The organism is Burkholderiaceae bacterium (assembly GCA_024235995.1).
Taxonomy (GTDB): Bacteria; Pseudomonadota; Gammaproteobacteria; order Burkholderiales; family Burkholderiaceae_C; genus Ottowia.
The window spans coordinates 500,056-557,726 of record JACKLI010000001.1 but is presented as its reverse complement, the minus strand read 5'-3'; the positions used below and the strand labels follow the sequence as shown (position 1 = coordinate 557,726).

Here is a 57,671-nt window from a genome sequence, read left to right as displayed (position 1 = left end):
TACGTCGACATTCCGATGCGCGGGAAGCCGGCCAAGCTGCGGGCGAAGGTCCAGCGATACCGGTGCACCTCCTGCAAGGAGACCTTCCTGCAGCCGCTGGGCGGCATCTTGGAGGGCCGGCGCATGACGGAGCGCTGCGCCACCTACATCAAGGCCCACAGCCTGCGGGACACCTTCACCCGCATCGCGGAGAACGTGGGGTGCGACGACAAGACGGTCCGGACGCTGGGGGCGGAGTACATGGCCGAACTGGAGGCCAGCCACCGGCCGGAGATGCCAGACTGGCTGGGCATCGACGAGACCCAAATCGACGGGAAGATGCGCTGCGTCCTGACGGACATCGGGGAGCGCCGCATCCTCGACATGCTGCCGGACCGGGACAAGGCGACCTTGGCGGGGTGGCTGCACCGGTTCAAGGACCGGCACTGGGTCAAGGGCGTGGCCATCGACATGTGGCGGCCGTACCGGGACGTGTCGCACCAGATGTTCCCTGGCCGACCGGTGGTCATCGACAAGTTCCACGTCGTCCGCATGGCGAACTACTGCATGGAGCGGGTCCGCATCCGGCTCCAGAAGCAGCGCAAGGCTGGCGAGCGGCGCCTGTGGCTCCAGTCCAAGGCGATGCTGAACATGCGGTACGCCAAGCTGGCCGAGAAGGGCCGGTTCAATCTGGACATGTGGCTGGCCAACGAGCCCGAGCTGGCCGCCGCCTACGGGCTGAAAGAGGCGTTCTACAACATCTACGACCTGCCCAAGGCGCAGGCCGTGGCGGCCTTCGACGCCTTCCCGGGGACCATCCCAGCCAGCCTGAAGGCGGACTTCAAGACTCTCACGACCGCCATGAAGAACTGGCGGACGGAGATTCTGGCGTACTTCGACCACCCCATCACCAACGCCTACACCGAGGCGCTGAACGGGGTCGCCAAGACCATCAACCGGCAGGGCCGGGGGTACACCTTCGAGGTGCTGCGCGCCCGTCTCCTGTACGGCAAGGGGCCGCTGGAGCCGTGGCGGCTGGCGACCGTCTACCCTGCCAACCCCACCCAGTTGCAGCTCCTGAAGCGGGAACAGGGCAACCGGTGCCAGAGCTGCGGCTGCGAGCTGGGACGGACCAAGGACGACAAGGCGAACGTGGTCGTTCTGGTGCGCGGCAACACCCGCCGGCAGCAGCTCATTTGCGGGCTGTGCAACGTCGGTTTCCACACGGAGGCACTCAATCACCGGAAGCCTCCTTCAACACAGAAATCCGGATAGCCGTGGTTCTGGGGGCACTACCAGCCGGACGCGGGCAAGCGATCGGACCCGAACGCCTCGCCGATGCACGCGAAGGACCTGTCGAAGGTGCCGCCCGGGATCATCGTGAGTGCGGGGCGCGATCCGCTGCGCGATGAAGGCGAGGCCTACGGCAAGCGCCTGAACGATGCGGGCGTTGCCACCGAAGTCGTGCGCGGCGAGGGACTCGTGCACGGCTTCCTGTCGATGATCAACTACGCGCCCAGCGCGGGCAAGGCGTTCGACAGGATGGCGGCCGCGATCGCGAAGGCGACTGGCTGACCGGAACGCGCCGTCCGACCCCGGAACGCGTCATCCCGACCCCCCGGAACGCGTCATCCCGCCTCCCCCGGAACGCGTCATCCCGCCTCCCCCGGAACGCGTCATCCCGGGCTTGACCCGGGATCGTGTGCGCCCGCAGGCCCACGACCCCGGGTCAAGCCCGGGGTGACAGCGCCGCACCCGTTTGAGCCACGGGTGACCCACCCGCGGGCCGGGCAATCCACCCCCCCGGCACGGGTAGGGTGGGGTCGAAGCGCGAAGCGCGCGCCCCACCGCCAGCTCACGGATACATCCCCGCCGCCCGCAACTTGAGCGTGCACAGCGCCACCAGCAAGTCCAGCGTCGGCGTTGCCACGCCCTTTTCGCGCGCCATCGCCAGCGGCGCGCGGAACATCGCTTCCAGCTCCGGCTTGCGGCCCGCTGCGACGTCCTGCCCGATGCTGGGCACGTGCGGCAATTTCCGCGTGGCCTCGATGGACCGGCTCACCGTGACGGGGCAACCCATGGCGGCGGCGATCGCTTCCACCTCGTCCTGGATGCGAAACCGTGCCTGCACGCACGCCTCTTCGGCATAGAGCGCCGCGAGCGAGACGGGGGCGAGCACCGCGAGCGGGCCCGAGCCGAGATTGAGCGCGAGCTTCTGCCAGATCGCATCGCGGATGCGCGGGGTCGCCTCCGCTGGCAGCCCCGCCGCCTTGAACAACTCGGCGATCGCCATGAGGCGCGGCGACATCGAGCCATCGGGTTCGCCGAACACCATCGTGCCGTTCTTCCCCGCGAGCTTCACCACGCCAGGTTCGACCACCGTGCACGGGCTCGACGTGACGCCGCCGACCGCGCGCTGCGGTCCGACTGTGTTCCACAACACGTCCCCCGGGTCGAGCTCGGGAATCCGCTTGCCTTCGTCCGCATTCCCCTGCCCGTGGAAGTACCACCACGGGATGCCGTTCTGCAGGAACACGGCCGGCGTGTCCCTGCCGAGCAATGCGGTGATGGCCGGCGCGGACGCGGTGAGCGCGGTCTGCTTGACGGTGACCAGCACCGCATCCTGCTCGCCCAGTTCGCGCGGGTCGTCGCTCGCGCGCACGTTCGCACGCACCACGCCGTCTGGCGTGTGCAGTTCGAGCCCGCGCGCCCGCACCGCCTGCAGCGTGGCGCCGCGCACGAGCACGCTCACGTCGGCGCCGGCGCGCGCGAGCATCACGGCGATGTTCCCCCCGACGGCGCCGGCCCCGAAGACGCAGACGCGCATCGCACGCATGGCGGTCACTCGCGCCACGACGGATCGTCGCGATCCAGCTGGCGCAGCAGCGCCGACCATTCGCGCTGGCCGTTCCAGTTGCCCAGGCTCGCCTCGCTGCCCTTGCGGTCCGTCACCGTGGGCGGCGCGAGAATGCGCGCGGTCTTCGCAACAGCCTCGGGGCTCGGCATGTGCAGCGGCGTGTTCGCCGCGAGGAAGTCCACCTGCACCTTGCAGGCCGTCTCCAGCCGCTGCATGAGCAGGAACGTCTCGGCCACGCTGCGCCCGCAGGTGAGCAGGCCGTGGTTGCGCAGGATCATCACGTCCTTGTCGCCCAGGTCTGCGACGAGGCGTTCGCGCTCGGCCTCGTCGACCGCCGGCCCCTCGAACGCGTGATACGCGATGCGGTCATGGAAGCGCAACGCCCCCTGCGTCGCGGGCATCAGGCCGCACTCCATCGTCGCGACCGCCATGCCCGCGCGCGTGTGCGTGTGCAGCACGCAGGCAATGTCGTGCCGCGCGGAATGGATCGCGCTGTGGATCACGTAGCCGGCCTGGTTCACCTCGTACGGCACGTCCCCGGGCTTGTCGACCACGTTGCCCGCCAGGTCGATCTTGTAGAGGCACGACGCCGTGATCTCCTCGTACAGGTAGCCGAAGGGGTTGATGAGGATGTGGCCCGCCTCACCCGGCACGCGCACGGTGATGTGGTTGTAGATCAGGTCCGCCATGCCGTAGCGCGCGACCAGGCGGTAGCACGCGGCAAGGTCGAGGCGGGCCTGCCATTCGGCGTCCGAAATGCGTTGGCGGATCGTCAATGTGTTCTCCTACTTCCCTGTGAGCTCGGCCTGCACGCTCGGCGAATGCCGGCTCGTGTGCAGCTCCACCAGCTTTTCCAGCAGCTGCATGAACTGCCTGCGTTCTTCGGGCGGCAGGGGGCCCAGCAGCACGTCGCGGCTTTCGTGCGCGGCGCGGTCGGCGGCTTCCAGCACGCGCAAACCTTCCGGTGTCAGGAAGAGCAGGCGGGCGCGCCGGTCGTTCGGGTCGACCTCGCGCATCACGAGGCCCTTGGCCTCGAGCCGGTCGATCACGCCCGTCATCGTGGGGCGGTCGTAGTCGATCAGCGCGGCCAGGCGCGTGGCGTCCAGGCCGGGCGAATCGTTGATCGCCACGAGGGCGGCGAACTGGATCGACGTGAGGTTCAGCGGCGTGAAGTGCTCCGCCACGATCGCCACGGCGAACTAGTTCGCGCAGCGCAGGAGGAAGCCCGGGGACCTGCGCATCTTCTTGACGTTTGTGATGGGCATGGGGGCAGTGTACGGGCAGGCTTGCGATTTGTGATCGATGAATATATGATCCATGCAACACATATTTGGTCAACCAAAAGAACTTCCCAACCATAGAGAGCCAGGAGACGAATTGAAGACTCCCATCTGCGAGCGCCTCGGCTGCGAGGTGCCCATCTTCGCCTTCACGCACTGCCGCGACGTCGTGGTCGAGGTCACCAAGGCCGGCGGCTTCGGCGTGCTGGGCGCGGTCACGCACTCGCCCGAACAGCTCGAGCGCGAACTCAAGTGGATCGACGAGCACGTGGGCGGCCGGCCCTACGGCGTGGACGTGCTCATTCCCGTCGTCTACGACCGCGAGGCCGAAGCATCGACCGAGGAGGTGATCGACCTCATCCCCGCCGAGCAGAGGCAGTTCGTCGACAAGCTGCTGGATGCGGAAGGCGTGCCCCCGCTGTCCGCCGACGACGCGGCCGAAGCGCGCCGCGAGCTGATCGGGCGCGGGCGCAACACCACGCCGCTGGGCGCGCGCAGGCTGATCGACGTGGCGCTGCGCCACCCGCAGGTCAAGCTGGTGGTCAGCGCCCTGGGTGCGCCGCCGAAGGAACTGGTCGACGAGCTGCACGGCCGCGGCATCCTCGTCGGCTCGCTGTCCGGAAAGGCCGAGCACGCGAAGGCGCAGCGCGCGGTGGGCGTGGACATCATCGTCGCGCAGGGCACCGAAGCCGGCGGCCACACGGGGCAGATCGCCACCATGGTGCTCGTGCCGCAGGTGGTCGATGTCGCCGGCCCCGACATCGCGGTGCTCGCCGCCGGCGGCATCAGCCGCGGCAGGCAGATCGCGGCAGCCTTTGCGCTCGGCGCGCAGGGCGTGTGGACCGGAACGATCTGGCTGGGCACGCGCGAGAGCGAGCTCACGCCCATGGAAAAAGAGGTGCTTTTCAAGGCGAAGTCCGAAGACGCCGTGCAGCGCAAGTGGATGACGGGGAAGACCGGTCGCATGATCCGCAGCAAGGCCTCGGAAGCGTGGGAACAGCCCGGTGCGCCCAGGCACCTGAAGCCGCCGCTGCAGAACATCCTGTACCACAGCGCGCGCATCCGCATCGAGAAGGCGCATCGCGACGACCTGTGCTCGTTCCCCGCCGGGCAGGTCGTCGGGAACATGAAGGAAGAGACCTCCGTGCGCCAGGTCATGCAGGACCTGATGCAGGAGTACATCGACACCGCCGAGCGCATCTCTCCCTTGATCAACCTCTGAAAGCACAGATGGACAAGACACGCATCCCCGTCATCGTCGGCACCGGCCAGGTCACCGACACCACTTCGAAGCCCGAAGAGGGCCGTTCGCCGCTGCAGCTGATGCACGACGCGGTCAAGCTCGCCGCGGCGGACAGTGGCGCGCAGGACCAGGGCGCCGCACTGCTGCGCGGGCTGGACTCCGTCACGGTGATCCGCCTGTTTGCCGACACGCTGCCGCGTTTCGCATCGCCCTTCGGCAAGCTCGCGAATGCGCCGTGGTCCATCGCGCAGCGCGTGGGCGCGGCGAACGCCACGGACCTCGTGTGTCCCCCGCAAGGCGGCGATTCGCTGGTGATGCTCGCGCGCGCGTGCGAACGCATCGCGCAGGGAGAGTCGCAGGCGGCGCTGGTCGTGGGCGGCGAGGCGCTGCGCACCGAGCTCGCGGCCAAGCGCGCTGGTCTGCAGCTGCAGTGGGGCGAGGACGCCCCCACCACGCCCAACCAGCTCACGGGCGTGAGATCGTTCCGGTCCACACGCCCTGAGGACATGTACACCAAGGCCGAAGAGAAGCACGGCATGCGCTCGGCCATCGCAATGTACGCGCTCATCGGGCAGGCCCTGCGCCACGCCGCGGGGCAGACGGTCGACCAGTACCGCGAAGCCAGCGCCAAGCTCTTTGCACGCTTCGCCGCCGTGGCCAGGGACAACCCGCTCGCCACGCGCCGCAAGGGGTACAGCGCCGAGCAGATCGCCGAGGTGAACGCGGAGAACCCCTTCGTGGGCTTCCCGTACACCAAGCTCATGACGGCCAGCGTCTTCGTCGACCAGTCGGCCGCGTTCATCGTGGTGTCCGAAGCGCGTGCCGACGAGCTCGGCATCCCGCAGGACAAGCGCGTGTACCTGCACGGCGAAGCGCATGCGCACAACACGTGGTTCGTGAGCGACCGCGAGCGCCTCGACCAGTCGCCCGCGATGCGCCTGACCTCGCGCGCCGCTCTGGCGCAGGCGGGCAAGACCATCGCCGACGTGGATGTGTTCGACATCTACAGCTGCTTCCCGTCGGTAGTGCAGATCGCCTGCAAGGAGCTGGGCATCTCGCCCGACGACAAGCGCGGCCTCACCGTCACGGGCGGCCTGCCGTACTTCGGCGGACCGGGCAACAACTACGTGACGCACGCCATCGCCGAGATGGTGCAGCGCGTGCGTGCGAAGCCCGGCGCCTATGGCCTCGTCATGGCCAACGTCGGCCTCGTCACCAAGGCGGCGGTCGGTCTGTTTTCCACCGAGCGGCCGAACAAGCCCTTCATGCGCGCGGATTCCGACGCCATCCAGCGCGAGATCGACGCGCAGACCAAGGTGCGCTTCACCGAGGCACCGCAGGGTGACGCGACCATCGAGACCTATGCCGTGCTGCACGGCAAGAACGGTCCCGAAAGCGGCGTGCTGCTCGGGCGCCTGGCTGCTACGGGCGAGCGCTTCGTCGCGAACACGCCCGCCGATGCGGCAACGCTCGCGAAGCTGGAGCAGGTCGAAGGCATCGGGCTGCCCGGCACCGTGACGCAGGTGGACGGCCGCAACGTGTTCACGCCGCGCTTCGGATAAACGCGATGGCGGCACCGGACACAGGCCTCGCACGCCTCTTCAACCCGCGGTCCGTCGCGCTCGTGGGCGCGACCGACCGCTCCACGTGGTCGAAGATGGCCTTCGACAACCTGAAGCTGCTGGGCTTCGAGGGGAAGGTCCATCTCGTCAACCGCAGCGGCGGCGTCGTGCATGGGCAGCAGTCGTTCAAGACGGCAGTCGACATCGGCGAGAGCGTCGACGTCGCGCTGCTCATGGTGCCCAACCCCGCGATGGAGGACGCACTGCGCGACCTGGGCGCCGCGGGCATCCGCCACGCCGTGGTGCTCGCCGGCGGCTTCGCGGAAACCGGCAGCGAAGGCCGCACGATGCAGGAGCGCATGGTCGCCACGGCGCGTGAACTCGGCATCACGCTGCTGGGGCCCAACTGCCTGGGCTTCATCAACTTCACGACCGGCGCGGTGTGCTGGACGGGCGCCATGCGCACGCCACCCCTGAAGGGCGGCATCAGCATCGTGTCGCAAAGCGGCGCGGTCGCCACCGTGATGAAGCACTTCGCGCACCAGCACGGCGTAGGCATGAACGTGGTCGCCGCCACCGGCAACGAGGCAATGCTGGGCCTGGCCGAATGCGTGGACTACCTCGTGGACGACGAGAGCACGAAGGTGATCGCGGTGTTCGCGGAGACGGTGCGTGACACGCGCCTGTTCCGCGCCGCCGCCGAGCGCGCGCTCGCGAAGGCCAAGCCGATCGTGGTGCTCAAGGTGGGCCGCTCCGACATCGCGACGCAGGCTGCGCAGTCGCACACGGGCTCGCTCGTGGGCGACGACAGCGTGTTCGACGGCGTGTGCCGCCAGCTCGGGCTGGTGCGCGTGCGCAGCATCGAGGAGCTCGTGTTCACCGCGGCGCTGCTCGAGAAAACCGGCGTGCTGGCCGAAGGCGGGGTCGCGGTGCTGTCGTCCTCGGGCGGCATGGGCGAGCTGGCCGCGGACTATGCGCAGCTGGAAACACTGCGCCTGCCCGCCTTGTCGAATGAAACGCTCTCGGCGCTGCGCGAGATCCTTCCGCCGATGGCCACACCCGCCAACCCGCTGGACCTGACGGGCGCAGTCGTCAACGATTGGGCGCTCTTCACCCGCTGCATGGATGCGATGCAGCGCGATCCGGCCGTCTCCGTGCTGGTCTGCGTGGCCGACGTGCCCACGGCGAACAACAACGACTGGGCGCCGCTTGCGGTGGGAACGCTGCAGGCCATCGGGCAGTTCAAGCCGGACGGACGCGCGCGCTACCTCGTGGTGAGCAACGCGGTGAAGGCGGTGTCGGACAAGAGCCGCGAAGAAGTGGAGAAGGCGCAGATTCCGTACCTCGCCTGCGGGCTGGACATCGCGTTGCGCGCGTTGCGCTACGCCGCGGACTGGTCCCGGATGTCCCGCAGTGCAGGGGGCGAGCGCGCGGCACGCGCCTTGCCGGGTGCGGCGTCGACGGCAGGCGCCGACTTGCCGCAATCCGAGCGCGAAACGGTGGACTACCTCAAGCGCTTCGGCGTCCCCGTGGTTCCCCAGGTGCTCGCCACCGACGCGAAGCAGGCCGTCGCCGCGGCGCGCGACATGAACGGCCCGGTCGTCCTCAAGATCGCCTCGCCGGACATCGCGCACAAGACCGAGGTCGGCGGCGTCGTGCTCAACCTGCAGGGCGACGACGCGGTCGAAGCGGCGTTCCGCAGGATCATGGACGCGGCCGCCTCCGCGATGCCGAAGGCACGGCTCGACGGCGTGATCGTTTCGCCCATGCGCAAGGGCGGCATCGAGCTCTTCACGGGCGTGCGCGTCGACGCCCAGTGGGGCCCCGTCATCGCGCTCGGACTGGGCGGCGTGTGGATCGAGGCGCTGCAGGACGTGAGCCTGCGCCTCCTGCCCGTGACGCCAGCCGACGTGGAACAGATGGTGTCCGAGCTGCGCGGCGCGAAGCTGCTGCAAGGCTTTCGCGGCGCGCCGCCGGTCGATGTCGCGAAGCTCGCCGACGCCGTGGCGCGCATCGGCGACGCCGCGCTCGCGCTCGGCGCCACGCTGGACACGCTGGAAGTCAACCCGCTGCTCGCCGACGGCGCGCGCATCGAGGCACTCGATGCCCTCGCCACCTACAACCACTGAAAGAGACACACCATGGCCATCACGCAACGCGAGTTCTGCACCGTCGAGAAAGACGGACACCTCACCATCGTCACGATCAACCGTCCCGACGTGATGAACTCCACGCACTACGAGGCGGACCTCGAACTCGACCAGGTGTGGGACGAGTTCGCAGAGGACCCCGAGCAGTGGGTCGGCATCATCACCGGCGCGGGCGACCGCGCGTTCAGCACCGGCAACGACCTGAAGATGCACGCCAAGCGCGGCGTGCGGCAGATTTCCAAGGGCGGCTTCGCCGGCCTGACCACGCGATTCGACCTGGACAAGCCCGTCATCGCCGCGGTGAACGGCATCGCCATGGGCGGTGGCTTCGAGCTCGCGCTGGCGTGCGACCTCGTCATCGCGGCGGAGAACGCGTTCTTCGCCTTGTCCGAGCCGCGCGTGGGCCTGTCGGCACTCGCGGGGGGCGTGCAGTACCTGCCGCGCGCCATCGGCCTGCCGCGCGCCATGGGCATCCTGCTCACGGGGCGCCGCGTGCCGGCGAAAGAGGGCTACGAACTCGGCTTCGTCACCGCGGTGGCGCCGGCAGGCGGCGCGATGGAAGAGGCGCGCAAGTGGGCCGCGCAGATGCTGGAGTGCTCGCCGCTCGCGCTGCGCGCCACCAAGGAAGTCGCGCGCAAGACCATGCTGGGTGAGGACTTCGAGCGCAAGCTGGTGGACGCGCGCGAGTTCCCGGCGGCCAAGCGCCTGCGCACCAGCAACGACTACGTCGAAGGCCCGCGCGCCTTCGCCGAGAAGCGCAAGCCGAACTGGACCAACACATGAGCGAGGCCCTTCCCCTGGTGGAGAGCGAGGACCTCGTCCTCGTGCGCGATTCGGCGCGCGGCCTGCTGCAGGACGCCTGGCCCGCATCGCGCGCCGTCGCCGCTGCGAAGGACGCGGCCGCGCTGAAGGACATGTGGCGCAAGGCCGCGCTGCAGGGCTGGACTGCGCTCGCGCCGTCGCAGGACGAGATGGGACTTGCCGCGTCCATCGTGCTGATGCAGGAACTCGGCCGTGCGGCCTGCCCGCTGCCGCTGGCGGATGCGGTGCTCGCGAACGCGGTGCTCGCCCAGGCGCAGGGCGAGGCGGCCGCGCAACTGCTGGCAAGCGTGCAGTCGGGCGAGGCCATCGTCGCGTGGGCGGCCGATCCGCACGGCGGCAGGGTGACGGATGGGGCCACACTCGATGGCACCGTCTCCTTCGTCGAGCACGGCGCCATCGCCACGCACTTTCTCGTCGCGACCGGCAAAGGCGAAATCGCGATCGTGCCGCGCGAGGCCGCGGGGCTCGCGATCGATGCCACGCCCGGCCTGAACGTGCCGCCCCTGTCGCAGCTGCGCTTCACGCGGGTGGACACGTTCCAGCGCGTCACCACGTCGTTCGACGTCGGCACGCTCACGCCCCTGATGCGCCTGCTGCTTGCAGCACGCGCCACGGGTTCGGCGGGCTATGGCCTGGAGCTGCTGACCGACTACGCCAAGGTGCGCTCGCAGTTCGGCCACAAGATCGGCAGCTACCAGGCCATCCAGCACAAGCTCGCGAACTGCTTCACCAGCGTGGAGATCTGCCGGCTCGCGCTCGTCGCGGCGGGCCGTGCATCGCAGCACGAGCGCGCCTACAGCGCCGCCGTCGCGGCCGCGAATGCGGGCCAGCTGCTGCGCGACGTGGTGCGCGAACTGCATCACGGCTTCGGCGGCATTTCGTTCTGGGACGAGCACGAGCTGCCGCGCCACTTCCGCCGCATCCACGGCGACCTCACGCGGCTCGGTGGCGTGCAGCAGGCCCGGCGCGACGTCGCGGCCCTGCTGCTCGAACGCGGCGCCGTCCCCGACATGGCGCTCACGCCGGCGGCCGATGCCTTCCGCGCCGAGGTGCGCGAGTGGCTGGCGCACAACTGGGACCATGCCTATCCGCCCGAAACGTATGCGCTCCCGGTGAATCACCGCAAGGCGCGTCAGGACTTCAGCCGCAAGGTGGGCGCCAAGGGCTGGCTCGGCGTCAACTGGCCCAAGGCCTACGGCGGACAGGGACGCACGGCCTTCGAACATCTCGCCTTCGAGGAGGAGATGGCCTACGCGGAGGCGCCCGTCACCTTCCACAACACCTCGGCCAACATGATCGGCCCGACGCTCGTCATCCACGGCAGCGACGCGCAGAAGGCGTTCTTCCTGCCCGGCATCGCGCGCGGCGACATCTCGATCGCCCTCGGCTACAGCGAGCCGGACCACGGCTCCGACCTCGCGGGCATCAGAACATCCGCGAAGCGCACCGAGGACGGCGGCTGGGTGGTGAACGGTCAGAAGATATTCACGTCGACCGCCGGGTTCTCGCAATACGTGTGGCTGGCCGCGCGCACCGACCCGGCCAACCAGCGGCACGGCGGCATCAGCGTCTTCCTTGTGCCGCTGGACACGCCCGGCATCACGATCCAGCCCATGAGCGGCCTCAACGGCCACCGCGCGAACGTGGTGTTCTTCGATGACGTGAAGCTGCCCGCCGACGCGCTCGTCGGGCCGGAGAACGGCGGCTGGAAGCTCATCACCGATGCACTCGCCTTCGAGCGCGAGACGGTGGGCGCGATCGGCGCACGTGCGCGGGGTTACTTCGACAAGCTGCTCGCGCACGTGAAGGCCGACGCTTCGCTGCGCAGCGACCCGCTGGTGCTCGACCGCATCGGCGGGCTGGGCGCGGAGATCGAGGCGTCGCGCCTGCTCGCCGTGCGCACCGCGCAGGTGGTGGAGCAGGGCGAGGTGCCGCTGTGGCAGGCCGCCATGCTGAAGGTGTACGCGAGCGAGCTGATGGAGCGCCTGTCCGAGACGGCGTTCGACCTGCTCGGCCCCGGCGCCACGCTCGCCGAGGGCGCGCAAGGCGCGCTGTGCGACAGCGTGTTCGAGTACGGCGTGCGCGATGCGCTGCTTTACACGATCGGTGGCGGCACCAACGAGATCCAGCGCACCCTGATCGCGCTGCGAGGGCTGGACCTGCCTCGTTGATCCGGCTGTTTCATTCCAACTAGATCCTCATCCTGGAGACTCTCTCATGCAAGGCTTCCGACGTTCCCTCTTGCTGGCGGCATCGCTGCTGGCGCTCGCGCCCCTCGCGCCTCTCGCCCACGCGCAAGGCTTCCCCACGAAGCCGATCAAGATCGTCATCACGTACGCGCCCGGCGGCACGGGTGACGTGATCGCGCGCACGCTTGCCACGTCGATGAGCGAGCTGCTCGGCCAGCCGGTGGTGGTGGAAAACAAGACCGGCGCTTTCGGCTCCATCGGCACCATGGCCGTGAAGCAGGCACCCCCTGACGGCCATACGCTGCTGGTGACGACCATCGGCACCGTCGTGCTGGCGCCGATGGTGACCAAGGACGCGAGCTTCGACCCGGTCAAGGGCCTCACGCCGATCGCCAACCTCGCAATGACGCCAGGTGTTCTGGTCGTGCACCAGAGCGTTCCCGCCAACGACTTCCCGGGCTTCGTCACGTGGGCGAAGCAGCAGGCCAAGGGCGTGGACATCGCCGTCGCCGGCCCTACGCCGGAGGTGGCGATGGCGCTGCTCGCGCAGCAGGCCAAGCTCAATCTCGTGACCGTGCCTTTCCGCGGCTACGGCCCCGCGCTGCAGTCGGTGCTGGCCGGCGACACCAAGGTCATCTACATGGTGCCGTCGGTGCAGATGATGGAGTTCATCAAGCAGGGCAAGCTCAAGGTGATCGGCGTGACGAGCGCGCAGCCCAGCCCCGCGGTGCCTGGCGCGGTGCCGCTCAACAAATTCGTGCCGGGCTATGTGCAGGACATCAACTTCGCGCTGTGGGCGCCGCCCGGCACGCCGGCCGACGTGGCCGCCAAGCTGACCGAGACCGTGCGCAAGGGCCTGTCGGCACCGGGCATGGCCGAGAAGTTCGTCGCGTTCTCCGTGCCGCTTGCAGTGGCCGGGCCCGATGAAGTGACCCGCATCACCACGCGCGAGTCGAACGACATCAAGAAGATCATGGAAACCGTGCCGATCAAGTTCGAGTGAGGTCGACCCACCCCCGAAGCGCCTGCGGCGCTACCCCCTCAAGGGGTCGCCCCCAGCGGACCGGCAAAGCCGGATCCGCGGCGGCACTGGAAACACGTAACGAAAGCCTCCTATGAACGTGCGTACCTTTCTCAAGACCATCATGGAAACGACAACCGTCAAGTTCGGGGAATGACGATGCAGATGAATCGACGCAACGCCCTGGCCGCCTTCGCGGCGGCTGCCGTTCCTGGCGCATGGGCGCAGGACCGCTATCCGAGCCGCCCCATCCGCATCATCGTGACGAACGCCGCCGGCGGCGCATCGGACATGATCGCGCGCATGATCGGCACGGGCCTGACCGCTGCACTGGGGCAGCCCGTCGCGGTCGAGCCGATGCCGGCCGCCAACGGCATGTGTTCGAAGACCAGGTCGCGCTCAAGCCGCAGGCCGTGGCGGTCCAGTCGCCACAGGGGGACTGGACGTATGCGCAGCTCGGCGAGCAGGTCGCGCGCATGTCCGCGTGGCTGCGCGTACAAGGCGTTGCGCGAGGCGACCGCGTGGCGATCCTCTCGGAGAACCGGCGCGAGTTCGTGCTGACCCTGCTGGCGGCCGCGAAGGTCGGCGCGATCGTCGCGTGCATGAACTGGCGGCAGACGGCGGAGGAGCTCGCGCATTGCATCACGCTCGTCACGCCGAGGATCGCGCTGGTGTCGCCACGGTACGAGCAGCATGTGAAGCTGTTCGGCGAAGTTGCGGTCACGATGATCGGCGAGGAGCTCGAAAGCGACATCGGTGGGGTGCGCTTCGCTTCGACCCCACCCTGCGGGAACGGCGACGTCGTGGAGCCGGAGGACGGCCTCTACATCCTGTACACCAGCGGCACGACCGGCAAACCCAAGGCTGCGCTCGTGAGCCACCGCGCGCTCGTTGCACGCGGCGCGGTCAACACCATGGACCGTGGCGTGCGGCGGGGCGCGACCTTCATCGCCTGGCCGCCGATGTTCCACATGGCCTCCGCCGACAGCATGCTCGTCACCCTCATCGGCGGCGGCAAGGTGATCGTGATGGACGGCCTCGACGTGGGCGTGCTTTGCGACCTTGGCGAGCGCGAGGACAACGTCGGCTGGTTCGTGCTGATGCCCGGCATGATCGACAAGGTGCTGGACGAATACGCGCGCCGAGGCACGCGTCCGCACCCGGCGGATTCGGTGGGCTGCATGGCGGACCTCGTGCCGCGCCAGCAGATCGTCGACGTCACGCGGCTGTTCAACGCACCGTTTCGCAACACCTTCGGATCGACCGAAGCCGGCCCCGCGCCGGGCAGCGGCGGGCGTGTTCCCGTGGGTGTCGCCCCGGAGAACCTCGCCAAGAACCAGAGTTCGCTGTGCCGCGTGCGACTGGTGGACGAGGCGGGCCAGGATGTCGCACCGGGCGAGCCCGGCGAGCTGCTGCTGCGCAGCCCCACGCTCTTTTCCGGCTACTGGGGCATGCCTGAGGCGACAGCCGAAGCCTTCGCTGGGGGATGGTTCCACACGGGCGACGTGTTCACGCGCCAGCCCGATGGCACGCTGCAGTTCGTCGACCGACGCAAATACCTGATCAAGTCCGGCGGCGAGAACATCTACCCTGCCGAGATCGAACAGCTGCTGCTCGCGTCCCCGCGCATCGCCGACGCCGCCGTGGTGCGCAAGCGCGACGCGAAGTGGGGCGAAGTGCCCGTCGCATTCGTCGCCGTGCGCGACGAAACGCTCTCGGCGGAAGAAGTCGTCGCGCTGTGCCGCGGCCGCATCGCGAACTACAAGCTGCCGCGCGAGGTGCGCTTCATCCGCAACGAAGACATGCCGCGCAGCACCACCGGCAAGATCGTGCGCTCCGAGCTGGAGGCGCTGCTGCAGTGAAAGGCGACTGGACGCACGCGTGGCAGCCGATGGTCGATGCCGTCGGCCGCGACTTCGGCGAGGGGCGCACCGAGGTGTGGGGCGAGACGATCGAAGCGAGCATGGTGCGCCGCTACATCGAGCCGCTCGAGCTCGACTCGAAGCTGCATTCCGACGCGGCCTTCGCGCGCGCGCACGGCTACGCGGACATCGTCGTGCCGAGCACCGCCATCGCGAGCTTCGCGATGCCCCTGCTGTGGAACCCCGGCGATTCGCCGCTCTTCGACGACGCGGCGCGGGACGCGCAACCCACGCGCAGCCACATCGGCGGCGTGCGCTTCGGCCTGGAGCCGCCCACCACGCATTTCTTCGGCGTCGACGCGGAAGCGGACTACCTGCTGCCGGTGGTCGTCGGCGACCGGCTGTGCAGGCGCGGCGCATTGCTGCTGTCGTGCAAACCGAAAGAGACGCGGGTGGGACAGGGCGCCTTCATCTCTTGGCAAACCGAGGTGATCAACCAGCGCCGCGAGCGGGTCGCGCTGCTGCGCACGACGTTCTTCCGCTACAACGTGCTGCGCGCCGAGCCTGTCACCCCGGGCTCGACCCGGGGTCGTGGGCCCGCGAGCGCACACGATGCCGGGTCGAGTCCGGCATGACAGGAACACCATGACCCAGCGCCGCTTCGACGACGTGACGGCAGGCGAACCGCTCGCGCCGGTGCACTATCCGCTGTCGGTGCTGCGCCTCGTGATGGCGGCCGGCGCGAACCGCGACTTCAATTCCATCCACCACAACGCCGAGTTCGCCCGCGCGAGCGGCGCGCCGGACATGTACGCCAACACCTTCTTCCTGCAAGGCATGTGGGAACGCTGCGCGCGAGACTACATCGGCCCCGGCGGCACCATCCGCAGCATCGCGGGCTTCGCGATGAAGGCGTTCAACACGGCGGGGCAGACCGTCACCGTCGAAGGCCTTGTGGAGCGCAAGTGGATCGAGGCTGGCGCCGGACTGGTGGAACTGTCGATGCAGTCACGCACGGAACGCGGCGTGACCGTGGGCCCGGGCCGCGTGGTCGTGGAATTGCCGCTGCCGTGACGACGCCATCGAACGCGGACAGGATGCCGCCCGTCCTGAAGGCACTGCTCTTCGGCAACTTCGCGATCGGCTGCGGCGTCAGCGGGCTGGCCGCGACACTGCCGGAGATCAGCAGCTCGCTCGGCGTGAGCGTCGCGCGCGCGGGTGGGCTCATCACCGCGTCGTCGCTCATGGTCGCCGTGGGCGCGCCGCTGTGCGCGGCGGTGGTCGCGGGCTGGGACCGCAGGCGCCTGCTCTCGTTCGCGGCGCTGTGGTTCGGCCTGCTGCACATCGTGGCCGCGGCCGTGCCGGGCATCGACTCGCTGATGGCGGTGCGCGTGATGGCCATGATCGCGCCCGCGATCTTCACGCCACAGGCCGCGTCCAGCGTGCCCATGCTCGTTCCGCCCGAGCTGCGTGCGCGGGCGATCACGTTCATCTTCCTCGGCTTCTCCAGCTCCGCGGTGCTGGGCGTGCCGCTGGCGGCCTGGATCGGCGGCACCTGGGGCTGGCGTGTCACCTTCGCCTTCATCGGCGCGATGGGCGTCATCAATGCCATCTGGATCTGGCGCACCATGCCCGACGGCGTGCGCGCGACGCGGCTGTCCGCGGCCGCCTGGAGCCGCACGCTGCGCTCACCGGCGCTCATGAGCACGCTGGCCGTCACGCTCACGTTCGGCACGGGGCAGTTCATCCTGTGGTCCTACATCGCGCCCTATCTCAAGGGGCAGGTGGGCTTTTCGACGGGGGAACTGAGCCTGGTGCTCATGTGGTTCGGCATGGTGGGCCTGGCCGGCAACGCGCTCATGTCGCGCACGGTCGACCGCACGGGGCCGGCAGCAGCCGTCATGACATCGCTGGCCCTGAGCGCGGTCACGCTGGCAGCATGGCCGCTCGCGACAGGCTTCGCGCTGGTCGCGGTCATCATCGCGCCGTGGGCGCTCGGCTACTACGCGTCCAACTCGGCGCAGCAGGCGCGGCTCGCGGGCATCGCGCCGCAGCTCGCGTCCGCATCCATCGCACTCAACACCTCCGCGATCTACGGCGGCCAGGCTGCCGGCAGCGCCATCGGCGCGGCGCTGATCGCACTTGGCCGCTGGGACGCGCTGCACTGGGCCGCGCTGGCCGCCATGCTCGTGGCCATGGCCGGGAGCGCGCTGGCAACGCGCCTTGCCCGCATGCATGCCCTGGCGGCCTGAACCAGCAAACCAAGACCTCGAACCACACGACCATGTACCCACGCCTGCAAGACTTTGCGAACGAATTCCCCACGGCGCCTGCGCGCAAGCCCGGTGCTCCCACGGCCCTCGGCGGCATCCGCGTGCTCGACTTCAGCCATTTCATCGCCGGCCCCTACGCCACGATGATGCTGGCCGACTTCGGCGCGGACGTGCTCAAGATCGAAACGCCCGGCAAGGGCGACGACTTCCGCCACTACCCGCCCGTGGATGCGCAGATGCCCGCACAGGGGTCGTCGTTCTTCTTCGCCAACCGCAACAAGCGCAGCATCGCGCTGGACCTCAAGAACCCGCGCGCCCTGGACGTGGTGAAGGAACTGGTCGCAAAGAGCGACGTGCTCGTGGAGAACTTCTCCACCGGCGTGATGCAGCGCTTCGGGCTCGACTGGGAGACCTGCCGCGCGATCAACCCGCGGCTCGTGTACTGCTCGGTGCCCGCGTACAGCCGCGACGGCGAGTTCGCCGACCGGCCGGGGTTCGACCCGATCGTGCAGGCCGAAAGCGGCTTCATCTCGATGAACGGCTACGCCGACCGCGAAGGCGTGCGCGCGCTGTCCCCGGTGATGGACATGGGCACCTCGCTCATGGTGTGCAACACCGTGCTGGCGGCGCTGATGGCGCGGCACCACACGGGCGCGGGCCAGTATTGCGAGGTGGCGCTCTTCGACAGCGCCATCGCCATGACGGCCTACGCGCCCATGCAGTACCTGTTCGCCGGCATGGAGCCGAAGCGCAACGGCAACACCAGCCCCGACACGTCGCCCTCCGGCGTGTTCCGCGCGTCGGACGTCGCGTTCTACGTGAACAGCGGCAACGACAAGATCTTCCAGCGGCTCACCGTGGCCATCGGCATGCCGCAGCTCGCGACCGACCCGCGCTTCGAAGGGCGCGCCGGCCGCATGGCGAACCGCGACGCGCTCTTCGCCATCCTGATCGACGCATTCGCGAAGCAGCCCTGGGCGCACTGGCGCGCGAAGTTCCGCGAGCTCGCCATCCCGAGCGGCGAAGTGCGCACGCTCGCGCAGGCGCTGCACTCGCCCGAGGCCGCCGCGCGCGGGCTCGTCACGCGCATCCCGCACCCCGTGGCAGGGTGGGTGCCCAATCTCACGCCGCCCGCGCGCCTGTCGGACACGCCGGTGGTCGACCCCGTCGCGGCGCCCGCGCTCGGCGCGCACACGCACGAGGTGCTGCGCGACCTGCTCGGCATGGACGACGCACGCCTGGCTGAACTCGCCGCCGCCGGCGTCTTCGGCGCGCAGGGCGCAACGCAACGCAAACAGGAGGCCCTTGCATGAACGACGCCGTCGACTCGATCGGGAAACTCGCCCACGCGCTGACCGAAGCGCCCATCACGGACATCGTGGCGGGCGTCGGTGGCGAACCCGTGCACTCGCGCTGGATCGCGATCGACCAGGCCATGATCGACCGCTTCGCCACGCTCACCAACGACCACAACTGGCTGCATGTGGACCCCGAGCGCGCGGCGAAGTCGCCGGTGGGCAGCACGATCGCGCATGGCTTCCTCACGCTGTCGCTGATCCCGACGATGGCCTACGAGGTGCTGCCTCGCGTGCAGGAGTCCACCATGGGCATGAACTACGGCCTGAACAAGGTGCGCTTCGTCGCGCCCGTGCGCGTGGGCAGCCGCGTGCGCGGCGCCTTCGTGCTGGCGAGCGCAAAGACGAAGGAAGACGGCAGCCGCACGGAACTCGTCTACGACATCACGGTGGAGATCGACGGCGAGGACAAGCCCGCGCTGATCGCGCAGTGGATCCGGGTGGCGATGTTCTAGCAAGCAGGGCGAACGCCCCGCGGCGGCGGGCGGGGCCTGCCAAAGACGCGGGCGTTGCTCCATCACCAAGGGCGTGGGCATGCAGCAGTGCAATGGTGGTCAGGAAGCGCCTGTTCACTCGTAGCGAATCTCCGCCGGACCTGTCGACGATCTTGCCGTCCCTAGAGAGCGCCGAGGCCGCGGTCGATGTCTCGCGCCCTGGATCCGCGCTGCGCCCGGGCAGGGGTCTCCTCGTTTTCAGTGCAATAAGTGACGGTACGAAAAGCTAGCACTGGCGCGGAGGTGGTGTTGGTAGATCGTTGATTTCATTGACTTTCCTGTTCACTTTCAAATCTGCGATTCGTGGCGTCAAACCGTGGTCGGTTTCATCCATTGGTGCCAGTTATCGATGCATTTGGCCGCGAAGGCAGGATTTGGTCAGCATAGCGGTCAACCGGGAAGCGAAACACACCCCGCAAGTTGATGCTCTCCAGCCTGGTGGGCGCAATCTTCCCGATCAGTTCCGGTGGAATGACCTGGCGGCGGTTCGACCAGCGATCCAGGACCGCCTGCATCTGTGAGGTATTCCACGCCATCACGATGTTGGCCATCAGGCTCAACGCATCGGCCACAGCCTGCATTTCATCGACACGTTTGGCCTGCGCCGGGCTGATCCGGCCGGTATAAATGGCGCGCTTGAGGGCGTTAACAGCCTCGCCCCGATTGAGCACCCGGCGCAACTCGTTCCTGAAAGCGTCCTTGACAAAGTAGTCAGCCAAAAACGCCGTACGCAGCAACCGCCCCAATTGCACGCCAGCCTCATAGATTGGATCGCCCTGGGCGGCAGAACCGAACCGCGCAAGAGCTGCCACCGCACTGGCATGTCCGCTCATGACCGAGGCTGCCAGGTGCACCAGACTATCCCAATGCTTTTCGATCAAAGCGACGTCGACATTGGCTTCGCACACCGCAGCGATTTCTGCGGGCACTTTGGTGCCGCGTGGCACAAAGAGGTGGCGCTGTTTGAGTTCCTTCAACCGCGGGCAAAGATCAAAACCAAGCAAACGGGCATGTGACATGGCAAAGTCGGTGTAGCCATGGGTATCCACAGCAAGCTGGCTGGTCTCCAGCTTTTCTTGGCGGATGACACCTTCAATGGCCACGCCCGCCTGGCGCTCATTGAGCACAAAGGGCTGCGCATGGAAGATGCCCCACCGGTCTTTTACATGGGAGTAGATTCCAATGGAAGGTGTGTTGCGCCGAGGATCAAGCCGGGCTTGCCACACCCGTTTGGTGGTCTCCATGCTCATCATGTCAGAAGATGCCAAATCGGACCGCCCCCAGGTGGCGGCAATCGGGTGTCGCTGCATGAATTCCAGCACAGCCTGGCAGGCCTGGCTCAGACGCCGTTCGTCCCGCGCCCAGCGCATGGCCTGGCGAATGCTGGTGGCAGACAATTGCGGAATCATGCGCGCGCATTCGACCGCAGTCAGACTGGTGCCGTGGGCCATGATGCCGGCATAGACCATCAGCAGCTCGTCGGTAGAGCGCGGCTCACGTCCGAGCATGATCCAGCTAAAGCGCACCTGGGCGTCAACGGCCAGAATCACTTCCGGCAATTGAACCTCACCGATGCGGTGATCCAAAGCCGCGCGCAGCTTGGTCACTTCTGGGTCTTCGTCCTCTGCGGGCAATGGCGACAAATGGAGTTCATCATCCACGCGCAGTACGCCACTGCGGGCTGCAGCGGCCACCGCATCGACACCGGCAGTTACTCTGGCCAGCAAAGGCTTCAAGAAAGTGGCAGCCTTGCTGGGTAACGATAGACGGGCATAGTGTTTCTTGGACTCTGCCTGCCAACGCTCGTCCGTGAAGAACAAGCGCGCACGACCCCGAAAGCTCAGGCTGTGCTCAATCCAGACCGAGCCATTGCGCACCGCGCGGCGCAGGGCAAACAGGGTGGCCACCTCCAACGCCTGAAACGCCCGTTCCCGGTCTGGGCTGGAGATCGAAACCTGCCAGATCATTCCCAGACTTGGTGCCACCACTTCAACTGGCAGCTTTCTGGATCCTTTGAGATATAAAGCTTGCAGCTTGGCAAGGTACTCGATGGCAGGATGCTCGCCGGTGGCCTGCCAGGGCAGCTTTGCAATGGCGACGAGCAACGACCGCACGGGGCGAATTCCATCAATCAATCCCTCGCGGACCAGGGAGGCCCTGCTCGGTGGTTTGCGTTTCTGGGTTTCGGTGATCAAGGCTTCAAGACGGGCACGCAACTCAGCATCTGGCACCGCACCTTGCGCGCTCAAGGCAACAAGTTCGCCGAGCAGCGTTTTGTACATTGCGGCCCAATTGACGGTAGCGGGGACATCGGCGGCAGCCTGACGCCACAGATCGGCGATCCGGCGCTGCACCATAAGGATCAACTGGTCTGTGGTGGTGAACAGGCAATACCGAAGAAAGCATGCGACCTCCACGGTGCGCGCTGGCTCTTTGATCTTGGCTCCGGCTGAGGGCGGCCTGGAGACAAGTCGGCGCGCGTAGCGGCGCAAGATGAGATCGGGGATGTCTGCCAGGTGCTTATGAACGTCCAGCGTGTAAAGCAGGTCGATGCGCTCCAGTACCTCGCTGATTTGGCGGGTTGAGTGTTTCGCCGGTGCAGCCCATAGCCAACTCTGCTGGGTTTGTCCATCTGGGCGCAGCTCTGAAACTGAGGCTCGCCAGCGATCAAGTGTTGCTGGATCAACGCTGGCGGCGATGGCGGTGCCTGTTTCAACTTCAAGCTGGGCAAGTGCCGCCGCAATCAGTGTCCGAATTGCCCGCTCGTGCACGATCACCAGCTTGTTCTTGTACAGCCATTGACGCGCCCGCACGAGTAGCTGATCGCGGTCGGCGCAGCGCGCCACTTCGTCGCGCAGTTCACGTACCAGTGAGCGGCGCTGGTGCTCGCTCATCCACTGGAATCCAAGGACCGTGCAGGCTACTTGTTGGTGATCGAATAGCGTGCGCCCGCGTTCATACATGGCTCTCAGCGAGGCGACTTCTGGTGCTGCAATGCCAAGCTCGTTGCCAAGGTGGCGCCACAAGGCTACTGGAATTACCCGAAAGGCACCGAGCAAACGCCCACTCATGCGCAGGAAACCAATATGGAGCGCCAGACCAAGCTTGTGGGAATCACCTCGGCGTGCATTGATTGCGTCGCGCTCGGCACCATCGAAGGTGAAAAATGCCTTCATCTCGAAGTCGCTGATATCGCGGGGGAGCCCACGCATCCCCAAAAACGTTGTGTGCCAACCCTGCATCGTGAACCTCAAAAGTGGGAGGCCACCATACCCGTTTACAAAGCGAACAGGAAAGTCAATGAAATCAACGGTCTACCCAGACCACCCCCGCGCCAGTGCTAGCTTTGCGTACCGTCACTTATTGCACTGAAAACGAGGAGACCCCGGCGAAGGTCTTTGATCGAGAGTGCGGGCATGGGCGCAGTGTAGAGGGGTCGCATGGGGCTTGCCATATTTTATTTGAGTAGATATAGTTCGTATACAAACAACATCGTTCATTCCGCGTCGTCGAATCAGGAGACACCCATGCGCACCCCCATCTGCGAGCGCCTCGGCATCGAGGCGCCCATCTTTGCTTTTTCCCATTGCCGCGACGTCGTGGTCGAGGTCACCAAGGCCGGCGGCTTCGGCGTGCTGGGCGCGGTCACGCACTCGCCCGAACAGCTCGAGCGCGAACTCAAGTGGATCGACGAGCACGTGGGCGGCCGGCCCTACGGCGTGGACGTGCTCATTCCCGTCGTCTACGACCGCGAGGCCGAAGCATCGACCGAGGAGGTGATCGACCTCATCCCCGCCGAGCAGAGGCAGTTCGTCGACAAGCTGCTGGATGCGGAAGGCGTGCCCCCGCTGTCCGCCGACGACGCGGCCGAAGCGCGCCGCGAGCTGATCGGGCGCGGGCGCAACACCACGCCGCTGGGCGCGCGCAGGCTGATCGACGTGGCGCTGCGCCACCCGCAGGTCAAGCTGGTGGTCAGCGCCCTGGGTGCGCCGCCGAAGGAACTGGTCGACGAGCTGCACGGCCGCGGCATCCTCGTCGGCTCGCTGTCCGGAAAGGCCGAGCACGCGAAGGCGCAGCGCGCGGTGGGCGTGGACATCATCGTCGCGCAGGGCACCGAAGCCGGCGGCCACACGGGGCAGATCGCCACCATGGTGCTCGTGCCGCAGGTGGTCGATGTCGCCGGCCCCGACATCGCGGTGCTCGCCGCCGGCGGCATCAGCCGCGGCAGGCAGATCGCGGCAGCCTTTGCGCTCGGCGCGCAGGGCGTGTGGACCGGAACGATCTGGCTGGGCACGCGCGAGAGCGAGCTCACGCCCATGGAAAAAGAGGTGCTTTTCAAGGCGAAGTCCGAAGACGCCGTGCAGCGCAAGTGGATGACGGGGAAGACCGGTCGCATGATCCGCAGCAAGGCCTCGGAAGCGTGGGAACAGCCCGGTGCGCCCAGGCACCTGAAGCCGCCGCTGCAGAACATCCTGTACCACAGCGCGCGCATCCGCATCGAGAAGGCGCATCGCGACGACCTGTGCTCGTTCCCCGCCGGGCAGGTCGTCGGGAACATGAAGGAAGAGACCTCCGTGCGCCAGGTCATGCAGGACCTGATGCAGGAGTACATCGACACCGCCGAGCGCATCTCTCCCTTGATCAACCTCTGAAAGCACAGATGGACAAGACACGCATCCCCGTCATCGTCGGCACCGGCCAGGTCACCGACACCACTTCGAAGCCCGAAGAGGGCCGTTCGCCGCTGCAGCTGATGCACGACGCGGTCAAGCTCGCCGCGGCGGACAGTGGCGCGCAGGACCAGGGCGCCGCACTGCTGCGCGGGCTGGACTCCGTCACGGTGATCCGCCTGTTTGCCGACACGCTGCCGCGTTTCGCATCGCCCTTCGGCAAGCTCGCGAATGCGCCGTGGTCCATCGCGCAGCGCGTGGGCGCGGCGAACGCCACGGACCTCGTGTGTCCCCCGCAAGGCGGCGATTCGCTGGTGATGCTCGCGCGCGCGTGCGAACGCATCGCGCAGGGAGAGTCGCAGGCGGCGCTGGTCGTGGGCGGCGAGGCGCTGCGCACCGAGCTCGCGGCCAAGCGCGCTGGTCTGCAGCTGCAGTGGGGCGAGGACGCCCCCACCACGCCCAACCAGCTCACGGGCGTGAGATCGTTCCGGTCCACACGCCCTGAGGACATGTACACCAAGGCCGAAGAGAAGCACGGCATGCGCTCGGCCATCGCAATGTACGCGCTCATCGGGCAGGCCCTGCGCCACGCCGCGGGGCAGACGGTCGACCAGTACCGCGAAGCCAGCGCCAAGCTCTTTGCACGCTTCGCCGCCGTGGCCAGGGACAACCCGCTCGCCACGCGCCGCAAGGGGTACAGCGCCGAGCAGATCGCCGAGGTGAACGCGGAGAACCCCTTCGTGGGCTTCCCGTACACCAAGCTCATGACGGCCAGCGTCTTCGTCGACCAGTCGGCCGCGTTCATCGTGGTGTCCGAAGCGCGTGCCGACGAGCTCGGCATCCCGCAGGACAAGCGCGTGTACCTGCACGGCGAAGCGCATGCGCACAACACGTGGTTCGTGAGCGACCGCGAGCGCCTCGACCAGTCGCCCGCGATGCGCCTGACCTCGCGCGCCGCTCTGGCGCAGGCGGGCAAGACCATCGCCGACGTGGATGTGTTCGACATCTACAGCTGCTTCCCGTCGGTAGTGCAGATCGCCTGCAAGGAGCTGGGCATCTCGCCCGACGACAAGCGCGGCCTCACCGTCACGGGCGGCCTGCCGTACTTCGGCGGACCGGGCAACAACTACGTGACGCACGCCATCGCCGAGATGGTGCAGCGCGTGCGTGCGAAGCCCGGCGCCTATGGCCTCGTCATGGCCAACGTCGGCCTCGTCACCAAGGCGGCGGTCGGTCTGTTTTCCACCGAGCGGCCGAACAAGCCCTTCATGCGCGCGGATTCCGACGCCATCCAGCGCGAGATCGACGCGCAGACCAAGGTGCGCTTCACCGAGGCACCGCAGGGTGACGCGACCATCGAGACCTATGCCGTGCTGCACGGCAAGAACGGTCCCGAAAGCGGCGTGCTGCTCGGGCGCCTGGCTGCTACGGGCGAGCGCTTCGTCGCGAACACGCCCGCCGATGCGGCAACGCTCGCGAAGCTGGAGCAGGTCGAAGGCATCGGGCTGCCCGGCACCGTGACGCAGGTGGACGGCCGCAACGTGTTCACGCCGCGCTTCGGATAAACGCGATGGCGGCACCGGACACAGGCCTCGCACGCCTCTTCAACCCGCGGTCCGTCGCGCTCGTGGGCGCGACCGACCGCTCCACGTGGTCGAAGATGGCCTTCGACAACCTGAAGCTGCTGGGCTTCGAGGGGAAGGTCCATCTCGTCAACCGCAGCGGCGGCGTCGTGCATGGGCAGCAGTCGTTCAAGACGGCAGTCGACATCGGCGAGAGCGTCGACGTCGCGCTGCTCATGGTGCCCAACCCCGCGATGGAGGACGCACTGCGCGACCTGGGCGCCGCGGGCATCCGCCACGCCGTGGTGCTCGCCGGCGGCTTCGCGGAAACCGGCAGCGAAGGCCGCACGATGCAGGAGCGCATGGTCGCCACGGCGCGTGAACTCGGCATCACGCTGCTGGGGCCCAACTGCCTGGGCTTCATCAACTTCACGACCGGCGCGGTGTGCTGGACGGGCGCCATGCGCACGCCACCCCTGAAGGGCGGCATCAGCATCGTGTCGCAAAGCGGCGCGGTCGCCACCGTGATGAAGCACTTCGCGCACCAGCACGGCGTAGGCATGAACGTGGTCGCCGCCACCGGCAACGAGGCAATGCTGGGCCTGGCCGAATGCGTGGACTACCTCGTGGACGACGAGAGCACGAAGGTGATCGCGGTGTTCGCGGAGACGGTGCGTGACACGCGCCTGTTCCGCGCCGCCGCCGAGCGCGCGCTCGCGAAGGCCAAGCCGATCGTGGTGCTCAAGGTGGGCCGCTCCGACATCGCGACGCAGGCTGCGCAGTCGCACACGGGCTCGCTCGTGGGCGACGACAGCGTGTTCGACGGCGTGTGCCGCCAGCTCGGGCTGGTGCGCGTGCGCAGCATCGAGGAGCTCGTGTTCACCGCGGCGCTGCTCGAGAAAACCGGCGTGCTGGCCGAAGGCGGGGTCGCGGTGCTGTCGTCCTCGGGCGGCATGGGCGAGCTGGCCGCGGACTATGCGCAGCTGGAAACACTGCGCCTGCCCGCCTTGTCGAATGAAACGCTCTCGGCGCTGCGCGAGATCCTTCCGCCGATGGCCACACCCGCCAACCCGCTGGACCTGACGGGCGCAGTCGTCAACGATTGGGCGCTCTTCACCCGCTGCATGGATGCGATGCAGCGCGATCCGGCCGTCTCCGTGCTGGTCTGCGTGGCCGACGTGCCCACGGCGAACAACAACGACTGGGCGCCGCTTGCGGTGGGAACGCTGCAGGCCATCGGGCAGTTCAAGCCGGACGGACGCGCGCGCTACCTCGTGGTGAGCAACGCGGTGAAGGCGGTGTCGGACAAGAGCCGCGAAGAAGTGGAGAAGGCGCAGATTCCGTACCTCGCCTGCGGGCTGGACATCGCGTTGCGCGCGTTGCGCTACGCCGCGGACTGGTCCCGGATGTCCCGCAGTGCAGGGGGCGAGCGCGCGGCACGCGCCTTGCCGGGTGCGGCGTCGACGGCAGGCGCCGACTTGCCGCAATCCGAGCGCGAAACGGTGGACTACCTCAAGCGCTTCGGCGTCCCCGTGGTTCCCCAGGTGCTCGCCACCGACGCGAAGCAGGCCGTCGCCGCGGCGCGCGACATGAACGGCCCGGTCGTCCTCAAGATCGCCTCGCCGGACATCGCGCACAAGACCGAGGTCGGCGGCGTCGTGCTCAACCTGCAGGGCGACGACGCGGTCGAAGCGGCGTTCCGCAGGATCATGGACGCGGCCGCCTCCGCGATGCCGAAGGCACGGCTCGACGGCGTGATCGTTTCGCCCATGCGCAAGGGCGGCATCGAGCTCTTCACGGGCGTGCGCGTCGACGCCCAGTGGGGCCCCGTCATCGCGCTCGGACTGGGCGGCGTGTGGATCGAGGCGCTGCAGGACGTGAGCCTGCGCCTCCTGCCCGTGACGCCAGCCGACGTGGAACAGATGGTGTCCGAGCTGCGCGGCGCGAAGCTGCTGCAAGGCTTTCGCGGCGCGCCGCCGGTCGATGTCGCGAAGCTCGCCGACGCCGTGGCGCGCATCGGCGACGCCGCGCTCGCGCTCGGCGCCACGCTGGACACGCTGGAAGTCAACCCGCTGCTCGCCGACGGCGCGCGCATCGAGGCACTCGATGCCCTCGCCACCTACAACCACTGAAAGAGACACACCATGGCCATCACGCAACGCGAGTTCTGCACCGTCGAGAAAGACGGACACCTCACCATCGTCACGATCAACCGTCCCGACGTGATGAACTCCACGCACTACGAGGCGGACCTCGAACTCGACCAGGTGTGGGACGAGTTCGCAGAGGACCCCGAGCAGTGGGTCGGCATCATCACCGGCGCGGGCGACCGCGCGTTCAGCACCGGCAACGACCTGAAGATGCACGCCAAGCGCGGCGTGCGGCAGATTTCCAAGGGCGGCTTCGCCGGCCTGACCACGCGATTCGACCTGGACAAGCCCGTCATCGCCGCGGTGAACGGCATCGCCATGGGCGGTGGCTTCGAGCTCGCGCTGGCGTGCGACCTCGTCATCGCGGCGGAGAACGCGTTCTTCGCCTTGTCCGAGCCGCGCGTGGGCCTGTCGGCACTCGCGGGGGGCGTGCAGTACCTGCCGCGCGCCATCGGCCTGCCGCGCGCCATGGGCATCCTGCTCACGGGGCGCCGCGTGCCGGCGAAAGAGGGCTACGAACTCGGCTTCGTCACCGCGGTGGCGCCGGCAGGCGGCGCGATGGAAGAGGCGCGCAAGTGGGCCGCGCAGATGCTGGAGTGCTCGCCGCTCGCGCTGCGCGCCACCAAGGAAGTCGCGCGCAAGACCATGCTGGGTGAGGACTTCGAGCGCAAGCTGGTGGACGCGCGCGAGTTCCCGGCGGCCAAGCGCCTGCGCACCAGCAACGACTACGTCGAAGGCCCGCGCGCCTTCGCCGAGAAGCGCAAGCCGAACTGGACCAACACATGAGCGAGGCCCTTCCCCTGGTGGAGAGCGAGGACCTCGTCCTCGTGCGCGATTCGGCGCGCGGCCTGCTGCAGGACGCCTGGCCCGCATCGCGCGCCGTCGCCGCTGCGAAGGACGCGGCCGCGCTGAAGGACATGTGGCGCAAGGCCGCGCTGCAGGGCTGGACTGCGCTCGCGCCGTCGCAGGACGAGATGGGACTTGCCGCGTCCATCGTGCTGATGCAGGAACTCGGCCGTGCGGCCTGCCCGCTGCCGCTGGCGGATGCGGTGCTCGCGAACGCGGTGCTCGCCCAGGCGCAGGGCGAGGCGGCCGCGCAACTGCTGGCAAGCGTGCAGTCGGGCGAGGCCATCGTCGCGTGGGCGGCCGATCCGCACGGCGGCAGGGTGACGGATGGGGCCACACTCGATGGCACCGTCTCCTTCGTCGAGCACGGCGCCATCGCCACGCACTTTCTCGTCGCGACCGGCAAAGGCGAAATCGCGATCGTGCCGCGCGAGGCCGCGGGGCTCGCGATCGATGCCACGCCCGGCCTGAACGTGCCGCCCCTGTCGCAGCTGCGCTTCACGCGGGTGGACACGTTCCAGCGCGTCACCACGTCGTTCGACGTCGGCACGCTCACGCCCCTGATGCGCCTGCTGCTTGCAGCACGCGCCACGGGTTCGGCGGGCTATGGCCTGGAGCTGCTGACCGACTACGCCAAGGTGCGCTCGCAGTTCGGCCACAAGATCGGCAGCTACCAGGCCATCCAGCACAAGCTCGCGAACTGCTTCACCAGCGTGGAGATCTGCCGGCTCGCGCTCGTCGCGGCGGGCCGTGCATCGCAGCACGAGCGCGCCTACAGCGCCGCCGTCGCGGCCGCGAATGCGGGCCAGCTGCTGCGCGACGTGGTGCGCGAACTGCATCACGGCTTCGGCGGCATTTCGTTCTGGGACGAGCACGAGCTGCCGCGCCACTTCCGCCGCATCCACGGCGACCTCACGCGGCTCGGTGGCGTGCAGCAGGCCCGGCGCGACGTCGCGGCCCTGCTGCTCGAACGCGGCGCCGTCCCCGACATGGCGCTCACGCCGGCGGCCGATGCCTTCCGCGCCGAGGTGCGCGAGTGGCTGGCGCACAACTGGGACCATGCCTATCCGCCCGAAACGTATGCGCTCCCGGTGAATCACCGCAAGGCGCGTCAGGACTTCAGCCGCAAGGTGGGCGCCAAGGGCTGGCTCGGCGTCAACTGGCCCAAGGCCTACGGCGGACAGGGACGCACGGCCTTCGAACATCTCGCCTTCGAGGAGGAGATGGCCTACGCGGAGGCGCCCGTCACCTTCCACAACACCTCGGCCAACATGATCGGCCCGACGCTCGTCATCCACGGCAGCGACGCGCAGAAGGCGTTCTTCCTGCCCGGCATCGCGCGCGGCGACATCTCGATCGCCCTCGGCTACAGCGAGCCGGACCACGGCTCCGACCTCGCGGGCATCAGAACATCCGCGAAGCGCACCGAGGACGGCGGCTGGGTGGTGAACGGTCAGAAGATATTCACGTCGACCGCCGGGTTCTCGCAATACGTGTGGCTGGCCGCGCGCACCGACCCGGCCAACCAGCGGCACGGCGGCATCAGCGTCTTCCTTGTGCCGCTGGACACGCCCGGCATCACGATCCAGCCCATGAGCGGCCTCAACGGCCACCGCGCGAACGTGGTGTTCTTCGATGACGTGAAGCTGCCCGCCGACGCGCTCGTCGGGCCGGAGAACGGCGGCTGGAAGCTCATCACCGATGCACTCGCCTTCGAGCGCGAGACGGTGGGCGCGATCGGCGCACGTGCGCGGGGTTACTTCGACAAGCTGCTCGCGCACGTGAAGGCCGACGCTTCGCTGCGCAGCGACCCGCTGGTGCTCGACCGCATCGGCGGGCTGGGCGCGGAGATCGAGGCGTCGCGCCTGCTCGCCGTGCGCACCGCGCAGGTGGTGGAGCAGGGCGAGGTGCCGCTGTGGCAGGCCGCCATGCTGAAGGTGTACGCGAGCGAGCTGATGGAGCGCCTGTCCGAGACGGCGTTCGACCTGCTCGGCCCCGGCGCCACGCTCGCCGAGGGCGCGCAAGGCGCGCTGTGCGACAGCGTGTTCGAGTACGGCGTGCGCGATGCGCTGCTTTACACGATCGGTGGCGGCACCAACGAGATCCAGCGCACCCTGATCGCGCTGCGAGGGCTGGACCTGCCTCGTTGATCCGGCTGTTTCATTCCAACTAGATCCTCATCCTGGAGACTCTCTCATGCAAGGCTTCCGACGTTCCCTCTTGCTGGCGGCATCGCTGCTGGCGCTCGCGCCCCTCGCGCCTCTCGCCCACGCGCAAGGCTTCCCCACGAAGCCGATCAAGATCGTCATCACGTACGCGCCCGGCGGCACGGGTGACGTGATCGCGCGCACGCTTGCCACGTCGATGAGCGAGCTGCTCGGCCAGCCGGTGGTGGTGGAAAACAAGACCGGCGCTTTCGGCTCCATCGGCACCATGGCCGTGAAGCAGGCACCCCCTGACGGCCATACGCTGCTGGTGACGACCATCGGCACCGTCGTGCTGGCGCCGATGGTGACCAAGGACGCGAGCTTCGACCCGGTCAAGGGCCTCACGCCGATCGCCAACCTCGCAATGACGCCAGGTGTTCTGGTCGTGCACCAGAGCGTTCCCGCCAACGACTTCCCGGGCTTCGTCACGTGGGCGAAGCAGCAGGCCAAGGGCGTGGACATCGCCGTCGCCGGCCCTACGCCGGAGGTGGCGATGGCGCTGCTCGCGCAGCAGGCCAAGCTCAATCTCGTGACCGTGCCTTTCCGCGGCTACGGCCCCGCGCTGCAGTCGGTGCTGGCCGGCGACACCAAGGTCATCTACATGGTGCCGTCGGTGCAGATGATGGAGTTCATCAAGCAGGGCAAGCTCAAGGTGATCGGCGTGACGAGCGCGCAGCCCAGCCCCGCGGTGCCTGGCGCGGTGCCGCTCAACAAATTCGTGCCGGGCTATGTGCAGGACATCAACTTCGCGCTGTGGGCGCCGCCCGGCACGCCGGCCGACGTGGCCGCCAAGCTGACCGAGACCGTGCGCAAGGGCCTGTCGGCACCGGGCATGGCCGAGAAGTTCGTCGCGTTCTCCGTGCCGCTTGCAGTGGCCGGGCCCGATGAAGTGACCCGCATCACCACGCGCGAGTCGAACGACATCAAGAAGATCATGGAAACCGTGCCGATCAAGTTCGAGTGAGGTCGACCCACCCCCGAAGCGCCTGCGGCGCTACCCCCTCAAGGGGTCGCCCCCAGCGGACCGGCAAAGCCGGATCCGCGGCGGCACTGGAAACACGTAACGAAAGCCTCCTATGAACGTGCGTACCTTTCTCAAGACCATCATGGAAACGACAACCGTCAAGTTCGGGGAATGACGATGCAGATGAATCGACGCAACGCCCTGGCCGCCTTCGCGGCGGCTGCCGTTCCTGGCGCATGGGCGCAGGACCGCTATCCGAGCCGCCCCATCCGCATCATCGTGACGAACGCCGCCGGCGGCGCATCGGACATGATCGCGCGCATGATCGGCACGGGCCTGACCGCTGCACTGGGGCAGCCCGTCGCGGTCGAGCCGATGCCGGCCGCCAACGGCATGTGTTCGAAGACCAGGTCGCGCTCAAGCCGCAGGCCGTGGCGGTCCAGTCGCCACAGGGGGACTGGACGTATGCGCAGCTCGGCGAGCAGGTCGCGCGCATGTCCGCGTGGCTGCGCGTACAAGGCGTTGCGCGAGGCGACCGCGTGGCGATCCTCTCGGAGAACCGGCGCGAGTTCGTGCTGACCCTGCTGGCGGCCGCGAAGGTCGGCGCGATCGTCGCGTGCATGAACTGGCGGCAGACGGCGGAGGAGCTCGCGCATTGCATCACGCTCGTCACGCCGAGGATCGCGCTGGTGTCGCCACGGTACGAGCAGCATGTGAAGCTGTTCGGCGAAGTTGCGGTCACGATGATCGGCGAGGAGCTCGAAAGCGACATCGGTGGGGTGCGCTTCGCTTCGACCCCACCCTGCGGGAACGGCGACGTCGTGGAGCCGGAGGACGGCCTCTACATCCTGTACACCAGCGGCACGACCGGCAAACCCAAGGCTGCGCTCGTGAGCCACCGCGCGCTCGTTGCACGCGGCGCGGTCAACACCATGGACCGTGGCGTGCGGCGGGGCGCGACCTTCATCGCCTGGCCGCCGATGTTCCACATGGCCTCCGCCGACAGCATGCTCGTCACCCTCATCGGCGGCGGCAAGGTGATCGTGATGGACGGCCTCGACGTGGGCGTGCTTTGCGACCTTGGCGAGCGCGAGGACAACGTCGGCTGGTTCGTGCTGATGCCCGGCATGATCGACAAGGTGCTGGACGAATACGCGCGCCGAGGCACGCGTCCGCACCCGGCGGATTCGGTGGGCTGCATGGCGGACCTCGTGCCGCGCCAGCAGATCGTCGACGTCACGCGGCTGTTCAACGCACCGTTTCGCAACACCTTCGGATCGACCGAAGCCGGCCCCGCGCCGGGCAGCGGCGGGCGTGTTCCCGTGGGTGTCGCCCCGGAGAACCTCGCCAAGAACCAGAGTTCGCTGTGCCGCGTGCGACTGGTGGACGAGGCGGGCCAGGATGTCGCACCGGGCGAGCCCGGCGAGCTGCTGCTGCGCAGCCCCACGCTCTTTTCCGGCTACTGGGGCATGCCTGAGGCGACAGCCGAAGCCTTCGCTGGGGGATGGTTCCACACGGGCGACGTGTTCACGCGCCAGCCCGATGGCACGCTGCAGTTCGTCGACCGACGCAAATACCTGATCAAGTCCGGCGGCGAGAACATCTACCCTGCCGAGATCGAACAGCTGCTGCTCGCGTCCCCGCGCATCGCCGACGCCGCCGTGGTGCGCAAGCGCGACGCGAAGTGGGGCGAAGTGCCCGTCGCATTCGTCGCCGTGCGCGACGAAACGCTCTCGGCGGAAGAAGTCGTCGCGCTGTGCCGCGGCCGCATCGCGAACTACAAGCTGCCGCGCGAGGTGCGCTTCATCCGCAACGAAGACATGCCGCGCAGCACCACCGGCAAGATCGTGCGCTCCGAGCTGGAGGCGCTGCTGCAGTGAAAGGCGACTGGACGCACGCGTGGCAGCCGATGGTCGATGCCGTCGGCCGCGACTTCGGCGAGGGGCGCACCGAGGTGTGGGGCGAGACGATCGAAGCGAGCATGGTGCGCCGCTACATCGAGCCGCTCGAGCTCGACTCGAAGCTGCATTCCGACGCGGCCTTCGCGCGCGCGCACGGCTACGCGGACATCGTCGTGCCGAGCACCGCCATCGCGAGCTTCGCGATGCCCCTGCTGTGGAACCCCGGCGATTCGCCGCTCTTCGACGACGCGGCGCGGGACGCGCAACCCACGCGCAGCCACATCGGCGGCGTGCGCTTCGGCCTGGAGCCGCCCACCACGCATTTCTTCGGCGTCGACGCGGAAGCGGACTACCTGCTGCCGGTGGTCGTCGGCGACCGGCTGTGCAGGCGCGGCGCATTGCTGCTGTCGTGCAAACCGAAAGAGACGCGGGTGGGACAGGGCGCCTTCATCTCTTGGCAAACCGAGGTGATCAACCAGCGCCGCGAGCGGGTCGCGCTGCTGCGCACGACGTTCTTCCGCTACAACGTGCTGCGCGCCGAGCCTGTCACCCGGGGCTCGACCCGGGGTCGTGGGCCCGCGAGCGCACACGATGCCGGGTCGAGTCCGGCATGACAGGAACACCATGACCCAGCGCCGCTTCGACGACGTGACGGCAGGCGAACCGCTCGCGCCGGTGCACTATCCGGGCTCTCCGGAATAACTTGTGGAACAGGTGACCATGCAGTATCCTCCTGAGTCGGATTTTCGTGTGGAAAGGAAACCAAGTGAAACTGCATCCTAAGACCGCCGCCCTTGTGGACCGGTTCGCCGCAGCTCTGAAGGAAAAACTCGCCGCCGCAGAGGAGAAGTACGGCTACTCCGACGGGTGGGCGACTGACGACTGGATGGGCGAGTGTCGCAAGGAACTGCGGAAGCACGTTGCAAAAGGGGACCCACTGGATGTGGCGGCCTACTGCGCATTCCTGTGGCATCACGGCGAGGCGACCACCGGCCCATGTCCGCACGCAGACTACTGCAACGAGACGGGCTCCTGCGCGAACGGATGCGATGACCGGATGCCTCGGCTGACGGACCAAGATGTGGCCGACTGCTTGGGTCGGTCGTTCGATGCGGCGGGGAATATCCTGCCCAGCACCTTCGCACGCGAGGTTCTCCGGGCGGCTCAAGTCTTGGTCCGAGAGAAGTGAATTGACTGCCTTTTTCTTCATCTGCGCAGCCCTGTACTGCGCGTGGTTCATCCTGAGGTTCCTGCTATGAACGAGAATTACGAGGGCGCGCTGGCCAAGATTGACGCTGCAAGGAAACTGGCCCGGCAGACGATGGCGAAGCATGGCAAAGAGGAGGTGTGCGACCCGCCAATGGGCATCGACACGCCCCAGAGGCCGGCGCTGCCGGCTTGGCAGGACGTGTTGGGCGCTGCCGAGCAGCTCGTCCGGCAGAAGCCCGCCTTCCCCAAGTACATCAAGGGCACGGTCTTGGAGAACGATGTGCCGGTGTGGATTGCCACCTTCACCCAGCAAATGCTGGTGCGCGAGCTGTCTCGCATCCGGGCTGTCATCGCTTCCGACCGCTGTGACGGTGATACCGACTACGCAGCGGGAGCCAACGCCGCCCGAGCCAAGTACCTCGCCGCCATTGACAAGCGGTGACCCCATCCACACGACAATCCGGGGATGACGGACATCCTCGACCTGAAGGGCTGGACGGTGCTGGGTCGCACCGAGGAGGACGGGGCGGACGTGCTGGAGGCGGAGTACCCGCTGCCCATGCCTACCGCCTGCCCAAAGTGCGGCACCCTCGACTGCATCTACCGGCACGGCACCAAAGCTACTACTTACGTCGACATTCCGATGCGCGGGAAGCCGGCCAAGCTGCGGGCGAAGGTCCAGCGATACCGGTGCACCTCCTGCAAGGAGACCTTCCTGCAGCCGCTGGGCGGCATCTTGGAGGGCCGGCGCATGACGGAGCGCTGCGCCACCTACATCAAGGCCCACAGCCTGCGGGACACCTTCACCCGCATCGCGGAGAACGTGGGGTGCGACGACAAGACGGTCCGGACGCTGGGGGCGGAGTACATGGCCGAACTGGAGGCCAGCCACCGGCCGGAGATGCCAGACTGGCTGGGCATCGACGAGACCCAAATCGACGGGAAGATGCGCTGCGTCCTGACGGACATCGGGGAGCGCCGCATCCTCGACATGCTGCCGGACCGGGACAAGGCGACCTTGGCGGGGTGGCTGCACCGGTTCAAGGACCGGCACTGGGTCAAGGGCGTGGCCATCGACATGTGGCGGCCGTACCGGGACGTGTCGCACCAGATGTTCCCTGGCCGACCGGTGGTCATCGACAAGTTCCACGTCGTCCGCATGGCGAACTACTGCATGGAGCGGGTCCGCATCCGGCTCCAGAAGCAGCGCAAGGCTGGCGAGCGGCGCCTGTGGCTCCAGTCCAAGGCGATGCTGAACATGCGGTACGCCAAGCTGGCCGAGAAGGGCCGGTTCAATCTGGACATGTGGCTGGCCAACGAGCCCGAGCTGGCCGCCGCCTACGGGCTGAAAGAGGCGTTCTACAACATCTACGACCTGCCCAAGGCGCAGGCCGTGGCGGCCTTCGACGCCTTCCCGGGGACCATCCCAGCCAGCCTGAAGGCGGACTTCAAGACTCTCACGACCGCCATGAAGAACTGGCGGACGGAGATTCTGGCGTACTTCGACCACCCCATCACCAACGCCTACACCGAGGCGCTGAACGGGGTCGCCAAGACCATCAACCGGCAGGGCCGGGGGTACACCTTCGAGGTGCTGCGCGCCCGTCTCCTGTACGGCAAGGGGCCGCTGGAGCCGTGGCGGCTGGCGACCGTCTACCCTGCCAACCCCACCCAGTTGCAGCTCCTGAAGCGGGAACAGGGCAACCGGTGCCAGAGCTGCGGCTGCGAGCTGGGACGGACCAAGGACGACAAGGCGAACGTGGTCGTTCTGGTGCGCGGCAACACCCGCCGGCAGCAGCTCATTTGCGGGCTGTGCAACGTCGGTTTCCACACGGAGGCACTCAATCACCGGAAGCCTCCTTCAACACAGAAATCCGGATAGCCAAAATTTTCACTTGGACCTATGCAGTCCACGGTGCGGTTCGCCCGGGCTGCACCATGAGCAAAGACCTCGACTGTTGATTCATTTCCAAAGCTGGGCCATTTCGGGACGCATTCACGTTGAAATTTGAGCCACGTTGCCGCTCTATCCTGCTGAATTTTTCAGCACGGGGGAGCAGGAGTGATCAACGTGAGCACATTGAGCAAGTTACGCCGCCTCGTGCTGAGGCAGGACGTGTCGGTGCGCGAGGCCAGCCGGCGCCTGGGCATCTCGCGCAACACAGCCACCAAGTGGCTCAAAGACGGGCAGATGGCCGAACCCCGATACCCGCAGCGGGTGTCGGGCCCCAGCATCCTGGATCCGTACAAGGAGCAGTTGAGCCAATGGCTCAAGGCCGATAGCCATCGCAGCAAACGCGATCGACGCGGGATCAAGGCCATGTTTGAGGCGCTGCGCGCGCAGGGCTACAGCGGCAGCCGAGGGCCGGTCTACGCCTTTGCCCAGCGCTGGCAGCAAGAGCAAGGCAACGCTGCGCGTGGTGCGGGGTTCGTGCCGCTGAGCTTCGAGTTGGGCGAGGCGTTCCAGTTCGACTGGAGCTGCGAGTACCTGTTCATCGGCGGGCTGCGCCGCCGCCTGGAAGTGGCACACACCAAGCTGGCGGCCAGTCGCGCCTTCTGCCTGGTGGCGTACTACAGCCAAGCGCACGAGATGCTGTTCGATGCGCACGCACGGGCGTTCGCCCTCTTCGGTGGCGTGCCCCGGCGGGGCATCTACGACAACATGAAGACCGCTGTGGACAAGGTCGGCCATGGCAAACAGCGCAGCGTCAATGCACGCTTCGAGGCGATGACCGGGCACTACCTGTTCGAGCCGGAGTTCTGCAACCGGGCCGCCGGCTGGGAGAAGGGGGTCGTGGAGAAGAACGTTCAGGATCGGCGCAAGGACATCTGGCGTGAGGCCAGCGAGCGGCGCTGGGGGACGCTTGGTGAACTCAACGACTGGTTGCAGCAGGCCTGCGTGAAGGCCTGGGCTGAGATGAGTCACCCGGAATGGACTCAGCTCACGGTGGCCGATGTCTGGCAGGACGAACGTGCTCGTCTCATGCCCAACCCCCGTGCGTTTGATGGCTACGTGGAGCAGCCGGTACGGGTCTCTGCGACCGCACTGATCCACTTCCAGCGCAACCGCTACAGCGTGCCGTGTGAATGGATTCATGCGGTGGTCAGTCTGCGGGCCTACGCGGATGGCCTGCTGGTGGTCGGGCCCGATGGGCGACAGGTGCGCCTGGCGCGCAGCTTCGAACGTGATCAGACGCTCTACGACTGGATGCATTACATCGCGCTCATCGAGCGAAAGCCCGGCGCGCTGCGCAACGGCGCGCCCTTCAAGACCATGCCCGAGCCACTGCAGGAAATGCAGCGCCAGTTGCTGCGCCACAGCGGTGGCGACAGGGTGATGGCGCAGGTGCTCATGGGGGTGAGCCTGCATGGACTGGAGGCCGTGGTGGTGGCGGTAGAGCTGGCGCTGCAGTCCGGGCGGGTGAGTGCCGAGCACGTGCTCAACGTGCTCTCGCGTCTGAAGGAGCAGCGCGTGCCCGAGCCACCGGTGGCCACGATGCTCAAGCTCAACACGCCGCCACTGGCCAACCTGCAGCGCTACGACGCACTGCGCAACGTCCAGCCTCATGAGGCATCACCGGAGTCCGACCATGCATGACGTCATTGATGCCCTCAAAGCGCTGGGCCTGCACGGCATGGCCAGTGCCTGGCCGGAGGTACTGGGCACCGCCCGCATGAAGTCGCTGGATCATGAGGCCGTGCTGCACCAGCTCATCAAGGCCGAGACCGCTCAGCGTGAGGTGCGTTCCATGGCTTACCAGATGCGCGTGGCGCGCTTCCCTTCGCACCGTGACCTCGCCGGCTTTGACTTCGCCCACGCGCAGCTCGACGAAGCACTGGTGCGCCAGTTGCACACCCTTCGCTTCGTGGAGTCGGCGCACAACGTGGTGCTGGTTGGTGGCCCCGGCACGGGTAAAACCCACCTGGCCACGAGCCTGGGGATCGAGGCCATTCGCATGCATGGCAAGCGGGTGCGCTTCTTCTCAACGGTGGAGCTGGTCAACGCCCTGGAGCTGGAGAAGGCGCAGAACAAGGCCGGGCAAATGGCGCACCGCCTGATGTACGTCGATCTGGTGATCCTGGATGAACTGGGCTACCTGCCATTCACGCAGTCGGGCGGCGCGATGCTGTTCCACCTGCTCTCCAAACTCTATGAGCGAACGAGCGTGGTGATCACCACCAACCTCACCTTCTCGGAGTGGAGCAGCGTCTTTGGAGACGCCAAGATGACCACGGCCTTGCTTGACCGGCTCACGCACCATTGCCACATCGTCGAGACGGGCAACGAGAGCTGGCGATTCAAGCACTCCAGTGCCGCTGGCGCGGCTCCCCCAAAGCAACGCCCAAAGAGCCAGAAAGGAGATCGAAAAACAGCAGACCCGATAGACTTATCCACAACCGAATAGTCAAAGAATCCATCAACCCAGTGGCTCAATATTCAACGTGATCACTGGCTCAGTTGTGCTGATGAATCAACACCACTATGCCGAACTTGGTGAGCACCGCCAACAGTTCGCTGCCATTCTGACGTATGCGGCGTTGGGACCGACCGATGGATACTTGCCTGAAGACTTCCGATCGGCGATCGGTGCGTTGCCGCAGGACGGACTCGAAAAATCCGCGCGGTCGGTTTCGCAGGCGTTAGAAGGCGCTGCCGAGCAGCGCGAGGATTACTGGAGGAACCGCGTACTACCGTTCTGGCAACAGGTCTGGCCCAAGTCTCGCGATCTGGCCACCCCGCGAATCGCCGAATACTTGACCCGACTTGCCATTGCAGCCAGGGGTGAATTCCCGGCGGCCGTGGCTGCAGTTCAGGACTGGTTGCGGCCGATTGAACACCCGCACTATGCGGTTCGTCTACTGCAGAAGTCTGGCTTGTGCAGTCAGTTCCCCGCTGATGCACTGGTGCTGTTGAACGCCGTGATTGCAGACCAGCAATGGGCGCCTCAAGAGCTTGGTCGGTGCCTGAGCGAGATCGAACAAGCTGAGCCAAAACTTGCGCAGGACACCCGTTACCGCCGGCTCCGCGAATACGCCCGAAGGCGCGGGGGCTGAGGCCGAAGCGCAGCCTACCTCTGCAGGCCTGCGCCGGCGAACCGCCATCCGCAGGCGGCCCGGCTCACCCTTGCCCACCTGAATTTGGTTCGAGCGGCAAAACTTTGCGTGGATATCGGCAAAACTTTGCGCGCGCCGACACCTGGTCAAACGTCAATATTCCCTGCCCGCAGCGCATTCGTCTCGATGAACACCCGCCGCGGCTCCACCTCGTCGCCCATCAGGGTGGTGAAGACCTGGTCGGCGGCGATGGCGTCTTCGATCTGCACGCGCAGCAGGCGCCGCACGGCGGGGTCCATGGTGGTTTCCCACAGCTGCTCGGGGTTCATCTCGCCCAGGCCCTTGTAGCGCTGGCGGCTGGTGGTGCGCTCGGCTTCGGCGATCAGCCACTGCATGGCCTCGCGGAAGCTGGCCACTAGCTGCTCGCGCTGGCGCTCGCCTTCGCCGCGCGTCACCTTGGCGCCTTCGCCCAGCAAGTCCTTGAAGGTCTGGGCCGCGGCCACCAGCGCGGCGTAGTCGCCGCCGTGCACGAACTCCTGCGGGATGACGCTGCTCTTGATGTTGCCGTGGTGGTGGCGGCTGATGCGCAGCACGGTGCGGTCGGTGCGCGGGTCCTGCACGGCGGCCACCTCGGGCGCGCCGCCGTTGGCCTGCTGCTCGTGCAGGTGCGACTGCAGCTCGCGCGCGCTGGCGGCGGCGGCCTCGGGCGTGTCCATGTCGATGACCACGCCGCTGGCGATGGCGCGCAGGGCTTCTTCGTCCATGAAGGCCGACAGGCGCGCGATCACGCCCTCGGCCACCTGGTGCTTGCGCGCCAGCTCGGCCAGCGCCTCGCCGGTGATGGGCTGGGCCGTGCCGCCGGGGTGCACCACGGCGTCCTTCAGCGCCACGCGCAGCAGGAAGGCGTCGAGCGCGGCGTCGTCCTTCAGGTACAGCTCTTCCTTGCCGGACTTGACCTTGTACAGCGGCGGCTGGGCGATGTAGATGTGGCCGCGCTCGACCAGCTCGGACATCTGCCGATAGAAGAAGGTGAGCAGCAGGGTGCGGATGTGCGCGCCGTCCACGTCGGCGTCGGTCATGATGATGATGCGGTGGTAGCGCAGCTTGTCGATGGCGAAGTCGTCGCTGCCGCTCTTGCCGTTGCCGTCCTCGGCGGCCTTGCCGATGCCGGTGCCCAGCGCCGTGATGAGGGTGACGATCTCGTTGCTGGACAAGAGCTTCTCGTAGCGGGCGCGCTCCACGTTCAGGATCTTGCCGCGCAGCGGCAGGATGGCCTGGAACTTGCGGTCGCGCCCCTGCTTGGCGCTGCCGCCGGCCGAGTCGCCCTCGACGATGTAGATCTCGCACTGCGAGGGGTCTTTCTCCTGGCAGTCGGCCAGCTTGCCGGGCAGGCCAAAGCCGTCCAGCACGCCCTTGCGCCGCGTCATCTCGCGGGCCTTGCGCGCCGCCTCGCGCGCGCGCGCGGCCTCGACGATCTTGCCGCAGATGATCTTGGCGTCATTCGGGCGCTCTTCCAGGTACTCGGCCAGCGACTTGGCGACGATGTCTTCCACCGGCGCGCGCACCTCGCTGGAGACCAGCTTGTCCTTGGTCTGGCTGGAGAACTTGGGCTCGGGCACCTTCACCGACAGCACGCAGACCAGGCCCTCGCGCAGGTCGTCGCCGCTCACGTCCACCTTGGCCTTCTTGGCCAGCTCGTTGGCCTCGATGTACTTGGTGATCACGCGCGTCATGGCCGCGCGCAGGCCCGTCAGGTGGGTGCCGCCGTCGCGCTGCGGGATGTTGTTGGTGAAGCAGAGGACCTGCTCGTTGTAGCCGTCGTTCCACTGCATGGCCACCTCGACGCCGATCTCGGTGCCGGCGATGCCGCCGTAGCTCTCGGCCGGGCGCGAGCCGGTGGCGTAGAAGGGGTTGGGGTGCAGCACCTTCTTGCTGCCGTTGATGAAGCCGACGAAGCCCTGCACGCCGCCGGCGCCCGAGAAGTCGTCTTCCTTGCCGCTGCGCTCGTCCACCAGGCGGATGCGCACGCCGTTGTTCAGGAACGAGAGCTCGCGCAGGCGCTTGGCCAGGATCTCGTAGTGAAAGTCGTTGTTTTCCTTGAAGATCTCGGTGTCGGGCAGAAAGCGCACCTCGGTGCCGCGCTGGTCGGTGGTGCCGGTGACGCGCATGGGCGAGACTTCGACGCCGTTCACCGTCTCGACCAGGCGATTCTGGACAAAGCCGCGGCTGAACTCGATCTCGTGCTTCTTGCCGTCGCGGCGCACGATCAGGTGCAGCTGGCGGGACAGCGCGTTGACGCAGGACACGCCCACGCCGTGCAGGCCGCCCGAGACCTTGTAGCTGTTCTGGTTGAACTTGCCGCCCGCGTGCAGCTCGGTCAGTGCGATTTCGGCGGCCGAGCGCTTGGGCTCGTGCTTGTCGTCCATCTTCACGCCGGTCGGGATGCCGCGGCCGTTGTCCACCACGCTCAGGGACCCATCGGCGTGGATGGTGACCACGATGTCGTCGCAATAGCCGGCCAGCGCCTCGTCGATGGAGTTGTCGACCACCTCGAACACCAGGTGGTGCAGGCCGGTGCCGTCGCTGGTGTCGCCGATGTACATGCCGGGGCGCTTGCGCACCGCCTCCAGCCCTTCCAGGATCTGGATGGCGCCCTCGCCATAGCCGCCGCTGGCGCCGGCGGCCGACGGGGATTCGGGGGTGGGGGTGGCATCGGTCATCGCATTCTTTCCATCAATTGAAGCTCAAAACCCGCCAACGCGGGCGGGTTTGTTGCGCAAGCAGCTCTCAAAAAGTGAGCATACTCAAATGCGCATCGGCATCACCACATACTTGAAGTTGTCGTTGCCGGGCAGGGTGATCAGCGCCGAGCTGTTGCCGTCGGCCAGCTCGATGCGGATCATCTCCTCGGCGCTCATGTTGGCCAGCGCGTCGATCAGGTAGGTGACGTTGAAGCCGATCTCGATCGAGTCGCCGCCGTAGTCGATGTCCAGCTCGTCCACGGCCTCTTCCTGCTCGGCGTTGTTCGACGCGATCTGCAGCGTGCCGGGCTCGAACGACAGGCGCACGCCCTTGAACTTCTCGCTCGTCAGGATGGCCGTGCGCTGCAGGCTGGCCAGCAGCGGCGCGCGCCCCAGGGTGACGTGGTTGCGGTGGTTCTTGGGGATCACGCGGTTGTAGTCGGGGAACTTGCCCTCGACCAGCTTGGTGACGAACTCCATGCTGCCGAAGCTGAACTTGGCCTGGTTGGCGGCAAACTGCATCTCGATCATGGGCGCGGCCTGGCCCTCGGGGGCGGTGGCGTCCGACAGCAGGCGCTGCAGCTCGATCACGGTCTTGCGCGGCAGGATCACCTCCTGCTTGGGCACTTCGGCGTCCAGCTGGCTGCTGGCAAAAGCCAGGCGGTGGCCGTCGGTGGCCACCAGGCTGAGCGTCTTGCCTTCGGCCACGAACAGGATGCCGTTGAGGTAGTAGCGGATGTCGTGCACCGCCATGGCAAAGGCCACCTGGCCCAGCAGGGTCTTGAGCGTCTTTTGCGGCACGCTGAAGGCGGGGCCGAAGCCGGGCGCCTCCTGCACCAGCGGAAAGTCCTCGGCCGGCAGGCTGGCCAGGGTGAACTTGCTCTTGCCGCCCTTGAGGATCAGCTTGGCCTGCTGCGCCTCCAGGCTGACGGTCTGGTCGGCCGGCATGGTGCGCAGGATGTCGATCAGCTTGCGCGCGCCCACGGTGGTGGCCAGGCTGCCGGCGTCGCCGCCCAGCTCGGCCTGGGTGCGGATCTGGATCTCGAGGTCGCTGGTGGTCAGCTCGATCGTGGGGCCGTTCTTGCGCAGCAGCACGTTGGCCAGCACGGGCAGCGTGTGGCGCCGCTCCACGATGCCTGAAACCGACTGAAGGGCCGCCAGCAGGGTGTCTTGGGAGGTCTTCAGAACGATCATGTCTTCCTCTGGGTTGTGGGCACGGTCGAAGTCCCGGCGCGGGGCACGGGCCCGCCCGGGACACGGGAGCGCCAAGGTTGGCAAACCCCATATTGTCGCTGCTTTTGCAGGTGGTTTCGATGGCGTCGGGGCATGGTGGGAGTCAGCCTTTCAGGGTCTGCTCCAGCACGTGCAGCTGCTGGTTGAGCTCGGTCAGCTGCTGGCGCTCGCCGGCGATCTTGCGCACGGCGTGCAGCACGGTGGTGTGGTCTCTGCCGCCAAACAGCTCGCCGATCTCGGGCAGGCTTTTTTGCGTCAGCTCCTTGGCCAGGTACATGGCGATCTGGCGCGGGCGGGCGATGCTGGCCGGGCGCTTCTTGCTGTACATGTCGGCCACCTTGATCTTGTAATAGTCGGCCACCGTCTTCTGGATGCTCTCCACGCTGATCTGGCGATTTTGAATGGACAGCAGGTCGCGCAGCGCCTCGCGCGCCAGCTGGATCGAGATCTCGCGCTGGTTGAAGCGCGAATACGCCAGGATCTTGCGCAGCGCGCCCTCCAGCTCGCGCACGTTGGAGCGCACGTTCTTGGCCACGAAGAAGGCCACCTCCTCGGGCATCTGCGCGCCCTCGCCGCCGGCCTTGTTGATCAGGATGGCCACGCGCATTTCCAGCTCGGGCGGCTCGATGGCCACCGTCAGCCCCGCGTCGAAGCGCGACACCAGGCGCTCGTGGATGTCCGTCAGCCCCTTGGGATAGGTGTCGCTGGTCATCACGATGTGGCTCTTCTTGGCCAGCAGCGCCTCGAAGGCGTTGAAGAATTCCTCCTGCGTGCGGTCCTTGTTGGCAAAGAACTGCACGTCGTCGATCAACAGCAGGTCGAGCGAGTGGTAGCGCTGCTTGAACTCGTCGAAGGTCTTGCGCTGATAGCTTTTGACCACATCCGAGACGAACTGCTCGGCGTGGATGTAGAGAACCTTGGCGTCCGGGTGGTCGGCCAGCAGCTTGTTGCCCACCGCATGCATCAGGTGCGTCTTGCCCAGGCCCACGCCGCCGTAGATGAACAGCGGGTTGTACAGCCGTCCGGGCGCGCCCGCCACGTGCAGCGCCGCGGCGCGCGCCATGCGGTTGGCCGAGCCCTCCACCAGCACGTCGAAGGTCAGTGCGCTGTTCAGCCGGCTGCGGTGCGCGCCCTCGGCGGCCTCGCGCGCCGGGGCGCCGGCGGGCTCGCCCGGCGCTGCGCCGGCAGGCTCGGGGCCGACGCCAGGGGCGGCACCGTTGGCCAGCGGAGAAGGCCGGCTGGCGCCAGCTGCACGCGGAGCAAGCGCCAACTCCAGCTGCACCGGATGGCCGGCCAGCTGCTCCAGCGTGGCGACGATGCGGGTGGCGTATTGCGCCCGGATCCAGTCCATCTTGAAGCGGTTGGCCACCAGCAGCGTCAGGCGCGAGCCGTCGGGCGCCGCCTGGGCCGACAGCGGCTTGATCCAGGTGTTGAACTGCTGCTCGGGCAATTCCTGCGCCAGCACGTCCAGGCAGCCTGGCCACAGGGTTTGGGTTGAATCGGAAATCACGAAAAAGTGTTCAATTGTTTCTAAGGTGCCGTGTCCAGATTGTGGACAACTGGCCGCTCCCGTCCGCGCCGATTGTAGGGAGATGGCCACTTGTCCACAAGGCCGGATGTCGACCGGGCCGGGTCTTCGTGCACCCCGCCGCCGCCGCCGTGCGCGCAAGGCATTGGCTGCATTGGAAATCTTTGCGATAATCGGCGGTTTTCCTCAACTGGCGGGTTCGGGTCAGCGGGCGGTGCCTGCGCCGCCTGCCGCGTGCGGTGTGTGCGGGCGCCCCGGGTGGTTTGCCCAGACCGGCCAAGGCCGGGGCCCGACGCACGCAGCATCCAGATTCCTCAAGGGGCGATCCATGAAACGTACTTATCAGCCTTCCAAGACGCGCCGTGCGCGCACGCACGGTTTTCTGGTGCGCATGAAGACGCGCGGCGGCCGCGCGGTGATCAACGCGCGCCGCGCCAAGGGACGCAAGCGCCTGGCGGTCTGAGCCTGGCTGCCCACGCCTGTGGCTGCCGGGCTTGCCGCACCGCCCCCTGAGGGCGCGCCGGCCCGCGTGCAGCGGCTGCGCACGCGTGCGCAGTTCCAGGCGCTTTTGGCGCATCGCCCCGTGGCCCGCACGGCCCACTTCGCCCTGCATCGCCTGGTCTTGCCGGCCGAGCGCGCGCCGGAGGCCGAGCTGTTCGGCCCCGCGCCCGCCGGCTGGCTGGGCGCCATGGTGCCCAAGCGCTGGGCGCGCCGGGCGGTCACGCGCAACGCCATTCGCCGCCAGGTCTATGCCCTGGGCGGCGCGCAGCCGCAACCGGCGGCGCGGCTGGTGCGCCTGCACACGGCGTTTTCGTCGGCCCAGTTTGTCAGCGCCAGCTCGCCCGCGCTGCGGTGCGCCGTGCGCGCCGAGCTGCTCGAGCTTTTGAGGCGGGAGCCGGCATGAGCGGCATGAGCATGATGCAGCGGCTGCTGATCGGGCTGGTCAAGGGCTACCGGCTGCTGCTGTCGCCCTGGCTGGGCTCGGCCTGCCGCTTCGAGCCCACCTGCTCGCGCTATGCGCTGCAGGCGCTGGAGCAGCACGGCGCGGCCATGGGCAGCTACCTGACGCTGCGCCGGCTGGCGCGCTGCCACCCCTGGTGCGCGGGCGGCTGTGACCCGGTGCCCGCCGAGCGCCCCCGCCTGTTCTCCCATCTGTCCGATCACCCTTCCAAGCCGTCATGAACGACATCCGCCGCACCATTCTCTGGGTGATCTTTGCCTTCTCGCTGGTCATGTTGTGGGACCAGTGGCAGGTGCACAACGGCCACAAGGCCACGTTCTTTCCCAGCGCCTCGCCGGTGGCGGCCAAGCCTGGCGCGGGCGCGTCGGCCGTGCCGCCGGCCGCGGCCGCCAGCACGCCCGCGGCGGTGCCCTCAGGCGGCGCCGTGGCCAACGCCAGCGGCCAGCCGCCCGTGTCCGAGGGCGCCGCGGTGGCGCACGAGCGCATCACCGTCAGCACCGACGTGCTCAAGCTCACCTTCGACACCGAAGGCGGCTCGGTGATCGAGAGCGAGCTGCTGAAGTACCCCGACGACACGCAGGCCGACCGCCACGTGCTGCTGTTCGACAGCCAGAGCAACGAGGTGTATCAGGCGCAGTCGGGCCTGATCGGCGGGGCCTTTCCCAACCACAAGACGCCGATGGCCTTCGGCGGCGACAAGGCGCTGGCCGACGGCGCGCAGCAGCTGGTGGTGACGTTCACCTCGCCGGTGGTGGGCGGCGTCAAGCTGGTGCGCACCTACACCCTCACGCGCGGCTCCTACGTGATCGGCGTGCGCAACGAGGTCATCAACGACGGCAGCCAGCCGGTGCGCCCGCAGCTGTACGTGCAGCTGGTGCGCCACGGCGCCGAGCCGGGCAGCAAGACGCCGTTTTATTCCACCTTCACCGGCCCGGCCTTCTACACCGACGCCAAGAAGTACCAGAAGGTCAGCTTCGGCGACATCGAGAAGGGCAAGGCCGAGTTCGTGAAGCAGGCCAGCGATGGCTACGTGGCCATGGTGCAGCACTACTTCGCCAGCGCCTGGATGTTCGCGCCCGACACGCCGCACGACAACTTCGCCCGCCAGATCGGCCCCAACCTGTACGCCGCCGGCATGATCGCGCCGCTGGCCGAGATCGCCCCCGGCGCCCACCAGGCCGTGGACACGCGCCTGTTCGTCGGCCCGCAGGTGGAGACCATGCTCGAGTCGGTCACGCCGGGGCTGGAGCTGGTCAAGGACTATGGCTGGGTCACCATCGCGGCCAAGCCGCTGTACTGGCTGCTCGACCAGATCCACAAGGTGCTGGGCAACTGGGGCTGGTCCATCGTGGCGCTGGTGCTGCTGCTCAAGATCGCGTTCTACTGGCTCAACGCCAAGGCCTACGGCAGCATGGCCAAGATGAAGGCGCTCAACCCCAAGATCACGGCCCTGCGCGAGCGCCTGAAGGACAAGCCGCAGCAGATGCAGATGGAGATGATGCGCATCTACCGCGAGGAGAAGGTCAACCCGCTGGGCGGCTGCCTGCCCATGCTGGTGCAGATTCCGGTGTTCATCGCGCTGTACTGGGTGCTGCTGTCGTCGGTCGAGATGCGCGGCGCGCCCTGGATCGGCTGGGTGCACGACCTGTCGGCCAAGGACCCGTACTTCATCCTGCCGGTGGTGATGACGATGACCACGCTGCTGCAGACGGCGCTCAACCCCGCGCCGCCCGATCCCATGCAGGCCAAGATGATGTGGATCATGCCGCTGGTGTTCAGCGTGATGTTCTTCATGTTCCCGGCCGGCCTGGTGCTGTACTACGTCACCAACAACCTGCTGTCCATCGCCCAGCAGTGGATCATCAACAAGCGCATGGGCGTGCCGCCGCAGTTCAACCTGCCGAAATTTTCCTGACCCCCAGTCTCCACGCGCTGCGCGCTGTTGCGCCTTCCCCCTTTCAGGGGGCACGCCCTCTGACCGGGGGGACCCCGGCCAGGGGCTTACGCGCTTGGCCTGCTCCGCGGCCACCGGGCTCCTGGTGATCGATGTGCGGCAAAACCGCCTGTGACACCTGCCGAAGTTCTCCCGATCGGTAAAAACCCCCATGCACCCCTCCAAAGGCCGCCTTCCAGCGGCCTTTGCTTTGTGTAGGATGCCCTGTTCATCCCTTCACGAATTCAGGAGACCCATGAAACACGCCGCCCTCAAGTTCGGCCTGATCACCGCCGCCACCCTGGCCCTGCTGCAGCCCGTTGGCGCCGCCACCCTGCGCATCGGCGGGGCCAACGACATCCTCACCTTCGACCCGCACGGCCAGAACCACCAGACCACGCTGGCCTACCAGCAGATGGTGTACGAGACGCTGGTGCGCTACAACGAGAAGTTCGAGGTGGTGCCGGGGCTGGCCACCGAATGGACCTTCGTCACGCCCACGCAGCTGCGCTTCACGCTGCGCAAGGGCGTTAAGTTCCACGACGGCGCGCCGTTCACCGCCGACGACGTGGTGTTCTCCATCACCCGCGCCATGACGCCGCCCTCCAACATGGGCGCCTACGTGCAAAGCGTGAAGGAGGCCAAGAAGGTCGACGACCACACGGTCGACCTGATCCTCAAGGGCCCCAGCCCCGTGGTGCTGCGCGAGTTGACCGGCTCCTACATCATGAACAAGGCCTGGGCCGAGAAGAACAACTCGGTCAAGGCGCAGGACTACAAGGCCAAGGAAGAAAACTTTGCCTCGCGCAACGCCAACGGCACCGGCCCGTTCAAGCTGGTGTCCTGGCAGCCCGACACCAAGCTCACGCTGGTCAAGAACGACGCCTGGTGGGACAAGCCCAAGGGCAACATCGACGAGGTGGTGTTCACGCCCATCAAGTCGGCGGCCACGCGCTCGGCCGCGCTCATCTCGGGCCAGGTCGACCTGGTGCAGGACCCGCCGGTGCAGGACATCGACCGCATGCGCCGCGACCCCAACCTGAAGGTGCTGGACGGGCTGGAAAACCGCACCATCTACCTCGGCTTCGACCAGTTCCGCGACGAGCTGGTGGGCTCCAACGTCAAGGGCAAGAACCCGCTGAAGGACAAGCGCGTGCGCCAGGCGCTGTACCAGGCGGTGGACATCGCCGCCATCGAGCGCAACGTGATGCGCGGCCTGGGCAAGCCCACCGGCACCATGATCGCGCCCATGGTCAACGGCTGGACCAAGGAGCTGGCCACGCGCGCGTCCAAGTACGACGTCGCGGCCGCCAAGAAGCTGCTGGCCGACGCGGGCTACCCCGACGGCTTCGAGCTGACGCTGAACTGCCCCAACGACCGCTACGTCAACGACGAGGCGATCTGCCAGGCGGTGACGGCGATGTGGACCAAGGCCGGCGTCAAGACCCGGCTGCAGACCAACCCGATGTCGATCCACTCGGCCATGATCCAGAAGTTCGACGTCAGCGCCTACATGCTGGGCTGGGGCGTGGCCACGTTCGACGCGCTGTACACGCTGGACTCGCTGATGCACACCGTCGACCCCCAGGGCGGCGCCTCGGGCAATTTCAACAACGGCCGCATGAGCAACCCCAAGCTGGACGCGCTGATCGACGGCATCAAGGTCGAGATGGACACCAAGAAGCGCGACGGCATGATCCACGAGGCGCTGCAGATCGTGAAGGACGACTACAACTACCTGCCGCTGCACGATCAGGTTCGCCCCTGGGCCATGCGTAAGAACGTGAACACCATCCACCGCGCGGACGACCGCCCGATGCCGATCTGGACAACTATCAAATAAATAGCTGTTTGCGCTTTGTTGTCGCGGGCTACAGCCCGATTTGATTCAAAACCCCGGGGCCGCGAGGCGCCGGGGTTTTTTTACGCGGCCAGCGTGTTCAAGCGCAGCTGCCCGCCCTGCATCACCAGCGTAATGCGCTCGCCCTGGCCGGCCAGGCAGGCTAGGTCCTGCAAGGGGTTGCCGTCCACCAGCAGCAGGTCGGCCAAGGCGCCGGGGGCGATTTCGCCCAGGCGCCCACCTTGCCCCAGCAGCTCGGCGCCGATCAGCGTGGCGCTTTGCAGCACTTCCAGCGGCGTCTGAACCTGGGCGCGGATCAGCAGCTCCTCGCTCTGCAGCGCGTGCGAGGCGCCCAGCAGGTCGGTGCCCAAAGCCAGCTTGACGCCCGCGGCCTTGAAGACCTCGAGCGAGCGCAGGCCCGCCGCGCGCACCCGCTCGATCTTGGCCACGCTCTCGGGCCCCAGGCCCAGCCGCGCGCCGTCGCGTGCCAGCGCCTCGTAGGTGATGAGCGTGGGCACGGCATAGGCGCCGCGCGCGGCCATCAGCGCGGCGGTGGGCGCGTCGATCAGGTTGCCGTGCTCGATGCTGCGCACGCCGCACTCCACCGCGCGGCGGATCGCCGCGGGCGTGTAGGCGTGGGCCAGAACGTAGGTGTGGCGGGCCGCGGCCTCATCGACGATGGCGCGGGTCTCATGCAGCGAATAGCCCAGCGCGTCGATCGGGTCGGTGGGCGAGGCCACGCCGCCCGAGGACATGATCTTGATCTGGTCGGCCCCCATCTGCAGCAGTTCGCGCACGGCGCCGCGCACGGCGTCCACGCCATCCACCACGCGCGTGCTGGCCAGCCGCTGGCAGCCACAGCCGACGGGCTGCAGGCGATCGGAGCGCGTCCGAAAGTCGCCGTGCCCGCCCGTGGGGCTGAGCGCCGGGCCGCTGACGAACAGGCGTGGGCCGACCACGGTGCCGTCCATGCCGTCCTCGATGGCCTGCTTGAGCGCCCAGTCGGCCCCGCCCGCATCGCGCACGGTGGTGAAGCCCCGGCGCAGCATGCCGCGCAGGATGGGCAGCGTGCGCAAGGCCAGCGTGGTGCTGGGCGTGCCCGCCAGCAGGCCCAGGTTGGTCTGCGAAAAGGTCACGTGCGCGTGGCAGTCGATCAGCCCCGGCATCAGCGTGCGCCCGCCGCCGTCGATCACGCGGGCGCCGGGGCTGGCGATGGGCTTGTCGCTCAGCTCGCGGATCGCATCGCCCTCGACCAGCACCGCGTGATCGGGCAGCAGCACGCCGCGCCGCACGTCGAGCACGTGGACGTTCTTGAACAGGGTCAGGCTCATGGTGCGAAGTCGACAGTTGGCAGTCGCGGACAATCATGCCATGCACGCCGCCGCGCCCGATCCCATCGCCGCCATCGCCACCGCCCCCGGGCGCGGGGCGGTGGGCATCGTGCGCGTGTCGGGGCGCGGCCTGCTGCCGCTGGCGCGCGCGCTCACCGGGCGCACGCCGGCGCCACGGCATGCCACGTATGGCGTGTTTCTGGACGCCGACGGCAGCCCCATCGACCACGGCCTGGCGCTGTACTTTCCGGCGCCACACTCCTACACCGGCGAGGACGTGCTGGAGCTGCAGGCCCACGGCGGCCCGGTGGTGCTGCAGCTGCTGCTGGCGCGCTGCTTGCAGGCGGCCACCGAGCCGGACGCCGCCACCGGCCAGCCGCTGCTGCCGCGCCTGCGCCTGGCGCGGCCGGGCGAGTTCACCGAGCGTGCCTTCCTCAACGACAAGCTCGACCTGGCGCAGGCCGAGGCGGTGATGGACCTGATCGACGCCAGCACCGAGCAGGCCGCGCGCTCGGCCAGCCGCTCGCTGGCGGGCGCCTTCTCGCGCGAGATCGAGCGGCTCACCGACGGGCTGATCCAGCTGCGCATGCTGATCGAGGCCACGCTGGACTTTCCCGAGGAAGAAATCGACGTTCTGTCGGCGCACGACGTGCGCGGACAGCTATCGAAACTGAAACAAACGCTGCGCGACGTGCAGGCACGTGCGCGCCAGGGCGCGCTGCTGCGCGAGGGCATCCAGGTGGTCATCGCCGGCCAGCCCAACGCCGGCAAGAGCAGCCTGCTGAACGCGCTGGCGGGCGCCGAGCTGGCCATCGTCACCCCCATTGCCGGCACCACGCGCGACGTGGTGCGCCAGACCATCCAGATCGAGGGCGTGCCCCTGCACGTGCTGGACACCGCCGGCCTGCGTGCGGCGGGCGACGCGGTGGAGCAGATCGGCATCGAGCGCGCGTGGCAGCACATCGAGCAGGCCGACGCCGTGCTGTGGCTGCACGACCTCACGCGCCAGGGCGACGCCGGCTACGCCGCCGGCGAACAGCATATCGCGGACGGCCTGGCCGCGCGCGGCGCGGCCGGCGTGCCGCTGCTGCACCTGTGGAACAAGCACGACGCCGCGCCCCAGGCCGCGATTCCGCCCGACGGCATCGCCCTCTCGGCGCGCACCGGCGAAGGCCTGGACGCGCTGCGCCAACGCCTGCTGGATCTGGCGGGCTGGCAGGGCGGCGCGGGCGAGGGGCTGTTCATCGCGCGTGAGCGCCACCTGCAGGCGCTGGCGCGCGCTGCTGCGCATTTGAAAGCAGCCAGCGCCCATCTGGCGGGCGCCGAGCCCATGCTCGAGCTGCTGGCCGAGGAACTTCGCCTGGCGCAGAACGCCTTGGGCGAAATCACCGGCGCCTTCAGCGCCGACGACCTGCTGGGCGTGATCTTCGCGCGCTTTTGCATCGGCAAATAGCGGGGTTTTGTTCAGCGCACCGTGTAGCTGATGTGGAGCATCAGCCCCGCGTTGCCCAGGATGTTGACCTGCACGCTCCAGTTCTTGGTGAATTCGTAGCCCACCGCCGGGATCGCCGTCACGCCCCAGCCGCTTGGGTTGTTGAACGGAATTTTCTTGTGGTAGGGCGCCTTGTAGCCGTGGATGACCCCGCCTGTCAGCTTGATGAACAGCCCCGGCGTGCTGTCCAGCGGCCGAAACCGCCAGCCGTAATACAGATACTGGGTCGGCTGGCCAAAGGAATTCTTGAACAAGGCCAGGCCGGCGCTGTGGCGCTCGTCCAGCGCTTTTTCGGCCTGCAGCAGCCAGACGTGGGAATGCCTTTGCGTGTCCGGCTCCCAGTCGTGTTCCTTGCGGGCGTCCGAGTAATGCAGGGTGTAGGGTGACACGCCGAGGGTCCAGCCGGCCAGTTCGGAGCCCGGCGCGGCAGCCTCGGCGGGCTGGGCACCCGCGCTGCAGCATGCCAGCAGGCCGGCAAGGCCCAATGAAGCGGCGGGAAGGTGCATGGAGCCGTCGTCGTTCGGCGCCACAGGCGGCGCGGTTGGAGGGGCGCTTATTTTCCATGGGCATGCTTCATGGGCCCTCCCCCCGGTTGCAAAAATGAATGTCATTTGCCAAGAATTTCTGCGCTGGCTGGCCTTGGCGGGGTATCCGCGCCCGCAGCGGTCTTTTTGCCCTTGCGCTACCGTGAGGCGCCCCTTCCCAACCGTTTTGAGGAGAACCCCCGATGGAGCCGACCCGTCCCAGCGCATGGCTCGAAGCGCAGCACCGCCAGATCGACGACGGCCTCAAGGCCGCGCTGCGCGGCAGCGCCCGTGGCGAGGTGCTGGCCGATGCGCTGCGTCTGCTGCAAGAGCACATCCACCTGGAAGAGGCGCTGCTGTTTCCCCCGCTGGAGCGCGCGGGCCTGACCATGCCGATCTTCGTCATGCAGCGCGAGCACGGGCAGATGTGGCCGCTGATCCAGACCCTGCTGGCGGCCGATGCGGCCGCGGTGCAGGAGCCGGGCCGCGAGCTGTTCCAGATGCTGCAGGTCCACAACCCGAAGGAGGAGCAAATCCTCTACCGCGCCGCCGACCAGCTGCCGCAGCAGACCGAGGATGGCGCGCTGCTGCGCGCGTTGCAGGACGCGCGCATGCCCGAAGGCTGGGCCTGCGCGATGGCGCCGCGCTGAGGCCTTGGCCGTTCAGCGTGGGCGCGGATAGTCGTCCTTGAAACCCAGCGCGCGCGACATCTGCTCGCCGCACTGCACCACCAGCGCCCGAAAGTGCTCGGCATTGCGTTCGTAGCGCGCCGTGGGCCCGGCCATGCCCACGGCCGCGTGCAGCTGGCCGGCGCCATCGAAGATCGGGGCTGACACGCCGGTGGCGCCCTCGATCGAGCCGCTGCTGCTGGCGCAGCCGTCGGCGCGAATGCGGCGCAGCGCCTGCTGCAAGGCCGTGCGGCTGGTGATGGTGTGATGCGTGACGGCTGTCAGGGGCGTGGCCTCCATGTACCGACGCTGCCGCTCGGTGCTGCTGAAGGCCAGCATGGTCAGCCCCAGTGAGGTGGAATAGAGCGGCCGGTGCGCGCCCACGTTGGCCGAATAGCGCAGCCAGCTGCTGGCCTCGATCACGTCCACATAGACCAGCTCGCGCCAATCCTTGCTGGGAACGCCCACCATCACCGTCTCCTGGCAGGCCTTGTGCAGCTCGGCCAGCCAGGGGCGCATGTTCCCGGGGAAGGCATCGGTTTTCTGGATCATGGCCGCCAGGCTGTAGGTTTCCTGCCCCAGACGGTGGTGGCCGCTTTCCGACATCACGTAGCCGCCGCCCTCCAGCGCGCGTAACAGGCTGAACAGGCTGGTCTTGGGCAGTTGCAGCGCCGCGCTCAGCTCGGCCAGAGATAGGCCGTCACGGTGGCGGGCCAGCACAGTGATGACCTGCATCACGCGCAAGGGCGCGCGCGGCGGCGCGCTGCGGTCAGTGTCGTCTGTGGTAGGCATGCGATGGGCACCTGGGTGGATTTGAAGAAGCCAACGCCGCGCTCAGGATAAACCCTTGCCCGGGTTGACAGCCGGGCGCGGCAATTTCCATAATTCTTATACAAGAACAGACATTCTTATATCAGAATAAACCCCGAATTTGCAATCCAGCCCATCCATGTCTTTTGAAACCACTCCCGAGCAGCAGGCCATCCGCCAGGCGGTGTTGCAGTCGTGCGCGCCCTTTGGCGAAGACTATTGGCTTGAGCACGACCGCACGGGCGAATTCCCGTACCAGTTCTATGCTGCCATGGCGCGCGCCGGCTGGCTGGGCATCGCCATTCCCGAGGCCTATGGCGGCTCCGGTCTGGGCGTGACCGAGGCTGCACTGATGATGCAGACGGTGGCCGCCACCGGTGCCGGCATGAGCGGCTGCTCGGCCTTTCACATCAACATCTTCGGCCTGATGCCGATCGTGGTGTTCGGCACCGAGGAGCAAAAGCGCCGCTTCCTGCCGCCCATGGTGCAGGGCCAAGTCAAGTCGTGCTTCGGCGTGACCGAACCCAACACCGGCCTGAATACCACGCAGCTCAAGACCCGCGCCGTGTGGCGCGGTGACCGCTACGTGGTACACGGCCAGAAGGTGTGGATTTCCACCGCCCAGGTGGCCGACAAGATCCTGCTGCTGGCGCGCACCACGCCCATCGAGGAATGCAAGAGCCACAGCCATGGCCTGTCGCTGTTCTACACCGACCTGGACCGCAGCAAGATCGCCGTGCGCCTGATCGAGAAAATGGGCCGCAAGGCGGTTGACTCGAACGAACTGTTCATCGACGGCCTGGAAATCCCGGTGGAAGACCGCATCGGCGAGGAAGGTCAGGGCTTCAAGTACATCCTGCACGGCATGAACCCCGAGCGCGTGCTGATCGGCTCCGAGGCCATTGGCATTGGCCGTGTGGCACTGCGCAAGGCGGCAGCCTATGCCAACGAGCGCGTGGTGTTCGACCGCCCCATCGGAAAGAACCAGGGCATCCAGCACCCGCTGGCCGCCAACTGGATGGAGCTGGAGGCCGCGCATCTGATGATGCTCAAGGCCGCCTGGCTGTATGACCACGGGCGTGACTGCGGCGCCGAGGCCAACGCCGCCAAGTACCTGGGCGCCGAAGCCGGCTTTCACGCCTGCGAGCGCGCCATCCTCACGCACGGCGGCTTCGGCTATGCCAAGGAATACCACGTCGAGCGCTACCTGCGCGAGGTCATGATCGCGCGCATCGCGCCCGTCAGCCGCGAGCAGATCCTGTCCTACGTCGCCGAGCGCGTGCTGGGTTTGCCGAAATCGTACTGAGCGCCCCGTATGTCCGACCTCACCCCTGAACGCAGCTGGCTCGAGGCGCTGGAGCAAGGACGCTTCCTGCTGCAGCGCCGTGTCAGCACCGGCGTTTTCATCTTTCCGCCGCGGGTGGCCGAGCCGTGCACCGGCGCCACCGACCTGCAGTGGGTCGAGGCCAGCGGCGCGGGCGTGGTGTACTCGGTTACCGTCATCGCGCCGCGCCCGCCGGCTGAGCCCTACACCGTGGCCCTGATCGACCTGGCCGAAGGGCCGCGCGTGATGGGACGTGTGGAAGGCGTGGCGCCCGAGGATGTGTGCATCGGCCTGGCGGTACAGGCGCGGGTGGGCCGCATCGACGGCGTTCCGGCGCTCTTGTTTACCCCACGGGAGGGCGAGCATGCGTGATGCCTTTCCGCGCGCGGCCACGGCCATCGTTGCCACCGCCACCCATGGCATCGGCGAGGCCCCGGGCCAAAGCGCCATGGAGCTGGCCGTGCACGCCAGCCTGCAGGCCCTGGGCCGCGTGGGATTGACGCCGGTTGACGTCGATGGCCTGTTCATTGCCCTGCCGCAGGACTTTTTTGCTGGCTTGGGGCTGGCCGAATACCTGGGCATACGCCCGCGCCTGACCAACAACAACCGCGTGGGCGGCTCGTCCTTTCAAACCTATGTGCTGTGGGCTGCATTGGCGCTGGCCACCGGCCAGTGCGACGTGGCGCTGATCGCTTACGGCAGCAACCAGCGCAGTGCCAGCGGCAAGCTGCAAAGCTCGCTCAAGCCCTCGCCGTTCGAGGCACCATACCAGGCGTTGGTGCCTGCCTCGGCCTACGCGCTGGCGGCCGCGCGCCACATGCACCAGTTCGGCACCACGCGCGAGCAACTGGCCCAGGTGGCGGTGGCCGCGCGTCAGTGGGCGCAGCTCAATCCCGAGGCCTTTGTGCGCGAGCCGCTGAGCGTGCAGCAGTGCCTGGCCGCGCGCATGTTGTCGGCGCCCCTCACGGTGCGCGACAGCTGCCTGGTGACCGACGGTGCCGCCGCGCTGGTGATGACACGCGGCGACCGAGCACGCGAACTGTGCCTGCATCCGGTGTATGTGCTGGGTGCGGCCGAGGCCACGCAGCACCGCATGATCTCCACCATGCCCGATTTGACGGTGACGGCAGCCGTCGATTCCGGCGCGCGCGCCTATGCCCAGGCCGGCATCGGCCCGCAGGACGTGGATGTGGTGCAGCTGTATGACGCCTTCACCATCAACACCCTCTTGTTTCTGGAAGACCTGGGCTTTTGCCCCAAGGGCGAGGGTGGGCGCTTTGTCGAGGACGGGCGTATCGCTCCCGGTGGCTGTCTGCCGGTCAACACCAATGGCGGTGGACTGTCCTGTGTGCATCCGGGCATGTATGGGCTGTTCACCCTGGTCGAGGCCGCGCGCCAGCTGGCCGGCGAAGCCGGCGCGCGCCAGGTCGCGGGCGCCGAGATTGCGCTGGCGCATGGCAACGGCGGCGAGCTGTCCAGCCAGGCCACGGTGATTCTCGGCACAGACGCAAGCCGATGACGATCAACACGAGGAATATGGACGTGACAACACAAGGTATGCTGCAAGGCAAGGTGGTGGTGGTGACGGGCGCGGGCAACGGCATTGGCCGCGCCATCGCGCTGGCCATGGCGCGC

The 57,671-nt window shown here is 67.6% G+C and carries 47 protein-coding genes and 2 pseudogenes (2 of these 49 only partly in view); 39 read left to right on the top strand and 10 right to left on the bottom strand.

Going from position 1 to position 57,671, the window contains the following annotated elements:
* A protein-coding gene (locus H6927_02745; GenBank protein MCP5217015.1) for an ISL3 family transposase crosses the window boundary here: on the top strand, positions 1-1,254 show its 3' portion. It extends 162 nt beyond the left edge of the window; only the last 1,254 of its 1,416 coding nucleotides appear in the window; the start codon falls outside the window, past its left edge; the stop codon is at positions 1,252-1,254.
* Between the two features lie 3 nt (positions 1,255-1,257).
* A pseudogene (locus H6927_02740) lies at positions 1,258-1,554 on the top strand (alpha/beta hydrolase fold domain-containing protein).
* Positions 1,555-1,834: 280 nt separating this feature from the next.
* On the opposite strand, the gene H6927_02735 reads toward H6927_02740, so the two are convergent.
* From H6927_02735 to H6927_02725, 3 genes are read right to left on the bottom strand one after another with little or no spacing between them, the layout of a single operon-like run.
* Positions 1,835-2,815: a 2-dehydropantoate 2-reductase gene (locus H6927_02735; GenBank protein MCP5217014.1), complete on the bottom strand. Its 981-nt coding sequence runs from the start codon at positions 2,813-2,815 to the stop codon at positions 1,835-1,837.
* A gap of 5 nt (positions 2,816-2,820) precedes the next feature.
* On the bottom strand, positions 2,821-3,612 hold the full coding sequence (locus H6927_02730) for a class II aldolase/adducin family protein (GenBank protein ID MCP5217013.1): 792 nt from the start codon (positions 3,610-3,612) through the stop codon (positions 2,821-2,823).
* A gap of 9 nt (positions 3,613-3,621) precedes the next feature.
* A complete protein-coding gene (locus tag H6927_02725; GenBank protein MCP5217012.1) occupies positions 3,622-4,029 on the bottom strand; it encodes a MarR family transcriptional regulator in 408 nt (135 codons plus the stop codon).
* Between the two features lie 184 nt (positions 4,030-4,213).
* On the opposite strand from H6927_02725, the gene H6927_02720 reads away from it, so the two are divergent.
* The 12 genes from H6927_02720 (at position 4,214) to H6927_02665 (ending at position 19,048) form a co-directional block, all read left to right on the top strand.
* Entirely contained in the window at positions 4,214-5,338 is a 1,125-nt protein-coding gene (locus H6927_02720) for a nitronate monooxygenase (GenBank protein MCP5217011.1), read from the top strand.
* An 8-nt stretch (positions 5,339-5,346) separates the two neighbouring features.
* Complete coding sequence (locus H6927_02715; protein MCP5217010.1) at positions 5,347-6,921, top strand: acetyl-CoA acetyltransferase; 1,575 nt, start codon at positions 5,347-5,349, stop codon at positions 6,919-6,921.
* Between the two features lie 5 nt (positions 6,922-6,926).
* Complete coding sequence (locus tag H6927_02710; protein ID MCP5217009.1) at positions 6,927-9,050, top strand: acetate--CoA ligase family protein; 2,124 nt, start codon at positions 6,927-6,929, stop codon at positions 9,048-9,050.
* Between the two features lie 12 nt (positions 9,051-9,062).
* Positions 9,063-9,854, top strand: a complete 792-nt coding sequence (locus H6927_02705; protein ID MCP5217008.1) for an enoyl-CoA hydratase/isomerase family protein — start codon at positions 9,063-9,065, stop codon at positions 9,852-9,854.
* The gene (locus H6927_02700) at positions 9,851-12,064 is read left to right on the top strand and encodes an acyl-CoA dehydrogenase family protein (GenBank protein MCP5217007.1); all 2,214 of its coding nucleotides are present in this window, start codon (positions 9,851-9,853) and stop codon (positions 12,062-12,064) included. The genes H6927_02705 and H6927_02700 overlap by 4 nt, the downstream gene beginning before the upstream one ends.
* 46 nt (positions 12,065-12,110) lie before the next feature.
* Positions 12,111-13,085, top strand: coding sequence for a tripartite tricarboxylate transporter substrate binding protein (locus H6927_02695; protein MCP5217006.1), 975 nt, complete (start codon positions 12,111-12,113; stop codon positions 13,083-13,085).
* Between the two features lie 236 nt (positions 13,086-13,321).
* The gene (locus tag H6927_02690; GenBank protein ID MCP5217005.1) at positions 13,322-14,965 is read left to right on the top strand and encodes an acyl--CoA ligase; all 1,644 of its coding nucleotides are present in this window, start codon (positions 13,322-13,324) and stop codon (positions 14,963-14,965) included.
* The gene (locus H6927_02685; protein MCP5217004.1) at positions 14,962-15,600 is read left to right on the top strand and encodes a MaoC family dehydratase N-terminal domain-containing protein; all 639 of its coding nucleotides are present in this window, start codon (positions 14,962-14,964) and stop codon (positions 15,598-15,600) included. Before H6927_02690 ends, H6927_02685 begins: the two co-directional genes overlap by 4 nt.
* A gap of 10 nt (positions 15,601-15,610) precedes the next feature.
* Positions 15,611-16,039, top strand: coding sequence for an acyl dehydratase (locus tag H6927_02680; GenBank protein MCP5217003.1), 429 nt, complete (start codon positions 15,611-15,613; stop codon positions 16,037-16,039).
* A gap of 23 nt (positions 16,040-16,062) precedes the next feature.
* A complete protein-coding gene (locus H6927_02675; protein ID MCP5217002.1) occupies positions 16,063-17,217 on the top strand; it encodes an MFS transporter in 1,155 nt (384 codons plus the stop codon).
* Between the two features lie 32 nt (positions 17,218-17,249).
* The gene (locus tag H6927_02670) at positions 17,250-18,551 is read left to right on the top strand and encodes a CoA transferase (GenBank protein MCP5217001.1); all 1,302 of its coding nucleotides are present in this window, start codon (positions 17,250-17,252) and stop codon (positions 18,549-18,551) included.
* A 38-nt stretch (positions 18,552-18,589) separates the two neighbouring features.
* Positions 18,590-19,048: a MaoC family dehydratase gene (locus tag H6927_02665; GenBank protein MCP5217000.1), complete on the top strand. Its 459-nt coding sequence runs from the start codon at positions 18,590-18,592 to the stop codon at positions 19,046-19,048.
* A 365-nt stretch (positions 19,049-19,413) separates the two neighbouring features.
* Here the strand turns inward: H6927_02665 and H6927_02660 are convergent, their stop codons facing one another.
* Positions 19,414-22,329: a Tn3-like element IS1071 family transposase gene (locus H6927_02660; protein ID MCP5216999.1), complete on the bottom strand. Its 2,916-nt coding sequence runs from the start codon at positions 22,327-22,329 to the stop codon at positions 19,414-19,416.
* 285 nt (positions 22,330-22,614) lie between these two features.
* Between H6927_02660 and H6927_02655 the strand changes: the two genes are divergently transcribed.
* The 14 genes and pseudogenes from H6927_02655 (at position 22,615) to H6927_02590 (ending at position 39,651) form a co-directional block, all read left to right on the top strand.
* On the top strand, positions 22,615-23,739 hold the full coding sequence (locus H6927_02655) for a nitronate monooxygenase (GenBank protein MCP5216998.1): 1,125 nt from the start codon (positions 22,615-22,617) through the stop codon (positions 23,737-23,739).
* Positions 23,740-23,747: 8 nt separating this feature from the next.
* The gene (locus H6927_02650) at positions 23,748-25,322 is read left to right on the top strand and encodes an acetyl-CoA acetyltransferase (protein MCP5216997.1); all 1,575 of its coding nucleotides are present in this window, start codon (positions 23,748-23,750) and stop codon (positions 25,320-25,322) included.
* 5 nt (positions 25,323-25,327) lie between these two features.
* The gene (locus H6927_02645; GenBank protein ID MCP5216996.1) at positions 25,328-27,451 is read left to right on the top strand and encodes an acetate--CoA ligase family protein; all 2,124 of its coding nucleotides are present in this window, start codon (positions 25,328-25,330) and stop codon (positions 27,449-27,451) included.
* A 12-nt stretch (positions 27,452-27,463) separates the two neighbouring features.
* A complete protein-coding gene (locus H6927_02640; GenBank protein ID MCP5216995.1) occupies positions 27,464-28,255 on the top strand; it encodes an enoyl-CoA hydratase/isomerase family protein in 792 nt (263 codons plus the stop codon).
* Positions 28,252-30,465 (top strand): acyl-CoA dehydrogenase family protein, encoded by a 2,214-nt coding sequence (locus tag H6927_02635; protein ID MCP5216994.1) that lies wholly within the window; start codon positions 28,252-28,254, stop codon positions 30,463-30,465. Before H6927_02640 ends, H6927_02635 begins: the two co-directional genes overlap by 4 nt.
* Before the next feature lie 46 nt (positions 30,466-30,511).
* Positions 30,512-31,486 (top strand): tripartite tricarboxylate transporter substrate binding protein, encoded by a 975-nt coding sequence (locus H6927_02630; GenBank protein ID MCP5216993.1) that lies wholly within the window; start codon positions 30,512-30,514, stop codon positions 31,484-31,486.
* 236 nt (positions 31,487-31,722) lie between these two features.
* A complete protein-coding gene (locus tag H6927_02625; GenBank protein MCP5216992.1) occupies positions 31,723-33,366 on the top strand; it encodes an acyl--CoA ligase in 1,644 nt (547 codons plus the stop codon).
* Positions 33,363-34,001 carry a MaoC family dehydratase N-terminal domain-containing protein gene (locus tag H6927_02620; protein ID MCP5216991.1) on the top strand — a complete coding sequence of 213 codons (639 nt, stop codon included), beginning with the start codon at positions 33,363-33,365 and terminating at the stop codon, positions 33,999-34,001. The genes H6927_02625 and H6927_02620 overlap by 4 nt, the downstream gene beginning before the upstream one ends.
* A 152-nt stretch (positions 34,002-34,153) precedes the next feature.
* On the top strand, positions 34,154-34,576 hold the full coding sequence (locus H6927_02615; protein MCP5216990.1) for a hypothetical protein: 423 nt from the start codon (positions 34,154-34,156) through the stop codon (positions 34,574-34,576).
* A 66-nt stretch (positions 34,577-34,642) separates the two neighbouring features.
* Entirely contained in the window at positions 34,643-35,038 is a 396-nt protein-coding gene (locus H6927_02610) for a hypothetical protein (protein ID MCP5216989.1), read from the top strand.
* Positions 35,039-35,062: 24 nt separating this feature from the next.
* Complete coding sequence (locus H6927_02605; protein MCP5216988.1) at positions 35,063-36,478, top strand: ISL3 family transposase; 1,416 nt, start codon at positions 35,063-35,065, stop codon at positions 36,476-36,478.
* A gap of 189 nt (positions 36,479-36,667) precedes the next feature.
* Positions 36,668-38,194, top strand: coding sequence for an IS21 family transposase (locus H6927_02600; GenBank protein MCP5216987.1), 1,527 nt, complete (start codon positions 36,668-36,670; stop codon positions 38,192-38,194).
* Positions 38,163-39,002 carry an ATP-binding protein gene (locus H6927_02595; GenBank protein ID MCP5216986.1) on the top strand — a complete coding sequence of 280 codons (840 nt, stop codon included), beginning with the start codon at positions 38,163-38,165 and terminating at the stop codon, positions 39,000-39,002. Before H6927_02600 ends, H6927_02595 begins: the two co-directional genes overlap by 32 nt.
* 73 nt (positions 39,003-39,075) lie before the next feature.
* Positions 39,076-39,651 (top strand): annotated as a pseudogene (locus H6927_02590) (hypothetical protein).
* Positions 39,652-39,797: 146 nt separating this feature from the next.
* Here H6927_02590 and gyrB read toward each other — a convergent pair.
* From gyrB to dnaA, 3 genes are all read right to left on the bottom strand, one after another.
* Positions 39,798-42,371 carry a DNA topoisomerase (ATP-hydrolyzing) subunit B gene (gene gyrB / locus H6927_02585; GenBank protein ID MCP5216985.1) on the bottom strand — a complete coding sequence of 858 codons (2,574 nt, stop codon included), beginning with the start codon at positions 42,369-42,371 and terminating at the stop codon, positions 39,798-39,800.
* 84 nt (positions 42,372-42,455) lie between these two features.
* A complete protein-coding gene (locus H6927_02580) occupies positions 42,456-43,586 on the bottom strand; it encodes a DNA polymerase III subunit beta (protein ID MCP5216984.1) in 1,131 nt (376 codons plus the stop codon).
* Positions 43,587-43,728: 142 nt separating this feature from the next.
* Positions 43,729-45,135 carry a chromosomal replication initiator protein DnaA gene (dnaA, locus tag H6927_02575; GenBank protein ID MCP5216983.1) on the bottom strand — a complete coding sequence of 469 codons (1,407 nt, stop codon included), beginning with the start codon at positions 45,133-45,135 and terminating at the stop codon, positions 43,729-43,731.
* Positions 45,136-45,481: 346 nt separating this feature from the next.
* Here dnaA and rpmH point away from each other — a divergent pair, with 346 nt between their 5' ends.
* The 5 genes from rpmH to H6927_02550 all read left to right on the top strand — a co-directional run bounded on the left by rpmH (position 45,482) and on the right by H6927_02550 (position 49,890).
* Positions 45,482-45,616 (top strand): 50S ribosomal protein L34, encoded by a 135-nt coding sequence (gene rpmH, locus H6927_02570; protein MCP5216982.1) that lies wholly within the window; start codon positions 45,482-45,484, stop codon positions 45,614-45,616.
* A gap of 66 nt (positions 45,617-45,682) precedes the next feature.
* Entirely contained in the window at positions 45,683-46,057 is a 375-nt protein-coding gene (locus H6927_02565) for a ribonuclease P protein component (protein MCP5216981.1), read from the top strand.
* Positions 46,058-46,068: 11 nt separating this feature from the next.
* Complete coding sequence (gene yidD, locus H6927_02560; protein ID MCP5216980.1) at positions 46,069-46,335, top strand: membrane protein insertion efficiency factor YidD; 267 nt, start codon at positions 46,069-46,071, stop codon at positions 46,333-46,335.
* A complete protein-coding gene (yidC, locus tag H6927_02555) occupies positions 46,332-48,029 on the top strand; it encodes a membrane protein insertase YidC (GenBank protein MCP5216979.1) in 1,698 nt (565 codons plus the stop codon). Before yidD ends, yidC begins: the two co-directional genes overlap by 4 nt.
* A gap of 274 nt (positions 48,030-48,303) precedes the next feature.
* The gene (locus H6927_02550) at positions 48,304-49,890 is read left to right on the top strand and encodes an ABC transporter substrate-binding protein (protein MCP5216978.1); all 1,587 of its coding nucleotides are present in this window, start codon (positions 48,304-48,306) and stop codon (positions 49,888-49,890) included.
* An 80-nt stretch (positions 49,891-49,970) separates the two neighbouring features.
* Here H6927_02550 and H6927_02545 read toward each other — a convergent pair whose 3' ends face one another.
* A complete protein-coding gene (locus H6927_02545) occupies positions 49,971-51,218 on the bottom strand; it encodes an amidohydrolase family protein (protein ID MCP5216977.1) in 1,248 nt (415 codons plus the stop codon).
* 40 nt (positions 51,219-51,258) lie between these two features.
* On the opposite strand from H6927_02545, the gene mnmE reads away from it, so the two are divergent.
* A complete protein-coding gene (mnmE, locus tag H6927_02540) occupies positions 51,259-52,671 on the top strand; it encodes a tRNA uridine-5-carboxymethylaminomethyl(34) synthesis GTPase MnmE (GenBank protein ID MCP5216976.1) in 1,413 nt (470 codons plus the stop codon).
* An 11-nt stretch (positions 52,672-52,682) separates the two neighbouring features.
* Here the strand turns inward: mnmE and H6927_02535 are convergent, their stop codons facing one another.
* Positions 52,683-53,216: a hypothetical protein gene (locus H6927_02535; protein MCP5216975.1), complete on the bottom strand. Its 534-nt coding sequence runs from the start codon at positions 53,214-53,216 to the stop codon at positions 52,683-52,685.
* Positions 53,217-53,437: 221 nt separating this feature from the next.
* Between H6927_02535 and H6927_02530 the strand changes: the two genes are divergently transcribed.
* Positions 53,438-53,884, top strand: coding sequence for a hemerythrin domain-containing protein (locus H6927_02530; protein ID MCP5216974.1), 447 nt, complete (start codon positions 53,438-53,440; stop codon positions 53,882-53,884).
* 12 nt (positions 53,885-53,896) lie between these two features.
* Here the strand turns inward: H6927_02530 and H6927_02525 are convergent, their stop codons facing one another.
* Positions 53,897-54,694 (bottom strand): IclR family transcriptional regulator, encoded by a 798-nt coding sequence (locus H6927_02525; GenBank protein ID MCP5216973.1) that lies wholly within the window; start codon positions 54,692-54,694, stop codon positions 53,897-53,899.
* Between the two features lie 157 nt (positions 54,695-54,851).
* On the opposite strand from H6927_02525, the gene H6927_02520 reads away from it, so the two are divergent.
* The 4 genes in view from H6927_02520 to H6927_02505 are tightly spaced (at most 38 nt apart) and all read left to right on the top strand, a layout consistent with a single transcriptional unit that may run on beyond the window.
* Complete coding sequence (locus H6927_02520; GenBank protein MCP5216972.1) at positions 54,852-56,018, top strand: acyl-CoA/acyl-ACP dehydrogenase; 1,167 nt, start codon at positions 54,852-54,854, stop codon at positions 56,016-56,018.
* A gap of 9 nt (positions 56,019-56,027) precedes the next feature.
* Entirely contained in the window at positions 56,028-56,408 is a 381-nt protein-coding gene (locus H6927_02515; GenBank protein MCP5216971.1) for an OB-fold domain-containing protein, read from the top strand.
* On the top strand, positions 56,401-57,555 hold the full coding sequence (locus H6927_02510) for a thiolase (protein MCP5216970.1): 1,155 nt from the start codon (positions 56,401-56,403) through the stop codon (positions 57,553-57,555). Before H6927_02515 ends, H6927_02510 begins: the two co-directional genes overlap by 8 nt.
* Positions 57,556-57,593: 38 nt before the next feature.
* Positions 57,594-57,671, top strand: partial view of an SDR family oxidoreductase gene (locus H6927_02505; GenBank protein ID MCP5216969.1) — the start only. 828 nt of this gene lie beyond the right edge of the window; the window shows 78 of its 906 coding nt (coding positions 1-78); it begins with the start codon at positions 57,594-57,596; its stop codon lies beyond the right edge, outside the window.

Excerpts from the sequence above, each read along its gene's own strand:
- H6927_02705 (MCP5217008.1), top strand. The coding sequence starts at position 9,063 with ATGGCCATCACGCAACGCGAGTTCTGCACCGTCGAGAAAGACGGACAC.
- H6927_02595 (MCP5216986.1), top strand. The coding sequence starts at position 38,163 with ATGAGGCATCACCGGAGTCCGACCATGCATGACGTCATTGATGCCCTC.
- H6927_02515 (MCP5216971.1), top strand. The coding sequence starts at position 56,028 with ATGTCCGACCTCACCCCTGAACGCAGCTGGCTCGAGGCGCTGGAGCAA.
- H6927_02510 (MCP5216970.1), top strand. The coding sequence starts at position 56,401 with ATGCGTGATGCCTTTCCGCGCGCGGCCACGGCCATCGTTGCCACCGCC.
- gyrB (MCP5216985.1), bottom strand. The coding sequence starts at position 42,371 with ATGACCGATGCCACCCCCACCCCCGAATCCCCGTCGGCCGCCGGCGCC.
- H6927_02695 (MCP5217006.1), top strand. The coding sequence starts at position 12,111 with ATGCAAGGCTTCCGACGTTCCCTCTTGCTGGCGGCATCGCTGCTGGCG.
- H6927_02710 (MCP5217009.1), top strand. The coding sequence starts at position 6,927 with ATGGCGGCACCGGACACAGGCCTCGCACGCCTCTTCAACCCGCGGTCC.
- H6927_02610 (MCP5216989.1), top strand. The coding sequence starts at position 34,643 with ATGAACGAGAATTACGAGGGCGCGCTGGCCAAGATTGACGCTGCAAGG.
- H6927_02660 (MCP5216999.1), bottom strand. The coding sequence starts at position 22,329 with ATGCAGGGTTGGCACACAACGTTTTTGGGGATGCGTGGGCTCCCCCGC.
- H6927_02700 (MCP5217007.1), top strand. The coding sequence starts at position 9,851 with ATGAGCGAGGCCCTTCCCCTGGTGGAGAGCGAGGACCTCGTCCTCGTG.
- H6927_02715 (MCP5217010.1), top strand. The coding sequence starts at position 5,347 with ATGGACAAGACACGCATCCCCGTCATCGTCGGCACCGGCCAGGTCACC.
- H6927_02690 (MCP5217005.1), top strand. The coding sequence starts at position 13,322 with ATGGGCGCAGGACCGCTATCCGAGCCGCCCCATCCGCATCATCGTGAC.
- H6927_02535 (MCP5216975.1), bottom strand. The coding sequence starts at position 53,216 with ATGCACCTTCCCGCCGCTTCATTGGGCCTTGCCGGCCTGCTGGCATGC.
- H6927_02635 (MCP5216994.1), top strand. The coding sequence starts at position 28,252 with ATGAGCGAGGCCCTTCCCCTGGTGGAGAGCGAGGACCTCGTCCTCGTG.
- H6927_02520 (MCP5216972.1), top strand. The coding sequence starts at position 54,852 with ATGTCTTTTGAAACCACTCCCGAGCAGCAGGCCATCCGCCAGGCGGTG.
- H6927_02530 (MCP5216974.1), top strand. The coding sequence starts at position 53,438 with ATGGAGCCGACCCGTCCCAGCGCATGGCTCGAAGCGCAGCACCGCCAG.
- H6927_02545 (MCP5216977.1), bottom strand. The coding sequence starts at position 51,218 with ATGAGCCTGACCCTGTTCAAGAACGTCCACGTGCTCGACGTGCGGCGC.
- H6927_02735 (MCP5217014.1), bottom strand. The coding sequence starts at position 2,815 with ATGCGTGCGATGCGCGTCTGCGTCTTCGGGGCCGGCGCCGTCGGGGGG.
- H6927_02605 (MCP5216988.1), top strand. The coding sequence starts at position 35,063 with ATGACGGACATCCTCGACCTGAAGGGCTGGACGGTGCTGGGTCGCACC.
- H6927_02525 (MCP5216973.1), bottom strand. The coding sequence starts at position 54,694 with ATGCCTACCACAGACGACACTGACCGCAGCGCGCCGCCGCGCGCGCCC.
- yidC (MCP5216979.1), top strand. The coding sequence starts at position 46,332 with ATGAACGACATCCGCCGCACCATTCTCTGGGTGATCTTTGCCTTCTCG.
- H6927_02655 (MCP5216998.1), top strand. The coding sequence starts at position 22,615 with ATGCGCACCCCCATCTGCGAGCGCCTCGGCATCGAGGCGCCCATCTTT.
- H6927_02630 (MCP5216993.1), top strand. The coding sequence starts at position 30,512 with ATGCAAGGCTTCCGACGTTCCCTCTTGCTGGCGGCATCGCTGCTGGCG.
- H6927_02650 (MCP5216997.1), top strand. The coding sequence starts at position 23,748 with ATGGACAAGACACGCATCCCCGTCATCGTCGGCACCGGCCAGGTCACC.
- H6927_02550 (MCP5216978.1), top strand. The coding sequence starts at position 48,304 with ATGAAACACGCCGCCCTCAAGTTCGGCCTGATCACCGCCGCCACCCTG.
- H6927_02580 (MCP5216984.1), bottom strand. The coding sequence starts at position 43,586 with ATGATCGTTCTGAAGACCTCCCAAGACACCCTGCTGGCGGCCCTTCAG.
- H6927_02680 (MCP5217003.1), top strand. The coding sequence starts at position 15,611 with ATGACCCAGCGCCGCTTCGACGACGTGACGGCAGGCGAACCGCTCGCG.
- H6927_02670 (MCP5217001.1), top strand. The coding sequence starts at position 17,250 with ATGTACCCACGCCTGCAAGACTTTGCGAACGAATTCCCCACGGCGCCT.
- rpmH (MCP5216982.1), top strand. The coding sequence starts at position 45,482 with ATGAAACGTACTTATCAGCCTTCCAAGACGCGCCGTGCGCGCACGCAC.
- yidD (MCP5216980.1), top strand. The coding sequence starts at position 46,069 with ATGATGCAGCGGCTGCTGATCGGGCTGGTCAAGGGCTACCGGCTGCTG.
- H6927_02625 (MCP5216992.1), top strand. The coding sequence starts at position 31,723 with ATGGGCGCAGGACCGCTATCCGAGCCGCCCCATCCGCATCATCGTGAC.
- mnmE (MCP5216976.1), top strand. The coding sequence starts at position 51,259 with ATGCACGCCGCCGCGCCCGATCCCATCGCCGCCATCGCCACCGCCCCC.
- H6927_02675 (MCP5217002.1), top strand. The coding sequence starts at position 16,063 with ATGCCGCCCGTCCTGAAGGCACTGCTCTTCGGCAACTTCGCGATCGGC.
- H6927_02640 (MCP5216995.1), top strand. The coding sequence starts at position 27,464 with ATGGCCATCACGCAACGCGAGTTCTGCACCGTCGAGAAAGACGGACAC.
- H6927_02645 (MCP5216996.1), top strand. The coding sequence starts at position 25,328 with ATGGCGGCACCGGACACAGGCCTCGCACGCCTCTTCAACCCGCGGTCC.